This is a genomic window from Actinomadura sp. NPDC000600 (assembly GCF_040492135.1).
Taxonomy (GTDB): Bacteria; Actinomycetota; Actinomycetes; order Streptosporangiales; family Streptosporangiaceae; genus Spirillospora.
The window spans coordinates 1-54507 of record NZ_JBEUPD010000050.1 but is presented as its reverse complement, the minus strand read 5'-3'; the positions used below and the strand labels follow the sequence as shown (position 1 = coordinate 54507).

Annotated in this window: 56 protein-coding genes (1 of these 56 only partly in view); 20 read left to right on the top strand and 36 right to left on the bottom strand. The window is 76.3% G+C overall.

Annotation, left to right across the window (positions count from 1 at the left end; translation table 11 throughout):
* Positions 1-758 carry the 5' portion of an iron-containing redox enzyme family protein gene (locus ABWI07_RS40130; RefSeq protein WP_502912895.1) on the bottom strand. The gene continues 325 nt to the left of window position 1, outside the view, so the window shows 758 of its 1083 coding nt (coding positions 1-758); it begins with the start codon at positions 756-758; its stop codon lies beyond the left edge, outside the window.
* A 98-nt stretch (positions 759-856) separates the two neighbouring features.
* Positions 857-2131: a carboxylate-amine ligase gene (locus ABWI07_RS40125; protein ID WP_149258388.1), complete on the bottom strand. Its 1275-nt coding sequence runs from the start codon at positions 2129-2131 to the stop codon at positions 857-859.
* Between the two features lie 181 nt (positions 2132-2312).
* Between ABWI07_RS40125 and ABWI07_RS40120 the strand changes: the two genes are divergently transcribed.
* Entirely contained in the window at positions 2313-2906 is a 594-nt protein-coding gene (locus tag ABWI07_RS40120) for a cysteine hydrolase family protein (protein ID WP_353821726.1), read from the top strand.
* Positions 2907-2913: 7 nt separating this feature from the next.
* Entirely contained in the window at positions 2914-3867 is a 954-nt protein-coding gene (locus tag ABWI07_RS40115; RefSeq protein ID WP_149258386.1) for a GlxA family transcriptional regulator, read from the top strand.
* 99 nt (positions 3868-3966) lie between these two features.
* Here ABWI07_RS40115 and ABWI07_RS40110 read toward each other — a convergent pair whose 3' ends face one another.
* From ABWI07_RS40110 to ABWI07_RS40100, 3 genes are all read right to left on the bottom strand, one after another.
* Positions 3967-4731, bottom strand: a complete 765-nt coding sequence (locus tag ABWI07_RS40110; RefSeq protein ID WP_149258385.1) for a sulfite exporter TauE/SafE family protein — start codon at positions 4729-4731, stop codon at positions 3967-3969.
* 96 nt (positions 4732-4827) lie between these two features.
* On the bottom strand, positions 4828-5196 hold the full coding sequence (locus ABWI07_RS40105; protein ID WP_353821725.1) for a hypothetical protein: 369 nt from the start codon (positions 5194-5196) through the stop codon (positions 4828-4830).
* Between the two features lie 7 nt (positions 5197-5203).
* Positions 5204-6055, bottom strand: coding sequence for an NAD(P)H-binding protein (locus ABWI07_RS40100; protein WP_353821724.1), 852 nt, complete (start codon positions 6053-6055; stop codon positions 5204-5206).
* Between the two features lie 298 nt (positions 6056-6353).
* Here ABWI07_RS40100 and ABWI07_RS40095 point away from each other — a divergent pair, with 298 nt between their 5' ends.
* The 3 genes from ABWI07_RS40095 (at position 6354) to ABWI07_RS40085 (ending at position 8894) form a co-directional block, all read left to right on the top strand.
* Positions 6354-6704, top strand: coding sequence for a YciI family protein (locus tag ABWI07_RS40095; RefSeq protein WP_149258383.1), 351 nt, complete (start codon positions 6354-6356; stop codon positions 6702-6704).
* On the top strand, positions 6701-8005 hold the full coding sequence (locus ABWI07_RS40090; protein ID WP_353821723.1) for an RNA polymerase sigma factor: 1305 nt from the start codon (positions 6701-6703) through the stop codon (positions 8003-8005). The genes ABWI07_RS40095 and ABWI07_RS40090 overlap by 4 nt, the downstream gene beginning before the upstream one ends.
* Before the next feature lie 97 nt (positions 8006-8102).
* A complete protein-coding gene (locus tag ABWI07_RS40085) occupies positions 8103-8894 on the top strand; it encodes an alpha/beta fold hydrolase (protein ID WP_353821722.1) in 792 nt (263 codons plus the stop codon).
* An 88-nt stretch (positions 8895-8982) separates the two neighbouring features.
* On the opposite strand, the gene ABWI07_RS40080 is transcribed toward ABWI07_RS40085, so the two are convergent.
* A complete protein-coding gene (locus ABWI07_RS40080) occupies positions 8983-9606 on the bottom strand; it encodes an IMPACT family protein (protein WP_149258380.1) in 624 nt (207 codons plus the stop codon).
* 78 nt (positions 9607-9684) lie between these two features.
* Positions 9685-10464 carry an HAD-IIA family hydrolase gene (locus tag ABWI07_RS40075; protein WP_149258379.1) on the bottom strand — a complete coding sequence of 260 codons (780 nt, stop codon included), beginning with the start codon at positions 10462-10464 and terminating at the stop codon, positions 9685-9687.
* A 189-nt stretch (positions 10465-10653) separates the two neighbouring features.
* On the opposite strand from ABWI07_RS40075, the gene ABWI07_RS40070 reads away from it, so the two are divergent.
* Together ABWI07_RS40070 and ABWI07_RS40065 are read left to right on the top strand one after the other, a co-directional pair.
* Positions 10654-12408, top strand: a complete 1755-nt coding sequence (locus tag ABWI07_RS40070; protein ID WP_353821721.1) for a class I adenylate-forming enzyme family protein — start codon at positions 10654-10656, stop codon at positions 12406-12408.
* A gap of 7 nt (positions 12409-12415) precedes the next feature.
* Positions 12416-12835, top strand: coding sequence for a RidA family protein (locus tag ABWI07_RS40065; RefSeq protein WP_149258378.1), 420 nt, complete (start codon positions 12416-12418; stop codon positions 12833-12835).
* A 76-nt stretch (positions 12836-12911) separates the two neighbouring features.
* On the opposite strand, the gene ABWI07_RS40060 is transcribed toward ABWI07_RS40065, so the two are convergent.
* From ABWI07_RS40060 to ABWI07_RS40050, 3 genes are all read right to left on the bottom strand, one after another.
* Positions 12912-13487 (bottom strand): TerD family protein, encoded by a 576-nt coding sequence (locus ABWI07_RS40060; RefSeq protein WP_149258377.1) that lies wholly within the window; start codon positions 13485-13487, stop codon positions 12912-12914.
* A 143-nt stretch (positions 13488-13630) separates the two neighbouring features.
* Positions 13631-15436 (bottom strand): acyl-CoA dehydrogenase family protein, encoded by a 1806-nt coding sequence (locus ABWI07_RS40055; RefSeq protein ID WP_353821720.1) that lies wholly within the window; start codon positions 15434-15436, stop codon positions 13631-13633.
* Positions 15433-16464: an ACP S-malonyltransferase gene (locus tag ABWI07_RS40050; RefSeq protein WP_353821719.1), complete on the bottom strand. Its 1032-nt coding sequence runs from the start codon at positions 16462-16464 to the stop codon at positions 15433-15435. Before ABWI07_RS40050 ends, ABWI07_RS40055 begins: the two co-directional genes overlap by 4 nt.
* 147 nt (positions 16465-16611) lie before the next feature.
* Between ABWI07_RS40050 and ABWI07_RS40045 the strand changes: the two genes are divergently transcribed.
* A complete protein-coding gene (locus tag ABWI07_RS40045; protein WP_353821718.1) occupies positions 16612-17670 on the top strand; it encodes a 3-oxoacyl-ACP synthase III family protein in 1059 nt (352 codons plus the stop codon).
* A 113-nt stretch (positions 17671-17783) separates the two neighbouring features.
* Positions 17784-18746 carry an SgcJ/EcaC family oxidoreductase gene (locus ABWI07_RS40040; RefSeq protein ID WP_353821717.1) on the top strand — a complete coding sequence of 321 codons (963 nt, stop codon included), beginning with the start codon at positions 17784-17786 and terminating at the stop codon, positions 18744-18746.
* 88 nt (positions 18747-18834) lie between these two features.
* Here ABWI07_RS40040 and ABWI07_RS40035 read toward each other — a convergent pair whose 3' ends face one another.
* Positions 18835-19275 carry a DoxX family protein gene (locus ABWI07_RS40035; protein WP_149258373.1) on the bottom strand — a complete coding sequence of 147 codons (441 nt, stop codon included), beginning with the start codon at positions 19273-19275 and terminating at the stop codon, positions 18835-18837.
* Positions 19276-19388: 113 nt separating this feature from the next.
* A complete protein-coding gene (locus ABWI07_RS40030; protein ID WP_353821716.1) occupies positions 19389-20258 on the bottom strand; it encodes a LysR family transcriptional regulator in 870 nt (289 codons plus the stop codon).
* Between the two features lie 71 nt (positions 20259-20329).
* Between ABWI07_RS40030 and ABWI07_RS40025 the strand changes: the two genes are divergently transcribed.
* A complete protein-coding gene (locus ABWI07_RS40025) occupies positions 20330-21097 on the top strand; it encodes an SDR family oxidoreductase (RefSeq protein ID WP_353821715.1) in 768 nt (255 codons plus the stop codon).
* Between the two features lie 24 nt (positions 21098-21121).
* On the opposite strand, the gene ABWI07_RS40020 is transcribed toward ABWI07_RS40025, so the two are convergent.
* From ABWI07_RS40020 to ABWI07_RS39980, 9 genes are all read right to left on the bottom strand, one after another.
* Complete coding sequence (locus ABWI07_RS40020; RefSeq protein ID WP_353821714.1) at positions 21122-21757, bottom strand: DUF6058 family natural product biosynthesis protein; 636 nt, start codon at positions 21755-21757, stop codon at positions 21122-21124.
* Positions 21758-21815: 58 nt separating this feature from the next.
* Positions 21816-23225, bottom strand: coding sequence for a hypothetical protein (locus ABWI07_RS40015; RefSeq protein ID WP_353821713.1), 1410 nt, complete (start codon positions 23223-23225; stop codon positions 21816-21818).
* Positions 23222-23698 carry a hypothetical protein gene (locus ABWI07_RS40010; RefSeq protein WP_353821712.1) on the bottom strand — a complete coding sequence of 159 codons (477 nt, stop codon included), beginning with the start codon at positions 23696-23698 and terminating at the stop codon, positions 23222-23224. The genes ABWI07_RS40015 and ABWI07_RS40010 overlap by 4 nt, the downstream gene beginning before the upstream one ends.
* Positions 23695-24840, bottom strand: coding sequence for a molybdopterin-dependent oxidoreductase (locus tag ABWI07_RS40005; protein ID WP_353821711.1), 1146 nt, complete (start codon positions 24838-24840; stop codon positions 23695-23697). Before ABWI07_RS40005 ends, ABWI07_RS40010 begins: the two co-directional genes overlap by 4 nt.
* A complete protein-coding gene (locus tag ABWI07_RS40000; protein ID WP_149258367.1) occupies positions 24837-25469 on the bottom strand; it encodes a class I SAM-dependent methyltransferase in 633 nt (210 codons plus the stop codon). The genes ABWI07_RS40005 and ABWI07_RS40000 overlap by 4 nt, the downstream gene beginning before the upstream one ends.
* Complete coding sequence (locus ABWI07_RS39995) at positions 25466-26140, bottom strand: TIGR04282 family arsenosugar biosynthesis glycosyltransferase (protein ID WP_353821710.1); 675 nt, start codon at positions 26138-26140, stop codon at positions 25466-25468. The genes ABWI07_RS40000 and ABWI07_RS39995 overlap by 4 nt, the downstream gene beginning before the upstream one ends.
* Positions 26137-26805 (bottom strand): glycosyltransferase family 2 protein, encoded by a 669-nt coding sequence (locus ABWI07_RS39990; RefSeq protein ID WP_353821709.1) that lies wholly within the window; start codon positions 26803-26805, stop codon positions 26137-26139. Before ABWI07_RS39990 ends, ABWI07_RS39995 begins: the two co-directional genes overlap by 4 nt.
* A 37-nt stretch (positions 26806-26842) precedes the next feature.
* Positions 26843-27868, bottom strand: a complete 1026-nt coding sequence (locus tag ABWI07_RS39985; protein WP_353821708.1) for an NAD-dependent epimerase/dehydratase family protein — start codon at positions 27866-27868, stop codon at positions 26843-26845.
* A gap of 83 nt (positions 27869-27951) precedes the next feature.
* The gene (locus ABWI07_RS39980; protein ID WP_353821707.1) at positions 27952-29010 is read right to left on the bottom strand and encodes an aminotransferase class V-fold PLP-dependent enzyme; all 1059 of its coding nucleotides are present in this window, start codon (positions 29008-29010) and stop codon (positions 27952-27954) included.
* Positions 29011-29094: 84 nt separating this feature from the next.
* On the opposite strand from ABWI07_RS39980, the gene ABWI07_RS39975 reads away from it, so the two are divergent.
* Positions 29095-30003: a LysR family transcriptional regulator gene (locus ABWI07_RS39975; RefSeq protein WP_149258363.1), complete on the top strand. Its 909-nt coding sequence runs from the start codon at positions 29095-29097 to the stop codon at positions 30001-30003.
* A 45-nt stretch (positions 30004-30048) separates the two neighbouring features.
* Here the strand turns inward: ABWI07_RS39975 and ABWI07_RS39970 are convergent, their stop codons facing one another.
* Positions 30049-30825 (bottom strand): IclR family transcriptional regulator, encoded by a 777-nt coding sequence (locus ABWI07_RS39970; RefSeq protein WP_160160870.1) that lies wholly within the window; start codon positions 30823-30825, stop codon positions 30049-30051.
* 60 nt (positions 30826-30885) lie between these two features.
* Between ABWI07_RS39970 and ABWI07_RS39965 the strand changes: the two genes are divergently transcribed.
* Positions 30886-32262 (top strand): cytochrome P450, encoded by a 1377-nt coding sequence (locus ABWI07_RS39965; RefSeq protein WP_235036665.1) that lies wholly within the window; start codon positions 30886-30888, stop codon positions 32260-32262.
* On the opposite strand, the gene ABWI07_RS39960 is transcribed toward ABWI07_RS39965, so the two are convergent.
* Together ABWI07_RS39960 and ABWI07_RS39955 are read right to left on the bottom strand one after the other, a co-directional pair.
* Positions 32259-32630, bottom strand: a complete 372-nt coding sequence (locus ABWI07_RS39960) for a VOC family protein (RefSeq protein ID WP_353821706.1) — start codon at positions 32628-32630, stop codon at positions 32259-32261. The two genes, ABWI07_RS39965 and ABWI07_RS39960, sit on opposite strands and share 4 nt — an antisense overlap.
* 90 nt (positions 32631-32720) lie before the next feature.
* Positions 32721-33674 (bottom strand): helix-turn-helix transcriptional regulator, encoded by a 954-nt coding sequence (locus tag ABWI07_RS39955; protein WP_353821705.1) that lies wholly within the window; start codon positions 33672-33674, stop codon positions 32721-32723.
* Between the two features lie 61 nt (positions 33675-33735).
* Here ABWI07_RS39955 and ABWI07_RS39950 point away from each other — a divergent pair, with 61 nt between their 5' ends.
* Entirely contained in the window at positions 33736-36066 is a 2331-nt protein-coding gene (locus ABWI07_RS39950; protein WP_353821704.1) for an ATP-binding cassette domain-containing protein, read from the top strand.
* Here ABWI07_RS39950 and ABWI07_RS39945 read toward each other — a convergent pair.
* Positions 36063-36533, bottom strand: a complete 471-nt coding sequence (locus tag ABWI07_RS39945) for a PPOX class F420-dependent oxidoreductase (protein ID WP_149258358.1) — start codon at positions 36531-36533, stop codon at positions 36063-36065. The genes ABWI07_RS39950 and ABWI07_RS39945 overlap by 4 nt on opposite strands.
* Before the next feature lie 88 nt (positions 36534-36621).
* On the opposite strand from ABWI07_RS39945, the gene ABWI07_RS39940 reads away from it, so the two are divergent.
* Entirely contained in the window at positions 36622-37146 is a 525-nt protein-coding gene (locus ABWI07_RS39940) for a pyridoxamine 5'-phosphate oxidase family protein (protein ID WP_149258357.1), read from the top strand.
* A gap of 60 nt (positions 37147-37206) precedes the next feature.
* On the opposite strand, the gene ABWI07_RS39935 is transcribed toward ABWI07_RS39940, so the two are convergent.
* Together ABWI07_RS39935 and ABWI07_RS39930 are read right to left on the bottom strand one after the other, a co-directional pair.
* Positions 37207-38514, bottom strand: coding sequence for a hypothetical protein (locus ABWI07_RS39935; protein WP_353821703.1), 1308 nt, complete (start codon positions 38512-38514; stop codon positions 37207-37209).
* Entirely contained in the window at positions 38511-38756 is a 246-nt protein-coding gene (locus ABWI07_RS39930) for a cupredoxin domain-containing protein (RefSeq protein WP_200841756.1), read from the bottom strand. Before ABWI07_RS39930 ends, ABWI07_RS39935 begins: the two co-directional genes overlap by 4 nt.
* A gap of 321 nt (positions 38757-39077) precedes the next feature.
* Between ABWI07_RS39930 and ABWI07_RS39925 the strand changes: the two genes are divergently transcribed.
* The 5 genes from ABWI07_RS39925 to ABWI07_RS39905 all read left to right on the top strand — a co-directional run bounded on the left by ABWI07_RS39925 (position 39078) and on the right by ABWI07_RS39905 (position 42964).
* Positions 39078-40982, top strand: coding sequence for a hypothetical protein (locus ABWI07_RS39925; RefSeq protein WP_353821702.1), 1905 nt, complete (start codon positions 39078-39080; stop codon positions 40980-40982).
* On the top strand, positions 40979-41185 hold the full coding sequence (locus ABWI07_RS39920; RefSeq protein WP_353821701.1) for a hypothetical protein: 207 nt from the start codon (positions 40979-40981) through the stop codon (positions 41183-41185). The genes ABWI07_RS39925 and ABWI07_RS39920 overlap by 4 nt, the downstream gene beginning before the upstream one ends.
* Positions 41186-41196: 11 nt before the next feature.
* A complete protein-coding gene (locus tag ABWI07_RS39915; RefSeq protein ID WP_149258355.1) occupies positions 41197-41988 on the top strand; it encodes an SDR family NAD(P)-dependent oxidoreductase in 792 nt (263 codons plus the stop codon).
* 130 nt (positions 41989-42118) lie between these two features.
* A complete protein-coding gene (locus ABWI07_RS39910) occupies positions 42119-42379 on the top strand; it encodes an IPT/TIG domain-containing protein (RefSeq protein WP_353821700.1) in 261 nt (86 codons plus the stop codon).
* A 33-nt stretch (positions 42380-42412) separates the two neighbouring features.
* Positions 42413-42964, top strand: coding sequence for a hypothetical protein (locus tag ABWI07_RS39905; protein WP_353821699.1), 552 nt, complete (start codon positions 42413-42415; stop codon positions 42962-42964).
* On the opposite strand, the gene ABWI07_RS39900 is transcribed toward ABWI07_RS39905, so the two are convergent.
* Positions 42965-44557, bottom strand: a complete 1593-nt coding sequence (locus ABWI07_RS39900; RefSeq protein WP_353821698.1) for an ABC-F family ATP-binding cassette domain-containing protein — start codon at positions 44555-44557, stop codon at positions 42965-42967. It lies immediately after the preceding gene.
* Positions 44558-44632: 75 nt separating this feature from the next.
* Here ABWI07_RS39900 and ABWI07_RS39895 point away from each other — a divergent pair, with 75 nt between their 5' ends.
* Positions 44633-45328, top strand: a complete 696-nt coding sequence (locus ABWI07_RS39895; RefSeq protein ID WP_353821697.1) for a TetR/AcrR family transcriptional regulator — start codon at positions 44633-44635, stop codon at positions 45326-45328.
* A 4-nt stretch (positions 45329-45332) separates the two neighbouring features.
* Here the strand turns inward: ABWI07_RS39895 and ABWI07_RS39890 are convergent, their stop codons facing one another.
* The 8 genes from ABWI07_RS39890 to ABWI07_RS39855 all read right to left on the bottom strand — a co-directional run.
* Positions 45333-45833 carry a TIGR00725 family protein gene (locus ABWI07_RS39890; RefSeq protein WP_353821696.1) on the bottom strand — a complete coding sequence of 167 codons (501 nt, stop codon included), beginning with the start codon at positions 45831-45833 and terminating at the stop codon, positions 45333-45335.
* A 9-nt stretch (positions 45834-45842) separates the two neighbouring features.
* On the bottom strand, positions 45843-46142 hold the full coding sequence (locus ABWI07_RS39885) for a 4a-hydroxytetrahydrobiopterin dehydratase (RefSeq protein ID WP_149258351.1): 300 nt from the start codon (positions 46140-46142) through the stop codon (positions 45843-45845).
* 61 nt (positions 46143-46203) lie between these two features.
* The gene (locus ABWI07_RS39880) at positions 46204-48270 is read right to left on the bottom strand and encodes an ArnT family glycosyltransferase (protein ID WP_353821695.1); all 2067 of its coding nucleotides are present in this window, start codon (positions 48268-48270) and stop codon (positions 46204-46206) included.
* 15 nt (positions 48271-48285) lie between these two features.
* Complete coding sequence (locus tag ABWI07_RS39875) at positions 48286-50427, bottom strand: glycosyltransferase family 39 protein (RefSeq protein ID WP_353821694.1); 2142 nt, start codon at positions 50425-50427, stop codon at positions 48286-48288.
* A complete protein-coding gene (locus ABWI07_RS39870) occupies positions 50424-51722 on the bottom strand; it encodes a bifunctional glycosyltransferase family 2/GtrA family protein (protein WP_353821693.1) in 1299 nt (432 codons plus the stop codon). The genes ABWI07_RS39875 and ABWI07_RS39870 overlap by 4 nt, the downstream gene beginning before the upstream one ends.
* Positions 51723-51824: 102 nt before the next feature.
* Entirely contained in the window at positions 51825-53321 is a 1497-nt protein-coding gene (locus ABWI07_RS39865) for a sensor histidine kinase (RefSeq protein WP_353821692.1), read from the bottom strand.
* Positions 53318-54046 (bottom strand): response regulator transcription factor, encoded by a 729-nt coding sequence (locus tag ABWI07_RS39860; protein ID WP_353821691.1) that lies wholly within the window; start codon positions 54044-54046, stop codon positions 53318-53320. The genes ABWI07_RS39865 and ABWI07_RS39860 overlap by 4 nt, the downstream gene beginning before the upstream one ends.
* Positions 54047-54131: 85 nt before the next feature.
* A partial coding sequence (locus ABWI07_RS39855; RefSeq protein ID WP_353821690.1) for a hypothetical protein occupies positions 54132-54507 on the bottom strand: 376 nt, incomplete at its 5' end.

The following is a 54507-nucleotide window of genomic DNA, read 5'->3' as shown; positions in this document are numbered from 1 at the left end:
GCGAAGTGCCCCACCAGCGCGGCCCGCAGCGACCGCCGCAGCCCGAACAGCGACATCATGTTCACCGTCGCCAGCATCACCGCCGGCGCCGCGTCCACGTACGCGCCGTAGGAGGGGGCCAGCCCCAGGTCGTCCAGCAGGTCGGCGTACAGGCTCTGGTGCGTCATCTCCGGGCGCCCGCCGCCGAACTCGTCGTTCTCCACCGCCACCAGCGCCGCCTTGGCCCGCCCCCGCAGCCGCGGGATGACCCAGGCGTGCGGGTCGGCCTCCTTCAGGTGGTACACCGACCGCAGCGCCGCGTGCTCGCGCACCTGCCACCACGCGCCCTCGTCGCGCAGGAGGTGGGACACGCCGCGCGCGTCCACCGGCTCGACCAGCAGCTCCTCCAGCGCGCCCTGCACGTCCCGGGCCGCCTCCGACCCGGCCGTCCGCCACACGTCGCGGCGCAGCGCCGCCAGGAACACCGCCTCCATCGCCCCGCGCAGCCGCAGCAGCCCCGGATCCCACTCCCAGTCGGGGTCCACACCGGCGAAGCCCTGGTAGTGCAGCTCGTAGCAGGTGTGCAGGGCCAGCTGCAGGTCCTCGCCGTAGGGGTCGCAGGCCTGCGCCTCGGCGACCAGCCCGGCGGTCTCCGGCGTGTCAGCGGGGTCGTGGACGGGGCCCGGGGGCGGGCCGGAGGCCAGGATGGCCGCCACGGCCCGCGACAGCGGCCCGCGCGGCGCCGGCAGCACCGGGGCGCGGTCGGCGCGCGCCCGCACCGGGCCGAGCGCGGAGCCGAAGCCCGCCGCCGGGGCGGCCGCGCCGGGACCGCGGGAGGGCGGTCGTTCCTGCTGAACGGTCATTTTCTCCTCCGTCGTCAAGGGGCGTCCGGCTCCGGTACCCGCTCACTCGCGTCCCATACGCCCGGTTTCTCCCCTGGGGCCGCGCCGGGAGGCTCCCCCGGCCCCTCCGCCGCCCCGCCGAGCGGCCCGCCCTCCGTGCCCGGCCCCGCGCCCGCGGCCAGGCCGCCCGACTCGGTCTGGCGCGCCAGCATGTCCACCACCGCGCGCGGACCGCCCCGCCGCGCCGCGCGGCGCTGCCGGTCCGTGCCCGTCCCCGCCCGGCGCACGCCCTCCACCAGCGTGAACACGGTGTCCAGGTCACCGGCGTCCTCCAGGGCCGAGGCCGCGTGGGCGACCATGGCGTCCACCAGCCGCCACGCCGGGACGGCCCGGCCCGCCACCGGGTCCACCATCGCGCCGTCCAGGCCGTGCCGGGCCGCGTTCCACAGCGCGGCCGCGCACACCTGCGCGTCCGCCCGCGGCGCCTCCCGGCCCGCCGAAAGCTCCGCCAGCGCCGCGCCGACCAGGCCCCGCACCAGCGCGGCCTGCAGCACCGCCTCGTCCGCGGTCGCCGCCGCGTCCCCCGCCCGCACCTCCACCGTCGGCCACCGCGGCGACGGCCGCGCCAGCCAGAACGTCATCGCCCGGTCCACCAGCGCGCCCGACTCCACCAGCGCCGCGACCCGCGCGTCGTAGTCGGCGGCCGACGCCGACCACGGCGGCACGCCCGCCCCCGGGAACCGCGCCATCTCCATCATCCGGCGCGCGGCGTAGCGGGTGGGGCGCCCGCGGTCGAACGGCGAGTTCGCCGCCAGCGCCACCAGCACCGGCAGCCACGGCCGCAGGTGGTTCACCACCGCCACCGCGGCCTCCCGGTCCGGGACGCCGACGTGCACGTGGCAGCCGCACGCCTGGTAGTCCTCGACCACGTCGCCGTAGGCGGCCACGATCGCCGCGAACCGCTCGCCCCGCGCGGCGGCCGGCGGATCGCCGCCCAGCACCGGCGTCCCCGACGACACCAGCAGCGCGCCCGCCCCGCGCGCCGCCTCGGCCAGCCGCGCCCGCCCGTACCGCAGCTGCGCGCGCAGGCCCGCCAGGTCGTGGCACACCCCGGTCACCGCCTCGACCTGCGACCCCAGCAGCTCGGTGTGGAACGAGCCGCCCGACGCGCGCCAGCGGTGCGGCCCGGCCCGCTCCAGGACGTCCTCGGCGTCCGCGACGCACTGCCCCGACGCCGCGTCCACCAGCAGGAACTCCTCCTCCACCCCCATGCTGACGCCCGGCGCGTGCCCCCTGCCGCCTCCGCCCATGCCGAGTCCCCCTCACTCGCGCAGACCCCCTCACCTCGGGGGATTCCCGCCCAGAACGTCCCCTCCCTCCCCCGCCCGAGATCCTTTACCCCGGCCCCGCCCCGGCCGGTGACCGGATCGTTCCGCATCCCGCCGCGATGATGCCTGCCGGACGCCGCCGCGCCCGGCCAGGATCGACACCATGAACCGCGCACTCCTCGTCATCGACGTCCAAGATTCCTTCCGCCGCCGCCCCAACTGGGTCGCGGTCTCGGCGCCCGACATCGCCGCCCGCGCCGCGCGCCTGGCCGCCGCCGCCCGCGCCGCCGGCGACCTGGTCGTGTGGGTCCTGCACGCCGAACCCGGCACCGGCAACGCCTTCGACCCCGCACTCGGCCACGTCCGCCTCATGGACGGCCTGGCCCCCGCCGCCGGCGAACCCGTCATGACCAAGACCTCCCGCAACGCCTTCACCACCACCGGCCTGCAGCAGCTGCTCACCGAGCGCGGCGTCGGCGAGGTCGTGATCTGCGGCATCCAGACCGAGCAGTGCTGCGAGACCACCGCACGCCTGGCCGCCGACCTCGGCTACCGCGTCACCTTCGTCACCGACGCCACCGCCACCTTCCCCATCGAGCACCGCGACGCCCCGCCCGGCCGCCCCCTCGCCGAGATCCTCGCCGACCCCGCCACCCTGCCCACCGACCAGATCATCGCCCGCACCGAGTACGCCCTGGCGCGGCGGTTCGCCGAGATCGCCTCCCTCGACGACCTCGCCCCCGCCCCGGTAGGCTGACCGGATCGTGACCCGCGTCGTCTTCCTGCTCGTGCCCGGCCTGCACCTGCTCGACCTGGCCGGGCCCGCCCAGGTGTTCGGCACCGCCGCCGACGCCGGCCTGCCCTACCGGCTCGCCTACGTCGCCGACCTGCCCGCACCCGGCGGCGGGCAGGAGACCCGCCCCGCCGGCGCGCCCGTCACCGTGCCCACCGCGCAGGGCGTCCCCCTCCAGGCGCCCACCGCCTGGCCCGCCCTCACCGCGGACGACATCGTCCTGGTCCCCGGATGGCGCTGGGGCACCGGCGAACCCCACGCCCCGCCCGTCTCCGCCCACGCCGCCCGCCGCCTGGCGGGCCACCACGCCGCCGGCGGCACCGTCGCCTCCGTCTGCGCCGGAGCGTTCGCCCTCGCCCACGCCGGGCTGCTCGACGGGCGCCGCTGCACCACCCACCACGAACTCCAGGACGCCCTGGCCCGCCGCCACCCCCGCGCCACCGTCGTCCGCGACGTCCTGTACGTCACCGACGGCCGCGTCATCACCTCCGCCGGCATCGCCTCCGGCATCGACCTCGCCCTGCACCTGGTCGCCTCCCGGCACGGCCCCGGCGCCGCCGCCCGCACCGCCCGCGCCATGGTCGTGTACGCGCGCCGCAACGGCGACGAGCCCCAGGCCAGCGCGCTGCTCCGGCACCGCGCGCACGTCAGCGACGCCGTCCACCGCGCCCAGGACCTCATCGACGCCCGCTACACCCGCACCCTGCCCCTGCACGTCCTGGCCGCCGAGGCCGGCGTCAGCGAACGCACCCTCACCCGCCGCTTCACCGCCGCCACCGGCCTCACCCCGCTGCGCTACCAGCAGGAACTGCGCCTCGAACGCGCCGAGCACCTCATCGGGCAGGGCGCCACCACCGACGCCGCCGCCCGCGCCGTCGGCTTCACCGACGCCCGCATGCTCCGCCGCCTGCGCTCCCGCACCTGACCCACCCCACCCACGCCGCCCTGCCGCGGCGCGCGCCACCCGCCGCCTGCTCGCCCCGCGGCCCCGGCGGGCCGCCGCGTCCGCCGCCCACCGGACGACTCAGCCGCGCAGCGCCACATACGGTGCCAGCACCAGCAGGCTCACCACCAGCGCCGCCTTCAGCGCCCCCGCCGGCACCGCCCGGGCGATGACCCACCCCGCCAGCACCCCCGCCAGCTCCGGGACGCCCACCAGCGCCGCCAGCGGCCAGTCGACCGCGCCCGCCGCGACGTACCCGACCGTCCCGGCGCCGGCGATCACCACCGACTGGGCCTGCGCCGCCGCCAGCGCCGACAGCACCGGCACCCCCAGGCCCACCAGCAGCGGCACGCACAGCATCGGCCCCCCGACCCCGAACATCGCGCCCGCCGCCGCCACCCCCGCACCCGCCGCCGCGGTCACCGGCCACCCCGGCCCGCCCGCCGCGGACCCCCTCCCGCCCGGTCGCCGGACCAGCACCAGCACCGCCGTCACCGCGACCAGCGCCCCCAGCAGCACGCCGAACACCCGGCCCGTCACCAGCCCGTTCAGCACCACCCCCACCGGCGTCCCGGCGGCCGCGCCCGCGCACAGCAGCACCGCGGTCCGCCGCGTCCGCGGCTCGCGCAACTGCCCCGACCGCGTGTACACCGCCGTGCCCAGGACCCCCGTCGCGACGTTGGTGACCAGCGCCGTGCCCGCCACCTGCGCCGGAGACAGCGGCGTCAGCGCCACCAGCCCCGCGGTGACCAGCACCCCGCCCGGCCCCACCGCCGTGATCCCGACGCCCGCGGCCACCGCCAGCAGCACCAGCCCCGCCACCACCCCCGGATCCAGCCCCGTCACCGGCCCGCCCTCCGCAGCGCCGCCGACGCGCCCCGGCGCGCCCCGAACCCGTATGGAGTGCCCATCCTCGACATTCTGCGAGTTCCCGACCCCCGGTCAACGAACGGCGAACGCGGGCTTCGGCAGTTCACCGCCGGGGACGCTCAGTACGGCACCGGCGTCGCGGAGGGCCGCGGCCAGCCGGGCGTCGGCGTCTCCTCCGGGGTCGGGGACGCGGCCTCGTTCCCATTCCTGGACGGAGTACGGCACGGGACCGAGGTCACGGCCTACGCGGAGGTCGTACGGCGTGCTCGTCAGCAGGTCGATCGAGCGCAGCTCCGGATCGTTCGCGTGTGCCCGCCGGAGTGCCGCCGGCCGTTCGGCCGCCCGGGGGTCTCCTCCGGCGGCGCGGACGCGGAGGAGGGCGAGCGGAGGAGGAGGGCCGGTGCCGCGGGTCGAGGGCCCGCGGCACCGGCCGCGCCTCATGCACGCGTCAGCCGGCGGGGGCCAGTTCAGCGGCGTGGTCGGCCGCCCACTGCGCGAGCGTGCGCCCCTTCCTTCCCGTGACCTGCTCGAACACGGGCGAGACCGCCGGGGGCTCCTCGGCGTACTCGGCCTGGTAGCCCAGGATGAACTCGGCGACCTCCATCGGCATCCCGGCCGCGATGTAGGCCTGGCGGGCCTGCCCGTACGTCAGGGCCTCGAACGCGAGCGGACGGCCGAGGCCGGCGCCGATCGCCTCCGCCTGCTGCCGGTGGGTGAGCGGCTCCGGGCCGGTCAGCGAGTACGCCCGGCCCGCGTGGCCGTCCTCCAGCAGGGAGATCACGGCGACCTCGGCGATGTCGGCCTCGTGGACGGGCACGCCGACGCAGTCGGGGTAGGCGTTGCGGACCACGTTCTCCGTCCGGATGGACTCGCCCCAGACGTCGAGCTTGTTGACGGCGAACTCACCGGGCCGCACGTGGGTCCAGGCCGCCCCGGACTCCTCGACGACCTGTTCCACCGCGCGCAGCCTCTCGTAGCCTCGCCGGATCGTGACGGCGGCGCTGGTCATGGTCACGATCCGCGCGGCCCCGGCCGCCACGGCGCGACCGACGAAGTCCTCCGCGAGGACGGTCGTGCGCTCCGGGTCGAAGAGGCCGGCGATGAGGAACACGCTCCGCACCCCGTCGAACGCCAGGTCGCCCGGTCGGTTCAGGTCGCCCTTGACGACGTCGACGCCCTCGGGCAGCCCGGCGGCCTCCGGGGCGCGGGTGACCGCCCGGACGGAGCACCCGGCCGTGACGAGGCGATCGACCACGTGCCTGCCCACGGTGCCGGTCGCTCCGGTAACGAGGATGGTCATGGAGAACCTCTCTCTGTGAACGAAACGATCGATGCGGGCCCGCTGCCGAAGACGCTAGACAGGTCCGGTGGAGCTCGCACATGGAACGTTCCTACCTGGGCCTTTGCCTCCGTTCGCGCGGAGGCTCGGCCGATGGGCGGCACGGCGTCGCCGGCCTTCGCCGGTCCGGCGCCGGCGGGACGGCCGCCGGTTCCGCGGGATCGCCTTCACCCGCGCATCGGCAGGGCCGGGGCGGGTCTGGGATGCTGCTGTGCGGACGGGCACCCGTCCGAGGACGACCCCGGTCAGCGGAGGAACCGTGCGCTACGTGCTGATGATCTGCAGCGACGAGACCGCCGGCACCGATCCCGAGCAGGCCGCCGCCACCGGCTGCGGCGGCTGGTCGCAGGAGATGGCGCGGCGCGGCGTCATCCGCGGCGGCGCCGGGCTCGCGCCCAGCGACCAGGCCACCACCGTCAAGGTCCGCGGGGACGAGGTCCTGCTGACCGACGGCCCGTTCGCCGAGACCAAGGACCAGATCGGCGGGTTCTCCCTGATCGAGTGCGGCGGTCTGGAGGAAGCCGTCGAGATCGCCGCCCGCCACCCGTGGGCCGCGCTCGGCCAGATCGAGATCCGGCCCGTCGAGGAACCCGGCCCCGAGACGACGTGACCGGCACGGCCCCCACACCTCCCGAGCCCCCGGCGTCCCCGGCGAGCGGCGCGGCCGGTGCGGCGGACGCCGCCGCGCGGGCCTTCCGCGCCGAATGGGGCCAGGTCGTGGCGACGCTGATCCGGGTGACCGGCGACTGGGACCTGGCCGAGGAGTGCGCGCAGGACGCCTTCACCGCGGCGCTGGAGCGCTGGCCGCGCGACGGCGTCCCGTCCCGGCCGGGGGCCTGGCTGACCACCACCGCCCGCAACCGCGCCGTGGACCGGCTGCGCCGCGACGCCGCCGGCGCCCGCAAGCTCGCCCAGGCCGCCCGCACCGCCGCACCGCCCCCGCCGCCCGAGCCGGACGCCTTCGGCGACGACAGGCTGCGGCTGATGTTCACCTGCTGCCACCCCGCGCTGCGGCTGGACGCCCGCGTCGCCCTCACCCTGCGGACGCTCGCCGGGCTCACCACCGGCGAGATCGCCCGCGCGTTCCTGGTCGAGGAGGCCGCGATGTCCAAGCGGATCACCCGCGCCAAGCGCAAGATCCGCGACGCGCGCATCCCCTACCGCGTCCCCCCGCCCGACCTGCTGCCCGAACGCACCACCGCCGTCCTCGGCGTGCTGTACCTGATGTTCAACGAGGGGTACGGCGCCGCCGGCGGCGAGCCGCAGCGCCGCGCGCTGTGCGGGGAGGCGATCCGGCTCGCCCGGCTGCTGGTGTCGCTGCTGCCCGGCGAGCCCGAGGCGCGCGGGCTGCTGGCCCTGATGCTGCTGCACGACGCCCGCGCCGGCACCCGCGTCGACGGCACCGGCGCGCTGGTCACCCTGGAGCACCAGGACCGCTCCCGCTGGGACGCCGCCGAGATCGCCGAGGGCGTCGCCGTGCTGGAGGACGCCCTGCGGCCCGCGCCCGGCAGGCCCCCGCCCGGCCCGTACCAGGTGCAGGCCGCCATCGCCGCCTGCCACGCCACCGCTCCCGACGCCGCCGCCACCGACTGGCCGCAGATCGCCGTGCTGTACGGGCGGCTCGCGGCGCTCGTCCCGTCCCCGGTGGTGCGGTTGAACCGGGCCGTGGCGGTCGGCATGGCCGACGGGCCCGCCGCCGGCCTGGAACTGGTCGAGGACCTGGAGCGCTCCGGCGGCCTGGACGGCTACCACCTGCTGCCCGCGACCCGCGCCGACCTGCTGCGCCGCCTGGGCCGCGACGCCGAGGCCGCCGCCGCCTACCGCCGCGCCCTGGACCTGGCCGCCAACGACGCCGAGCGCCGCTACCTGGCCCGGCGCCTCAGCGAGACCGCCCCGGACGGGCAAGCCTGAAAAGTCGTCCCCCGGGAGGTGTCCGTTCCGGCGCGGCGCGTTCGTCGGTTTGGGGAGAACGGCCGCACAAGGCCGGTCACCTGGGAAGGAACCCTTCATGGAAACCACGCACTCCAAGGACGGCACGAGCATCGCGGTCGAACGGACCGGCGAGGGGCCCGCCCTGGTCCATGTCGGCGGCGCCCTCAACGACCGCGGTTCCGGGGCCGCGCTCGCCGGGCTGCTGGCCCCGCACCACACCGTGTTCACCTACGACCGGCGGGGACGCGGCGACAGCGGCGACACCCCGCCCTACGCCGTCGAACGGGAGATCGAGGACCTGGCCGCCGTCATCGAGGCCGCCGGCGGGTCCGCCGCGGTGTACGGGATGTCGTCGGGCGCCGTCCTGGCGCTGCGCGCCGCCGCGCACGGGCTGCCCATCACCCGCCTCGCGCTGTTCGAACCGCCCTTCAACCCCGCCCACGACGAGCGGATCACCCACGCCCGCGCCTACAACACCGAGCTGACCGGCCTGCTGGCCGACGGGCGCCGCGGGGACGCCCTCGCCCTGTTCATGACCGTCGTCGGGATGCCGGAGGAGATGATCGGGCATATGCGGGGCGCGCCGATGTGGCCCGCGCTGGAGGCGCTGGCGCCCAGCCTCGCCTATGACTCGGCGGTCATGGACGACGCCGCGACGGGCGCCGTGCTGCCGGAGGACCTGCTCGGCCGCGTCACCGTCCCGGCCCTGGTGCTGGACGGCGGCGACAGCCCCTCCTGGATGCGCGACATCGCCCGCCGCACCGCCGCGCACCTGCCCGCCGGGACGCACCGCACCCTGGAGGGCCAGAACCACGACGTCGACCCGGCCGTGCTCGCTCCCGCCCTGGCCGAGTTCCTCAGCGGCTGAGCCGACGCTCCCGGCCGGCCGGTGCCGGGGCTCGGCCTGCCCCCGCCCCGCGGGCAGGGGTCCGCCGGGCATCGCGCCGGCGGGCCGGTCACGGGACGGGCACCTCGATGTGGCCGGGCGCGCCTCGCCGCACCGACGCGCGCCCGGCGGTGACCTCCGCGGCCCACGCCTCGAACGCCTCCAGCTCGGTGACGGGCACCGCCACGTCGGCCTCCACGCCCGTCCCGTAGCGGACGTCGCCGGGCTGGTGCCCGCGGGCGTGCAGGTCGCCCAGGAACCGCCCCGCCAACGCGTGGTCCACGGCGACGGTGAGCGTCACCACCGGGCGAAGCTCCACCACCCCGACGGCGTCGACGGCGTCGGCGACCGCCTGCCCGTAGGCGCGCACCAGCCCGCCCGCGCCGAGCTTGACCCCGCCGAAGTAGCGGGTGACGACCGCGGCCGTGCCGGTCAGCCCGCGCCGCAGCAGCACCTCCAGCATCGGGATCCCCGCCGTCCCGGCCGGCTCGCCGTCGTCGCTGCTCTTGGTGATCTCGCCGTGCTCGCCGACGACGTAGGCGGTGCAGTTGTGGGTGGCGTCGCGGTGCGCCCGCCGGTGCGCGGCGATGAACGCGGCCGCCTCGGCCTCGTCGGCTGCGCGGGCGAGCGTGCAGACGAACCGGGACCTGCGGATCTCCAGCTCAACCGAGCCGCCCTGTCTGATCGTGCGCATGGCGTCTGCGAGTCTACGGCCGCCCCGGGCCCGCCGCGCGGGACGCGGGGGCGCGGGGTGCCGGGGCGACCGGCGCGGTCAGACCAGGTCGATGAGGTCGGCGATGGACGGCACGACGCGGTGCGGGCGGAACGGGAACCGTGCGATCTCCTCCTTGCGGGTGACGCCGGTCAGCACCAGGACCGTCTCCAGCCCCGCCTCGACCCCGGCGACGATGTCGGTGTCCATGCGGTCGCCGATCATCGCGGTGCTCTCGCTGTGCCCGCCGACCACGTTCAGCGCCGTGCGCATCATCAGCGGGTTCGGCTTGCCGACGAAGTAGGGCTCCACCCCGGTCGCGCGGGTGATCATCGCGGCGACGGCGCCGCAGGCCGGCAGCGAGCCCTCCGGGGACGGGCCGATCGGGTCGGGGTTGGTCGCCACGAACCGGGCGCCGCCCTCGATCAGCCGGATCGCGCGGGTGATCTGGGAGAAGCTGTAGGTGCGGGTCTCGCCGAGCACCACGTAGTCGGGGTCGATGTCGGTGAGGACGAAGTCCGCCTCGTGCAGCGCCGTCGTCAGGCCTGCCTCCCCGATCACGTAGGCCGAGCCCTCGGGCCGCTGGTCGGCCAGGAACCGGGCGGTGGCCAGCGCCGAGGTCCAGATCGCCTCCGCCGGCACGGCCAGCCCGGCCGCCGCCAGGCGGGCCGACAGGTCCCGCCGGGTGTAGATCGAGTTGTTGGTCAGGACGAGGAACGGTTTCCCCGACGCCGCCAGGCGGCGGATGAACTCCTCGGCCCCCGGGACGGGGCGGCCCTCGTGGACCAGGACGCCGTCCATGTCCGACAGCCAGTACTCGATCGGCTTGCGCTCGCTCATGTCCCCATTGTCGCAGGCAGGGATCTTCCCCATGACCGTTCGGCCGGACCCGTTCCCCGAGGTCCGCGCGGCGCCGGGGCGTTGACCCGCGTGTGACGCGGGCCATACATTTTCCGGCACGGCGCACCGAATCGTGTTCGGCGGGCGGGCCGCCCCGACGGTGCGCCGCCACCCCGCGGGAGGCGCGACGTGCAGGACCGGGATGTGCAGGACCGGGACGTGCAGGAGGCCGGGCGGCCGCTGCCGGGCATCGCCGAGGTCCGGGCGGCGATGACGGCGCCGGGGCAGCTGTTCGAGATGGAGGAGGTGCGGATCCGCGGCGTGCGGACCCGCGTCTGGAAGAACGCCCCGACCACCCTGCGCGACATCCTGGAGATCTCCCGCGCGCACGGCGGCAAGGACTTCCTGGTCTACGAGGACGACCGGCTCACCTTCGCCGGGCACTACGCGCGGGCGGCCGCGTTCGCGCGGCTGCTGGCCGACCGGTACGGGATCGCCAAGGGCGACCGGGTCGCGATCGCGATGCGCAACTACCCCGAGTGGTCGGTGGCGTTCTTCGGCGCCGCCGTCGCCGGCGCCGTCGTGGTCCCGCTGAACGCCTGGTGGAGCGCCGCGGAGCTGGAGTACGGGCTGGCCGACAGCGGCGCCAAGGTCCTGGTCGCCGACGCCGAGCGCGCCGAGCGGCTCGCCGGCGTGCTGCCGGAGCTGGGCGTGGCGTGCCTGGTCGCGCGGCCGGACGGCGCCGTTCCCGCGGGCATGGAGGCGTTCGAGGACGTCGTCGGCGACGGCGGCGACCCTGACGCCGCCTCCCTGCCCGGGGTGCCGCTCGACCCCGAGGACGAGGCGACGATCTTCTACACCTCCGGCACCACCGGCCGCCCCAAGGGCGCCCTCGGCACGCACCGCAACATCGCCGGCAACCCCGTCGGGCTCGCCTACGGGATCATGTCGGCGGGCGTGCGCGCCGGCCGCACGGTCGAGGAGCTCGCCGCGCCGCAGCCGCGCGTGACGCTGCTGAGCGTCCCGTTCTTCCACGCCACCGGCTGCCACTCGGTGCTGGTGACCAGCGCCCTGCAGGGCGGCACCGTCGTGCTGATGTACCGGTGGGACGTCCGCACGGCGCTGGAGCTGATCGAGCGGGAGCGCGTCACCGGGTTCGGCGGCGTGCCGACGATGGCCTGGCAGGTGCTGACCTCCCCCGACTTCGGCGACTACGACACCTCCAGCCTGACCGGCGTCAGCTACGGCGGCGCGCCGGCCGCGCCCGCCCTCGTCGACAAGATCAAGGAGCGGCTGCCCGACCGGGTGCCCGGCAACGGGTACGGCCTGACCGAGACCTCCTCGGTCACCACCTACAACGGCGGCGTGAACTACCTGGAGCGGCCCGAGAGCGTCGGCCCGCCCGTCGCGGTCTGCGACGTGCGGGTCGTCGGGCCCGCCGGGGAGGACCTGCCGACCGGCGAGGTCGGCGAGCTGCTCATCAAGGGTCCCAACGTGATCAAGGGCTACTGGAACAGGCCCGAGGCGACCGCCGAGGCGTTCGTGGACGGCTGGTTCCACAGCGGCGACCTGGCCCGCCTGGACGCCGACGGGTTCGTCTACATCGTCGACCGCGCCAAGGACATGCTGATCCGCGGCGGCGAGAACATCTACTGCGCCGAGGTCGAGGCCGCCCTCTACGAGCACCCGGCCGTCGCCGACTGCGCCGTGATCGGCGTCCCGCACGAGGTCCTCGGCGAGGAGGTGGGCGCGGTGGTCGTGCCGCGGCCCGGCGCCGCGCTGACCGGCCGGGAGCTCCAGGAGTTCCTGGACGGGCGGATCGCCGCGTTCAAGGTCCCCGCGCACTTCTGGTTCCGCGCGGACGGGCTGCCCCGCAACCCCGGCGGCAAGATCCTCAAGACCCGGCTGCGCGAGGAGCTGCTCGCCCGCCCGCCGGTATCGTGATCTTGTGATGAGCGACGAACCGCGCCCCGCCAACCGCCAGATCGACGCGCCGGGCCTCGCGCCGGGCCCCGGATACAGCCACGCCGTCTCCGTCGACGTGCCCGGCCGGCTGGTGGTGGTGAGCGGCCAGATCGCGCTGGACTCGGCCGGGAACCTGGTCGGCCCCGGCGACCTGGAGGCCCAGACCCGGCAGGTGTTCGCCAACCTGGAGACCGCGCTCACCGCCGCCGGCGCCCGCTGGGAGCACGTCGTGCGGCTCGGGTACTTCCTGCGGGACGTGAGCGGCGTCGGGGTCGTGCGGGCCGTGCGCGCCGAGTTCGTCCCCGAGCACGTCGCGCCCGCCGCGTCGCTGGTCGAGGTGTCGCGCCTGGTCCGCGACGACCTGCTCGTGGAGATCGAGGCCCTCGCCGTCGTCCCCGCCCGCTGACCCGCTCTGCCCCTCCGGCAGGACGTGAAAAGGGGCGCCCCCGCGATGGGGGCGCCCCTTTTCACGTGCGGGCAGATCAGACGTTGACCCCGAAGTCGGAGGCGATGCCCGACAGGCCCGAGGCGTAGCCCTGGCCCACCGCGCGGAACTTCCACTCGGCGCCGTTGCGGTACAGCTCGCCGAACACCATCGCGGTCTCGGTCGAGGCGTCCTCCGAGAGGTCGTAGCGCGCGATCTCGCTGTTGTCGGACTGGTTCACCACGCGGATGAAGGCGTTGCGGACCTGCCCGAAGCTCTGCTGGCGGCTGTCGGCGTCGTAGATCGACACCGGGAAGACGATCTTGGCGACCTCGGCCGGCACGGCCGTCAGGTTCACCTTGATCGCCTCGTCGTCGCCCTCGCCCTCGCCGGTGAGGTTGTCGCCGGTGTGCTCGACCGACCCGTCGGGGCTCTTGAGGTTGTTGAAGAACACGAAGTGCTGGTCCGACAGGACCTTGTTCTCCGCCGAGCACAGCAGGGCGCTGGCGTCGAGGTCGAAGTCGGTACCGGTCGTGGTCCGCACGTCCCACCCGAGTCCGACCACGACGGCGGTCAGTCCGGGGGCCTCCTTGGTCAGCGAGACGTTGCCGCCCTTGCTCAGACTGACTCCCACTGTGTCTACCTCCGTATCGGCTGCGGGCGCCATCACCCGCGTTCGGTCTGTCTAACGAGAACGGTAGCCACCTTGCGCTGGTTCCCCCGCCTCCTTCGCGAATTAGGGGCGTGGCGTGCCGTTTCTTCCCGCGCCGGGGGCTTTCAGACCAGGAACGCGGCGGGCGCGGTGACGGGGGCGGGCAGCTCGAACGCGGCGGCCAGCTCCGCCGCGCGCGGCGCCAGCTCGTCGCAGGTGCGGCGCCGCGCGGCCCACACCTCGTCCAGGAACCCGGGCGGGACGACCCCCTCGTTGAGCAGGCCGGCCGCGCGGCGCTCCAGCCGGTCCAGGGCGTGCAGGCGCAGGACGGGCCCGAGCGCGCGCGGCCCGGCGCCGTCGGCCGCGGCGAGGATCTCCAGGATGACCCGGTCGGCGCAGGCGGTGGCGGTCCGCGCGGCCAGCGCCAGGTTGCCGTTCCAGGCGGTGAAGGCGTCCTCGCCGCCGCGCAGGGCCGCCTCGACCCGGCCCGCGAGCCGGTCGCGCATCCGGCGCTCGGCGTCGCGGGCCAGGAACAGCCACACGCGCGGGGAGTCCAGGTCGCCGTCGTCGGGCGGCCCGAGCCCGGGTTCGGGCGGGACGTAGCGGTCGAGGTCGGCCATCGCGCGGGCGGTGTCGTAGAGGATGAGCTCGTTGTCGCCGCCGGCGTTCTGGTAGGCGTGCGTGAGGCCCCGGTAGGCGTTGAGGCGCTCCACGGCGGCGAAGCCGGGGGCGCCGCTGTGCACCCGGCATGCCGACACCGTCTCCTGCGCCTGGACGGTCGCGGCCGCCTTCAGCAGCGCCAGGTCCCGGTCGACCGCCGACCACGGCGCCCAGGCGGTGGACGGGCCGCCCTCGGCGGCAGCGGCGCCTTCCGCGGCCCCGCCCGCCGCCGGGCCCGGGGTGGTGACGTGGGCGGCGACGGCGGTGAGGGCGTAGGCGGACGCGATCGCCCCGAGCACCGCCTCCTGCTGGTTGCGGTAGTCGGTCAGCGGGCGGCGCGGCGCGAGCCGGCCGAGGGTGGCGCGGCCCGCCGAGTGGGCCAGCAGCATCCCGGCCGACGCCCGGGTGATCGCGGCGGAGGCGGAGATCACCGCCCGCCACACCGGCGGGGCGATGCCCATCGAGCGGGTCAGCCGCGCCGCCGCGGACCCCGCCGGGTCGTGGAAGGCCCCGTCGGCGCCGATGCTCGCGCCGTCGCGCAGCCACGCCTCGTAGGGGACGCGGACGTCCTCCAGGAGCACGGCGGCGTAGTCGACCTGCAGGCCGGTGGTCTCCGGCGCCGGGACGATCCGCACGCCGGGCGGGACGGCGCCGCCGGGCCCGCGCAGCGGGACCGCGAACACGAACACCCCGCGCTCCTCGCCTCCGTGGACGAGGGTGGCGTAGACGGCGGCGGTCTTGGGCAGGTCCGGGTGGGCGGTGTTGGTGGGGAACTTGGCGGCCCGGGAGTCCGGCGTGCTGAGCACGAACCCGCCCGTGGCGGGGTCGTGGCGGGCCACGGTGCGGGGCGACAGGTGGCTGTTGCTGCGTCCGACCTCGGTCATCAGCAGTGTCCCGAACGAGGCCATCGACTCCAGGGACTCGCGCGCCCGCCGCGCCCCGTCCTGCCCGGCGCCGAACCGCAGGATCGGGCCGAGCGCGAGGGTGTAGTGCAGCAGCATGAGGTGGAACAGCGGCGGGTCGGCGACCGCGGCGCGCTCCAGCAGCGCGCACAGCGCCGGAGGGTCGGCCAGCAGGTCGCCGGCGGGCGGGGCGGCCAGCCCGGCGCGGCGCAGCCGCTCGTAGGTGAGCGCGTGCCGGTCGGGCGCGGTGAGCCCGCCCGGGACGGTGAAGAACTCCTCGGGGACGGCCTCCTCCAGGCGGGCGCGCGCCTTGGCGTCCAGGGAAGCGCCGTGCACGAACTGGCGCAGGTCCTCGGCGTCGGTGTTCACGCGGGGTCCTTTCGCTCGCCGGACGGGCTGGCGGCGGGGGCGGCCTTGCCGGTCAGGCCGTGGCGGGGGCGGTCGCGCAGCGGCGCCAGCGTCCGCACGTCCGGGATGGTCAGCCGCGCGCACTGGCACAGCGCGTTGCCGGCGCCGGCCTCGGCGAACACCGTCGCGCCCGCCGCGTGGACGGCGCTCAGGGCCTCGGGCAGCCGGACGGGTTTGACGATGCAGTCGGCCATGGCGCGGTGCAGGTCGTCGTCGTCGCGGTAGGCGCGGCCGCGCACCGGGGAGTGGACCGTGAGCTCCAGGGGCCGCTGCGGGAAGCCGCGGATCATGGCGTACCACTCGTCGTCGGCGCCGGCCATCGCCGGGTGGTGGGACAGGTAGGGCACGGCGAGCCGCACGGCGTTCACGCCCTGGCCGCGCGCGGCCTCCAGGACGGCGTCCAGCGGCCCGTCGGGCCCGGACACGACCGTGGCATGCGGGGCGTTCAGGCAGGCGACGACCACCTCCGGGGCGCCCGCGGCGTCGATGCAGGCGAGGGTGCGGTCCTCGCCGGCCTCCAGCAGGCCCATGCCGCCGCCTCCGCCGTGCCGGGCCAGGACGCCGACCGCCGCGACGGCCATGCGGGCGCCGTCGATGATCGCGAACGCGCCCCCGCAGACCAGCGCGGCGATCTCCCCGAAGCTCTGCCCGACCGCGAACGCGGGGTGCACGCCGTGCGCCCGCAGGGCGCGGTCCACGGCGACGGACGCGGCGTAGCCGGCGAGCTGGGCGACGCCCGGGGTGCGGGCCGCCTCCCGGTAGCCGCCGGGATCGTCCATGAGGATCGAGCGCAGGCTCGGCCATCCGTGGCGCGGCAGGCCCTCCTGCACGGCGTCCAGGACGTCGGCGACGGCGCGGGCGGCGCCGGGGCCGGTGCGGGCCAGGGCGGGCAGGTCGGGTACGCCCGCCGCGCCGGTGCCGGGGAACAGGAATGCGCAGGTGTCGCCGGGTTCGAGCTCGTCGGCCGGACGGAACGGGGGTGCGGGCACGCGGGGTCTCCTTACCTTGAAGGAAGGCTGCCTTTTCTATTAAGCCAACGGCCGCTTATTACTCGGTTATGGACCAAAACCCTGAAATGGGATTATTCACTTATGGGATGGGGCTGACAACCATCAATGGGGCGATAGGGAGGACACATGACCGTGCCCGACGCGCACCGGACGTCCCCGGCGGACGGCGGCCGAGCAGCGCGCGACGGCGGGCGGGGGTGGACGATCCTCGGAACCGGCGCCCACCTGCCCCGCGAGGTCGCGCACAGCGCCGACCTGTCCCGCTCCCTGGGCCTGGAGCCGGACTGGATCGAGCGGCGCACCGGGATCCGGCGGCGGCACGTCGTCGCGCCCGGCGAGGCCGCCTCCGATCTGGCCGCGGCCGCCGCCGACGCGGCGCTGCGCGCGGCCGGGCTGCGGGCCGCCGACATCGGCCTGATCGTGCTCGGCACCTCCACGCCCGACGTGATCGCCCCGTCCACCGCCTGCCGCGTGCAGGCGATGCTGGGCGCCGGCCGCGCCGCCGCGTTCGACATCTCCGCCGCCTGCACCGGGTTCGTGTTCGGGTTGCAGACCGCGATCGGCTGGCTCGCCACCCAGCGCGGCTCTTCCCCCTACGTGCTGGTCATCGGCGTGGAGGTGTACTCGCGGTTCCTCAACCGCGCCGACCGCGCCACCGCCGCGCTGTTCGGGGACGGCGCCGCCGCCGCGGTCGTCGGCCCCGCCCCGGCCGGGCACGGCATCGGCCCGATCACCCTCGGATCGGACGGCTCGGGCGTGGACGACGTGCTCATCCCCGCCGGCGGCAGCCGGCTGCCCGCCAGCGCCGAGACCCTCGCCGGGCTCGGCCACACGATCCACATGGACGGCCGCGCGGTCCGCGACTTCATCACCGCGGTCTTCCCTCGGCTGGTGGCCGAGGCGACCGAGAACGCCGGGGTCAAGCCCGCCGACCTGGCCCTGGTCATCCCGCACCAGCCGAACCCGCGGCTGGTCGCCTCGCTGGCTGGGGAGGCCGGGCTGGAGCCGGGCCAACTGGCGATCGTCGGGGACCAGGTCGGCAACATCGGCGCCGCCAGCATCCCCTACGCCCTCGACCGGGCCATGCGGACGCACCGGATCGGCCCCGGCGACCTGGTGCTGCTCGCCGGCTTCGGCGCGGGCCTGACCTGGGGGCACACCCTGCTCACCCTGCCGCCGCCCTGACCCTCTCATGCCTTGCCAGTTATATGCTGTTCCGGCTATGTTCGGTGGGGCGCGGGGCCCGGGCGCGGCGTCCGCGCGTCCGGGCCCGAACCACCGAGGAGAGGCGAGGCGAGATGAGCACCGGCGACCCGCACGCACCCGACGGCACCGCCACCCAGCGCGACGGGCGCGCCCTGCTGCGCTTCGAGCGCCGCCTGCGCCACCCGCCCGAGCGCGTCTGGAAGGCCCTCACCGACCCCGCCGAGCTGTCGGCCTGGCTCGCCGAGGCCGTCCTGGAACCCGCCGTCGGCGGCAAGTTCGAGCTGCGCTGGCTCAACGCCGGCGAAGCCGCCGAGGAGGCCACCGCGCGCGGCACCGTCACCGCGTTCGACCCGCCGCGGCTGCTGGAACTGGACTCCGACCTGCACGGCAGGCTGCGCTGGGAGCTGGCGCCCGCCGCCGAAGGGACGCACCTGGTGTTCACCAGCGACGTCCAGCTGCCCGGCGAGTTCCTCATCCGCACCCTCGCCGGATGGCACCTGCACCTGGACTACCTCGCCGAGGCCCTCGACGGCGCCCGCGTCGACTGGCCGAACTGGACCACCGCCCGCTGGCAGGTCCACCACGACCGCTACGCCGAGCGGCTCGGCGCGCTGGAGGCCGTCCGCGACCTGTACCGGCGCGTCCTGGACGGCTGGAACGCCCGCGACGGCGCCGCGTTCGCCGCCCCGTTCCGCGACGACGGCGAGGCGGTCGGGTTCGACGGCACCCTGCACTCGGGCCGCGCGCGGATCGCCGCGCAGCTGGACCGGATCTTCGCCGACCACCCCACCGCCCACTACGTCGGCCTGGTGCGCGACGTCCGGCTGATCGCCCCCGGCGCCGCCGTGCTGCGCGCCGTCGCCGGGATGGTCCCGCCCGGCTCGGCCGACCTGAACCCCGCCGCGAACGCGGTGCAGACCCTCACCGCGTCCCAGCTCATGGGCGAATGGCGAGTCGAGCTGTTCCAGAACACCCCGGCCGCCTACCACGGCCGCCCCGAGGAGGCCGAGGCCCTCACCGCCGAACTGCGCGCCCTGCTGCCCGGAAACGGCTGACGGCCGCCCCGCCGAGGGCACGCCGGACGGCGGACGGCCCGGAGCCCCTCGGGCTTCCGGGCCGTCCGCCGAACGGAGGTGTGCCGCGTCAGCGCTTCAGCGAGCGCAGCACCTCGCGGGACTCGGCGCGGCGGTCCCAGGCGACGGCGGCGAACACGACCGCGAACCCGACGGGCAGCAGCGCCCACGCCGGCTCCAGCACCAGCAGCTGGGTGAGGGCGGCGCCGGCCATCAGGCCGATCAGCCCGGTCGCGGCGAGCCCGGCCAGCCGCGGGACCACCAGCCCGATCGCGCCGGCCGCCTCGACGGCCCCGGTCACGTACCGGAACCACTGGCCCCAGCCGATCTCGTCGAAGGTGGCGACGGCGTCGGCCTGCCCGGCGAACTTCGGCAGCGCCGAGGCGAAGAACAGGAACGCGGCGAGCAGGATCTGCGCGCCCCACAGCACCTTGCGCAGCGTGCGGCGCTCCCCGGCGGAGGCGGCGGTGACGCGGGCGGCGGGGGCGGCGGTGTGGGTCTGGGCGCTCATGGCGGTGGTCCTTCCGTGCGGGTGTCTCATCGGCCTTTCACTGACGCGTCGCACGGGCGGCCGCCGGATCGACATTCCGCCGAAGATTTCCTCAGATATTTTTCGCGGCGGCATCAGCGCAGGTGAGAGGCGGTGAACGCGGCCGCGGCGGCGGTCGTGGCGCGCACGAACGCGGCCAGTGCCCGGGACCGGGACGCCTCGGACCAGGCGAGCACGAGCGTGGTCGGCGCGGCGTCGCGGACCGGCACCGCCGCCAGGTCGTCGCGCAGCAGCCCGCGCATCGACTCCGGCAGCACCGCGACCATCCGGCCGAGCGCGATGAGCTGCATCAGCTGGCCGCCGTCCCCGATCACGGGCCCGTCACCGGGACCCGCACCTGGACCCGCGCCGGGCGGGCGCCGCGGCAGCACCTCGCCGTCCAGGTCGGCCATCGACACCTCGGCGCGGCCCGCCAGGCGGTGCCCCTTGGGCACGACCACCACCTGCCGCTCCTGCATCAGCTCCTCGGTGGCCAGGCCCGTGACGTCCTGGCGCGGCGCGTACAGCAGGGCGGCGTCGGCGCGGCCGTCGCGCAGCGCGTCCGCCGCCCCGTACCCGAACAGCATCTCCACCGGCAGCGCCTCCGGTTCGCGCTCGTAGGCGGCCAGGATCCGTGGCAGCAGGCCGCCGCCGTCCCCGCCGGGCTTCATCGCCAGGACGAGCCGGGGCTCGTCGGCGCCGGCGCGCCGCGTCCGCCGGACCGCCGCCGCGACGGCCTCCAGCGCGGCGCCGCCCTCGGCCAGCAGGGTCTCCCCCGCCGGGGTGAGCGCCACCCGGCGGCTCGTGCGCTCCAGCAGCGGCACGCCCAGGCGCCGCTCCAGCCGGCCGATCGCCCGCGACAGCGGCGGCTGCGCGATGCCGAGCTTCTCGGCCGCCCGGCCGAAGTGCAGCTCCCGCGCCACCGCCAGGAAGTAGGTCAGCTCCCGCGTCTCCACCACATCCATTCCCTCAGGGTATTGATCGCGGCGGGATCGGTGTTGGCCCCGGTGCCGCCGCCGGTGGTGGGCTTCAGGGCATGAGCGCCACACCTGAGCACACCACCGAGACCGCCCTGGTGACCGGAGCCAACAAGGGCATCGGGTACGCCGTCGCCGAAGGGCTCGCCGCACGCGGCATGACCGTCCTGATCGGGTCCCGCGATCCGGGGCGGGGCGAGATGGCGGCCGCGTCGCTGCGCGAGGCGGGGCACGACGCCCGCGCCGTCGTCCTCGACGTCACCGACCAGGCCGCGGTCGAGAAGGCGGCCCGGGCGATCGCGGCGTCCCCCGGGCGCCTGGACGTGCTGGTCAACAACGCCGGCATCTCCGGCGGGGCGCTGCACTTCCCGGACGAGGCCGACCTGGACGTCGTGCGCCGTGTGTTCGACACCAACCTGTTCGGCGTGATCAGGGTGACCAACGCGATGCTGCCGCTGCTGCGCCGGGCCCCCGCGGCGCGGATCGTGAACATCTCCAGCGGCACGTCCTCGATGGCCGCCATGACCGACCCGGGCCACTACTTCTGGGACGTGCCGGGCTCGGCCGCCTACCCGGCCTCCAAGGCGGCGCTGAACATGCTGACGATCCAGTACGCCAAGCGGCTGCGGGGGTCGGGGATCCTGGTCAACGCCGCCGCGCCCGGCGCGTGCGCGACCGACTTCACCGTCGAGTTCACCCGCGCGACCGGCCGGACGACCACGCGCACCGCCGCGCAGGGCGCCGCCGTCGCGATCAAGCTCGCGACACTGGACGGCGACGGCCCCACCGGCGGGTTCTTCGACGACGACGGTCCCGTCGCCTGGTGACGACCGCGGCGGGCGCGCGGTCCATCAGGCCCTGACGGGTCGGGCGCCGGCGGGGTCGGGCGCCGGGCGCGGGTAGCGGGCCCGCATGGCGTCGATGCACAGGTCCCGCGACACCGGGCCCCCGAACCGCAGCCGGTCGTAGGCGGTGAACGGCGGCTCCAGCGCGTCGAGCTCGTCGACCAGCGCGTGCAGGCGGCGCGTCCAGGCCGGCGTCCCGGCGTCCGGCTCTCCCGGCGCCGCCTCGATCGCGGCGACCAGGGCGTCCTTGTACTGGATCGTGCTGGGTGTCACTGAGCGCAGGCACACGTACTGGCCCGACAGGTAGGCGGACCACTCCTGCCCGGCGGTGGTCTCGTCGTCCCAGTGCGCGCGGAACCACCCCTCCAGCGCGTCGACGCCGCCCGCCTGGTCGGCCAGGCCGAACAGGTCCGCCGGCACCATCTCGGCCCCGTCGGAGCGCAGATAGCCGGGCAGCGGCAGCCGGCCCTCCAGCATCAGCCGCCGCACCTCGTCGGCGTCGCGGCCGGCGGCGCGGCACAGGCCCTCCAGGTCGGTGTACCACGCGGTGGCGTAGGCGTCGTCGGCGGCGGTCATCGGGTGGTCGCCGTTGACCTCCCGGAACCGGTCGGCCAGCCGCTCCTTCAAATCTGTGTCGCTCATGCGCGGACGCTAACGCGCCATCGCTTCGGCGCCCGCCGAACCATGACCGCGCGGGGGCTCACCAGGGGGACAGCACGAGCGCCTGGAGGGCCAGCGCGGTCGCTGCCTGCGCGGCCAGCCAGCCCCTCGCCCCCGCGGAGGGGCGGTCCACGGCGGCGGCGACCGCGAGCCAGGCGGCGAACGGCACCCAGATCCGCTCGACCTCGCCCCGGGTCACGCCCGACAGGTCCAGGACCAGCACGCCGAGCAGCGCCGCGCCCGCCAGCGCCGCCACCGCCGCCGCGGGCGGGACCGTCCGGGCCGGCGCGTCCCGCCTCAGCACCTGCCGCCACGGCACGCCCCGCCGCAGGACGGCCAGGGTGCGCGGCAGCGCGTGCGCCACCGCCGGACCGGTCAGCAGACCCAGCACCGCCAGGTTGGCCGGCAGGAAGTAGGCGTAGGAGCGCTGCGCCGACCCGCGGCTGACCAGGTAGGTGTCCAGGGTGGCGCGGACGCCGTCGGGCCACCAGAACCCCAGCAGCGTGAAGGCGGCCGGGGCCACCGCCAGCCCCGCGCCGGCGGCCGTGAGCACCCGCGCCCGGGGACGGAGCAGCAGCACGACCGCGAGCGGCACCGCGTACAGCGGCAGCAGCCCGTAGCTCAGATACGGCAGGCACCCGAGCAGCAGTCCGCCCCCCACGGCCGCGGCGAGCGCCCGCGCCCCCGACCCCCGCGCGGCCAGCGCGAGCAGGGCCGTCCCCCAGGCCGCGACCGCGAGGAAGAACGCGTCCATCGCGGTGGCGACCCACACCGCCAGCGGCGCCAGCACCAGGAAGGGCACCGCGGCCCGCGCCGCCCGCTCCCCCGCCACGCACCGCACCGTGACCGCGATCGCCGCGACCGACGACGTCCCCGCCGCGATGACGAGCGCCGCCGCCCACCCGGTGCCGCCGAGGCCGGCCTTCTCCAGCGCCCACAGGACGAGCATCGGCAGCGGCGGATGCCCCCGCACGTGCGTGGTGTAGCCGCCGAGCCGCTCGGTGAAGGTCCGCAGCCACTCCAGCGGGTCGGGGCGCAGCTGCGCCAGGCCCGCCGGGTACTCGGTCGGCGCCTCCAGCGGCCCGGCGAGCGCGCCCCACCCGTCGGAGGCGGCCAGCGCCACCGTCCACGCGGCGGCCGACGCCCACGCGACCGGCGGCAGCGCCCGCCACGGCAGCCGGGCCGCCAGCGCGGGCAGCGCCGCCACGGCCAGGGCCGCCAGCGCCGCCGCCGGCAGCAGCCGCCAAGGCGGCGGCCAGCCCCGCGCCCGCGCGTGCAGCGGCGGCAGCGCGTCCTCGGTGGACAGGCCCGCGCGGCGCAGGTACCAGCCCACGGCGAAGGCCGCCGCGATCCCGGCCGCCCACACCGCGACGGCGACCCGTCCGGACCGGCCGCGCCCCTTCGGCGGCCCGGCCGCCTCCACCCGGCCGTGCGCGTCGGTGAGCGTCATCGCCCAGGCTCCTTCCGCGAGGGCTTCGGAGCGCGCGTCGCCCCGCCGTGTCTCCCGTCTCCGGCCGTGCGGTGCGCGGTGACCGCGCGGACCACGAGGGCGCAGGCCGCCGCGGCGGCGATGGCGCCCAGCACGATCGCCAGGTTGCGGCCGTAGGGCAGCGGCAGCCGGGACGGCTCGTCGGCGCGGCGCCCGTAGGCCAGCACGACGGGGATCGCGACGGCGGTCACGCAGGCGCCGACGACGAGCGCGGCGCGCACGATGCGCCGGTGCCCGGCCGGCACCAGGCCGGTGAGCGCGCCCGCGGCCAGCACCGCCGGGACCAGGACGGCGTCGTGCAGGACCGCCGCCCCCGCGAACCACTTCGCCCACCGGGTCACGGGGACATCGGTCACGATGCCGCGCAGCCCGTAGGCGATGAGCGCCAGCCCCACCGCGTACGCGGCCGCCTTCGACGCGGTCCGCGCGTTCACGAGACCACCAGCCGGTGGATCCATTTGGTCTGCATGACCCCGGGCCGGTTCGGGGCGATGAGGCGGCAGGGGTGGCCGTGGTCGAGGGCGAGGGGCGCGCCGTTCATGCCGAGGGCCAGCAGCGTCAGCGGGTCGTGCCAGTGCGGCGGAGCGACCAGGGAGGTGCGGTAGAGGCCCTGCCGCTGCAGCGACTCGACCAGCACCTGCGCGTCGTCGGCGACGCCGGCCAGGCGCAGCACGTCCCGCAGCCGCACGCCGTGCCAGGACGCCTCCACGCTCCAGCCCTCCACGCACGAGATCGGCAGCCGCACGGTGTGCTGCGGCAGCGCACGCAGGTCGGCCAGGGACAGGGTGACCTCCCGCGCGACGCGGCCGGTGACGGTGAGCCGCCAGCGGGGGTCGCGGGCCCGGGCGGTGACGCCGGTCGCGGCGGCCGACTTGTTGACCGGGACGTCCTGCGGCCCGGTGCCGGGGCGGCGGGGCGCCAGCACCGCCAGCGGCGCCAGCGGCGTGACGGCCTCCCCCACCGTGGTGAGCGCGACGACGCCGCTCGCGCCGGCGACGGTGAGCAGGAAGCCGCGCCGCCCGACGCCGTCCTGCGGGCGGGTCATCACGGTGCGGCGCGCTTTGGACCACTGGTCGGCGATGTGGACGACCAGCGCGCCGACCAGGATGTAGGCCGTCCAGTAGTGCGCGGTGGTGAAGTAGAACCGGAACGCGTACCAGTAGGCGACGTTCATCACCCCGGTGACGAACTGGAACAGCGCCGCGCCGACCAGGACGAACACCAGCAGCCGCTGCGCGCCGTGCACGACCGAGCGCACCGGTGGCCACTGCCACAGCCGCGGGTAGACCGTCCACAGCTTGGCCAGCAGGAGCGGGACGGTCGCCATCCCCCCGATGACGTGCACGCCCTGGGTGACCCGGTACAGGTTCACCGGCCGCGACGGCCACCGCATCCACCCTGCGGGCTGCTGCATGAAGTGGCTGACCAGCCCGGTCCCGAAGCAGACCAGCACGGCGGCGCCCAGGGCGATGCCGAGCCAGGAGGCGACCCGCTCGTCGTGCAGGCGGCTGGTGAACCGCCCCGGGACCGCGCGCAGCGCGGCGGCCGGGCCGCTCCTGCCGAGCGCGGTCCTCATGAGCGCGCGTCCCCGGAGCGCAGCGCGACGAACCATCGGTCGGCCTCCTCCCAGAACTCCGTCACGGTCGCGGCGCACGCGGCGGCCAGCCCGGTGACGGCGTCGGCGGACACGTGCGCCCAGGTGAACCACTCGCCGACCGACCGGTCCGAGCGCAGCCGCAGCGGCTCGGTGCGGGAGGCCGAGCCGGGCGGCCCGACCTCCGCCAGCACCTGCCCGCCGGGCGCCAGCAGCGCCAGGACGCGGCGCAGCAGCGCGGCGGGGTCGCCGCCGATGCCGATGTTGCCGTCGGCGAGCAGCACGGTGCGCCAGCGTCCGGTGCCCGGGACGCGGCCGAACACGTCCCGGCACAGGGCCGGGCCGCCCGCCGCGACCGTGAGCGCGACCGCGTAGGGGGCCAGGTCGATGCCCAGGACCGGCAGGCCGCGGCGGGCGAGCGCCACCGTCAGCCGGCCCGGCCCCGAGCCGACGTCCAGGGTGGCGCCGTCGCAGCGGTCCAGGAGGCCGCCGTCGCCGGGCCGCACGGCCAGCCAGTCGTGCACGGGCAGCGGGCGGCGGCGCCCGTCGGCGTGCTCGATCTCCACGGGGGCACGCCCCTGCAGCGCCTCCTCGTACAGTTCGCCGATCATGCCGGGACGGTCCGGTGGCCGAGGGCCCGCACGGCGGCGGCGAACCGGCTCCCCGGCGCGGCCGCGGCGACGGCCTCGGCGTCGGCGGGGGTGTCGACGTCGGTCAGCTCAGGCAGCGCCGCGATACGCAGCCCGGCGGCGCGCAGCCGCGCGAGCTGGACCGCCCCGGTGTCGGGGCGCGACATCGGGACGCCGCGCAGCAGCGCCGCGCTGGGGCGCCGCAGCCCGAGCAGCCAGAACCCGCCGTCTCGGGCGGGCCCGAACACCGCGTCGCGGCGGCCGAGCCCGCGGCGGGCGCGGTCGAGCAGCGCGGGGGTGACCTGCGGGGTGTCCATGCCGATCAGCACCACCGGGCGGCCGGCGTAGGCGTCGTCGAAGGCGTGGGCGAGGCGCTCGTCCAGGCCGCCGCCGCGCTGGGCGATGACGATGAAGCCGTCCGGCAGCCACGGCCCGGGGTCGCCGGCGAGCGCGAGGATCCGGCGGGCGGCCGGTGCGGCGGCGACGGCGGCGAGGGTGTCGCGCAGGGACGCCTCGGCGAGCGCGGCGGCCTCGGCGGGCGTGTAGGCGGGGGTCAGGCGGGTCTTGACCCGGCCGGGGACCGGCTCCTTGGCGATGACGACGACATCGGCGGAGCCGGGCTCGGGGCCGTCGGCCGCCTGCGTGCCGGTCATCGGGCGACCTCCGCCAGGACGCGCCGCATGTCGCGGACGGCGCGGGCCGTCCCGCCGAGCGTCCCGGTCACCTTCGAGGAGCCGGTGCGGGGGCGGTAGGCGACGTCGGTCTCCTCGATCCGCCACCCGGCGCCGGCGGCGCGCAGCACCATCTCCAGGGGGTAGCCGAACCGGCGGTCCCGCAGGCCGAGGTCGAGCAGGCCGTCGCGGCGGGCGGCGCGCATCGGCCCGAGGTCGCGCAGCCGGGTCCCGGCGCGCCGGTTCAGCGAGCGGGCCAGCACGGCGTTGCCGAGGCGGGCGTGCGGCGGCCACGCGCCCGGCCCGGTCGGGCGCCGCCGCCCCAGCACCAGCGCGCGGTGCCCGGCGGCCTCCAGGGCGTGGAGCCGCGCGACCAGGCGGGGCAGTTCGGCGGGGTCGAGCGAGGCGTCGGCGTCCATCACGCAGACGATCTCGGTCTCGGCGGCGCGCAGCCCGGCGTGGCAGGCGGCGCCGAAGCCGCGCTGCGGCGCAGGGACGACGCGGGCGCCGTGGGCGGCGGCCACGCTCGCGGAGTCGTCGGTGGAGGCGTTGTCGACCACCAGGGCCCGGAAGCCCTCGGGCATCCGGTTCAGCACCCAGGGCAACGCCTCGGCCTCGTCGAGGCACGGGAGAACCACATCGATCACAGCTCAGACGCTACTTTCGGTGACGGGGGAACGACCCTTACGAACTGGTGACGGGCGGCCGGGCGAACTCGGCCATGCCCTCGGCGAACGTCACCGCCGGGGAGAACCCCAGCTCGCGGCGGGCGCGGTCGGGCCGGGCGACGATGTGGCGGACGTCCCCGAGCCGGTAGCCGCCGGTGACGCGGGGCTCGGGGCCGCCGAACGCGCCGGACAGCGCGGCGGCCATGTCGCCGATGGTGCGGGGCTCGCCGCTGGCGATGTTGTAGGCGCGCAGCCCGCCGGGTTCGGGCGGCGCGGTGGCGACCCGCTCCAGCGCCAGCACGTTGGCGCGGGCGACGTCGCGGACGTGGACGAAGTCGCGGCGCTGCGCGCCGTCCTCGAACACCAGCGGCTCGTGCCCCTCCATCAGCCGCGACCGGAAGATCGCGGCGACGCCGGCGTAGGGGGTGTCGCGCGGCATCCGCGGCCCGTACACGTTGTGGTACCGCAGCGCGGCGACGGACCCGCCGGTGGAGCGCGCCCACGACGCGGCGAGGTGCTCCTGGGCGAGCTTGGTGTCGGCGTAGACGTTGCGGGGGCCGGGCGGGGTCTCCTCGCCGACGGCGCCGGGGGCGAGCGGATGCCCGCACGCCGGGCACGGGGGCTCGAACCGCCCGGCGCGCAGCGCGTCCTCGGGACGGGGGCGCGGGCGGACGATGCCGTGGGCGGCGCAGGTGTAGGCGCCCTCCCCGTAGACGACCATCGAGGAGGCCAGCACCAGGACGCCGACGCCGGCGCGGGCCATCTCGGCCAGCAGCACGGCGGTGCCCTGCACGTTGACGGAGGTGTAGTCGGGCAGGTCGGACACGTCCACGCCGAGGCCGACCTTGGCGGCCTGGTGGCAGACGGCGTCGACGCCCTCCAGCCGCCGCGCGACGGCCGCGGCGTCGCGGACGTCGGCGGCGGGGCCGCCGAGCCCGTCGGGGCGCAGGTCGAGGCCGCGGACCCGGTGGCCCGCGGCGGTCAGGGCCTCGGCGATGTGCGAGCCGATGAATCCGGCCGACCCGGTGAGCAGTACGTTCATGCGCACGAACGTAGGGCGCGCGGCCCGGCCGGGACCGCGTGGAAGGGCCGGTCAAGGCACCTTGTTCGAACCTTGTAAGAACTTCACCCGGCGGCGCGGAGGAGCGGGGCGAGCAGCCCGACGGCCTTGTCGACGTCGGCCTCGGTGGTGCTGAGGTGGAAGGCGCAGCGCAGCCGCCCGGCGCGGACGGCGGCGGCCACCCCGCCCCGGTGCAGCAGGTCGGCGGTGCCGTCCGGGACGGGCACCGACACGATCGCCGAGTCGCCCGGCGGGAGGCCGAGCCCGGCGGCGAACCGGCGCGCCAGCGCGACGTCGTGGTCGTGGATCGCGGGGACGCCGACCCGCTCCAGCAGTTCCAGGGCGGGGGCGTGCCCCGCCCAGCACTGCCACGCCGGGGACAGGTCCAGGCGGCGGGCGCCGCCTGCCAGGCGCAGCGGCAGCCCGTAGATGGAGTCCCAGATGTCGGCGCCGGCGTACCAGCCGGCGCCGATGGCGGGCAGGGCGTCCAGGGCCTCGCGGGTGCCGGTGAGGAAGCAGGTCCCGCGCGGGCCGAGCAGCCACTTGTAGCCGCCGGCGACCAGCCAGTCGACGCGGCCGGCGGGCAGCGGCAGCCATCCGGCGGCCTGGGTGGCGTCCAGCAGGACGCGGGCGCCGTGCGCGCGGGCGGCGTCGACGATGGCGTCCATGGGGGCGATGCGGCCGTCGGCGGACTGCACCGCAGACACCGCGACCAGGCCGGTGCCCGCGCCGACCTCCTCGGCGAGGCGCTCCAGCGGGACGGACCGGACGCGCAGGTCCGCGCGGGCGGCGAAGGGGAACAGCAGCGAGGTGAAGTCGCCGTCGGCGACCAGCACCTCGGCGCCGGCGGGCAGCGACGCCGCGACCAGCCCGGTGAAGTAGGACACCTGCGGGCCGCACGCGACCCGCTCGGCGGGGACGCCGATCAGCCGCGCGAACGCCTCCCGGGACCTGGTGACCGCCTCGTCCAGCGCGTCGGGGGACAGCAGCCCGGCGGCCCGGTCCCGTTCGGCCGCGAGCATCGCCTCGTGCGCGGCGCGCGGCGGCAGCCCGTAGGTGGCGGTGTTGAGGAAGGCGATGCCGGCGACGAACTCGCGCTGCGCGTCCCGCAGGGAAAGGCTCATGCCCCGATCGTGGCGCACCGCCCGCCCATAGCACAAAGTACGGTTTTCTTGGCGACCCATTAGTTCCGTTGATACCTTGCGGCGATGCTCGACCTGCACCGGGGCCGGATCCTGCGCGAGGTGGCCCGGCTCGGCTCGATGACCGCCGCCGCCCGGTCCCTGTCCTACACCCAGCCCGCGGTGTCGCACCACATCGCCCGGCTGGAGGCCGAGGTCGGCACCCCGCTGGTGGTCCGGCACGGCCGCGGCGTGCGGCTGACCGAGGCGGGCCGGATCCTGGTGGAGCACGTCGAGGACGTCCTGGCCCGCATGGACGACGCCGAGGAGCAGATCGCCGCGATCGCGGGGCTGCGCGCCGGGCGGGTGCGGGTGGCGGTGTTCCCGACCGCGGCGGGCGGGCTGCTGCCCGACGCCCTGGCGCGGCTGCGCGCCCGCGCGCCGGGGGTGTCGGTCACGCTGGTGGACGCCGAGCCGCCCGAGGCGATGGCGCTGCTGCGCGCCGGGGACACCGACATCGCGGTGGTGTTCCGGCACGCGTCCGCGCCGCCCGACACCGACTCCCGGTTCCGGGAGGTCGTGTTGTGCGACGACCCGCTGCGGCTGCTGGTCCCAGCCGCGCATCCGCTGGCGTCGGCGGAGCGGCCGCGGCTGGAGGACCTGGCCGGGGAGACGTGGGCGTCGGGCTGCGCGCGGTGCCGCGACCACCTGCGGTGGGCGTGCCGCAAGGCCGGGTTCACCCCCGACATCGCGTTCTCCACCGAGGACCATGTCGCGATCCAGCGACTGGTAGCGCGGGGCCTGGCCGTGACGACGCTGCCGGCGCTGGCGCTCGGCCTGCACACCGAGCCGGGCGTCGCGGTCCCCGGCGTGCGCGGCGTCGGCGGCCGCCGCATCAGCGCGGTCGTCCCGGCGGGCCCGCGGCCGCCGGCGGTCGCGGCGCTGCTGGACGAGCTCGCCGCCACCTCCCCCGGCGCGGACGGCCCGGGTGGCTGAGCGGCGGTCAAGGCGGCCGGGCGGCGGTCAGGGTCGGGCGGACGCCTAGGACAGGTGGCGGTGCAGGTCGGTGAGGCGGCCCGCGGCGGCGAGCACGGCCTCGGCCAGCACGGGCAGCCGGTCGTCGCCGAACCGCACCGACGGGCCCTGCAGCGCGACGGCCGCGAACACGCGCCCGCCGCCGTCGCGGACCGGCGCGGCCACGGCGCGGACGCCGGCGAGGCGCTCCTCGTCGTTGACGGAGTAGCCGCGCTCGCGGACGCCCTCCAGGTCGGCCTCCAGATCGGCGCGGGTGGTGAGGGTCGCCGGGGTGTGGCGGGCGAACGGCTCGTCCATCGCGACCGGGTCGTCGTCGAAGGCCAGCAGCGCCTTGCCCATCGCGCACGCGTGGACGGGGTTGCGGTCGCCGGGCGGCTGGTCGTAGCGCAGGGGATGCACCGACGGCAGGTGCAGCAGCACCGCGACCTCGTCGCCGGCCCGCACGCCGAGGCTGACCGCCTCGCCCGTCCCGTCGCGCAGCGCGGTCAGCTCGGGCTGCAGCAGCGTCGCGCCCATCCGCTCCAGCGCCAGGCGGCCGAGGATGGCGGTGGTGGGGCCGAGGAAGTACCGCTCGGTCGCGGGGTCCTGCGCGAGCATCCCGGTGTCGTGCAGGGCCCGCACGATGCGGTGCGCGGTGCTGACCGACAGGCCGAGGTGGTGCGCGACCTCGGTGGGGGTCTGCCGTTCGGCGTCCTCGAAGGAGCGGAGCACCGCCACGCAGCGGTCCACCGTCTGGGTGCCCGGCTTCGGTCGGCGGGGCCCTTCCGCGCGGTCGTCCGTCACGCGTCCCATCCTCCCACCGGGCCCGGCCCGCGCCTCGCCGGGGCGTGCCATAGTGGGCGCGTGGCACCCGAGATCCCGGTACGCGCGCCCCGTCCCTCCAAGGCCCGCACGGCGGGCGGAAGGGCCCGGGGGCCCTCGCCGTCGCTGACGGTCCGGCACGGGATCGGGTTCACGCTGAACCCGTGCGCGAGCCTGCTGCGCCTGCACGCCGCGGCGGGCCCGGTCGCGGTCGTCGGGACGCGCCGGATGCCGTTCGTGCACCTGTTCGGCCCCGACGCCAACACGTTCGTGTTCGCCAACTCGGGCCTGTTCCGCTGGCGGGAGGCGTTCGACCTGCTGGTCCCGGTGAACGGGGAGACCGCGCTGATCGTCAGCGACGGCGCCGACCACCGGCGGCGGCGCCGGCTCGTCCAGCCGGCGTTCCACCACCGGCGCGTCGCCGGGTACGTGGCGCGGATGGCGGCCAACACCGACGCGGCGCTGGAGTCGTGGCGCCCCGGCCGGACCCTGGACGCCTACGCCGAGCTGCGCGCGGTGATCCGCCGCAGCACCGTCGAGGTGCTGTTCGGCGACCGGCTCGCCGCCGACAGCGAGGTGATCGGGCGGCGCCTGCAGGTCGCGCTCGCGGCCGTGGACCGCAACTTCGTGCTGCAGATGGTGCTGCGTTCGGTCCCCAACCCCTACATGCGGCGCGTCGCGGCCTCCCGGGCGCTGGTGGCCCGGCGGGTGGACGAGGAGATCGAGCGGCGGCTGCGGGAGGGCGGCGAGCACGACGACGTGCTGGGCATGCTGCTGGCCTCGCGCGACGAGGACGGCGCGGGCCTGACCCGCCAGGAGCTCCAGGACCAGGTCATCAGCCTGATCTCGGCCGGCTACGACACCACCAGCGCCGCGATGGCGTGGGCGGTGTACGCGCTGCTGGCCCATCCGGAGGCCGAGGAGCGGGCGCGGCGGGAGGTGGCCGAGGTGGTCGGCGACCGGCCGGTCGAGGCCGCCGATCTGCCCGCGCTCGAGTACCTGGACGGGGTGGTGAACGAGACGCTGCGGCTGTTCCCGCCCGCCGTGCTCAGCGCCCGCGTCCCGGTCGAGGACTTCACCTACGGCGGGCACCGGGTCCCGGCGGGCGCGATGGTGTTCTACTCCCCGTTCGTCACCCACCGGATGCCGGAGGTGTGGCCGCAGGCGGGGCGGTTCCGGCCCGAGCGGTGGGACCGGTCGTCGGCGCTGTACCGCCCCACCACGCCCGCGACGTACCTGCCGTTCGGCGGCGGTCCGCACCGCTGCATCGGCTCGACGCTGGCGACGGTGGAGATCAAGACGATGCTGGCGTGCCTGCTGCGCCGCACCCGGCTGTCCCTGGTCTCCACCGCCGCAACGCCGACGAGCGTGACCGCGATGCGGCCGCGCGGCGGCCTGCCGGTGCGGGTGCTCGGCTAGTTCTGGCGGAGGCAGACGCAGAACGGGTGCCCGGCGGGGTCGGTGAGGACGCGCCAGCGGTCCCCTCCGGGCTGGAAGTCGGGCCTGCCGCCGCCGAGGCCGGTGACGGCCTCCTCGGCCTTGCCCAGGTCGTCGACGTAGAAGTCGAGGTGGAACTGCTGGGGCCGGTCCCCTTCGGGCCAGGTCGGCGCCTGGTGCCCGGCGACGCCCTGGAAGTAGACGTCCAGGCCGTTGGGCAGCTTGACGGCGGAGGCCTCGGGGGTGTCGTAGGTGACCTCGCCTCCGGTCACCGCCGCGTAGAACGCGGCGAGCGCCGGCGGCTCCGGGCAGTCGAGGGTGACGGCGGCGAATTCCGCGATACCGGGCATCTATCGGCTCCTTCGTGATCGGTATGCCCTCAGTCTTTCAGGGGAAGCTGACACCTTCTGTCAGGTACAGGGAACGCGTCGGCACCGGTGTCAGCGGGCGGCGCGGGCCAGGCGGTCGGCCATGGCCGCGACGCGGTCGCGCAGTTCGGCGGGCTCGCGGATCTCGAAGGCGATGTCGAGGTAGGCGATGCGCAGCGCCGTCCACTCCAGGGAGTCGGCGGAGGTCCGCAGCACGCAGGTCCGGTCGTCGACCGGTTCGACCTCGGTGCCGGTGACGCGGAACCGGTCGGCCAGTTCCTGCGCGGAAGCGTGCACGAGCAGCACCGCCCGCGTCGCCGGCTGCGACCCGGCCAGGAAGCGGGTGACGTACTCGGCGGTGTCGGCGGCGGGCAGTTCGCGCGGCGGGCGGCGGACGCCGGTCGGCAGCGGGGCGGACACGCGGTCGACGCGGAAGACCCGCCAGTCGTCGCGGCCGGCGTCGAACGCGACCAGGTACCAGCGCCGCCCCGCCGACACCAGGCCGTGCGGCTCGGCCAGGCGCCGGGTCTCCTCGCCGGCGTGGTCGCGGTAGGCGAAGCGGACGCGCTCGTGGTCGCGGCACGCCGCGGCCAGCACCGCCAGGGTCTCGGGGTCGGCGACCGGCCCGGCGGGCGGCGCGCCCAGCGTGGTGGTGGCGGCGTGCAGGGCCGTGACGCGGCGCCGCAGCCGCGCGGGCAGCACCTGTTCGAGCTTGGCCATGGCGCGCACGGACGCCTCGGCGATGCCCTCGACCGCTCCGCCGGTGGCGGCGCGCAGCCCGACCGCGATCGCGACGGCCTCCTCGTCGTCCAGCAGCAGCGGCGGCATCGCGGCGCCGGCCTCCAGCACGTACCCGCCGGCCGCGCCGAGCGTGGCGTGCACGGGGTAGCCGAGGCCGCGCAGCCGGTCGATGTCGCGGCGGACGGTCCGGGGGCTGACGCCCAGGCGCTCGCACAGCTCCGGCCCGCTCCATTCCCGGCGGGTTTGCAGCAGGGACAGCAGCCGCAGCAGACGTTCGGAGGACATGCCCCCAGTATGCGGAGAACGCGGCCAGGTTCTGACCTCTTTGGTGCCTAGCTTGGCGGCCATGAGAGGGGACCACATCGTCATCACCGGCGCCAGGAACAACAACCTCAAGGACGTCTCGCTGCGGATCCCGAAGGACCGGCTCGTGGTGTTCACGGGGGTGTCGGGGTCGGGCAAGTCGTCGGTGGTGTTCGGGACGGTCGCGGCGGAGTCGCAGCGGCAGCTGAACGAGACGCTCAGCTGGTTCGCCCGCGACCGGATGCCCCGCCACGAGCGGCCCGACGCCGACGTCATCGACCATCTCACGCCCGCGGTCGTGGTCGACCAGCGGCCGATCGGCGGCAACGCCCGCTCCACGGTCGGCACGATCACCGACATCTCCCCCGTCCTGCGGGTCCTGTTCTCCCGGCACGGGACGCCCGGCGCCGGGGAGGCCGCGGCCTACTCCTTCAACGACCCGCGCGGCATGTGCCCCGAATGCGACGGCCTCGGGCACGTCGCGCGGGTCGACCTGGACCGCTTCCTGGACACCGACCGGTCGCTCAACGAGGGCGCGGTCCACTTCCCGCCGTTCGGCGTCGGGACGTTCGTGTGGCAGCTGTACGCCGAGTCGGGGCTGTTCGACCCGGACAAGCCGCTGCGGGACTTCACCCCGCGGGAGTGGGACCTGCTCCTGCACGGCAAGGGGTTCCGGGTGCCGCGCCTGAACCGGACCGGGTCCATGGGGCACAACGCCTACGAGGGCATGCTCGAGCGCTTCCACCGCCTCTACATCAAGCGGGACCTCGGGTCGCTGCCGCCCAAGGTGCGGGACGCGGCCCGCCGCGTCGTGCGCGAGGACACCTGCCCGGCTTGCGGCGGGGCGCGGCTCAACGCGGCGGCGCTGGCCTCGCGCATCGGCGGCCGCACCATCGCCGACCTGTCCCGCATGGAGATCGGCGACCTGGTCGCCGCGCTCGGCGAGATCACCGACCCGGTCGCCGCGCGGGTCGCCGGGGAGGCGGTCACGCGGCTGCGGCGGCTGGAGGACATCGGCCTGTCCTACCTCACCCTGGACCGCCCGACGCGCACGCTGTCGGGCGGGGAGGCGCAGCGGCTCAAGGTCGTCCGGCACCTGGGGTCCAGCCTGACCGGGATGACCTACATCTTCGACGAGCCCAGCGCGGGCCTGCACCCCCGCGACGTCGACCGGCTGAACGCGCTGCTGCTGCGGCTGCGCGACAAGGGCAACACGGTGCTGGTGGTCGAGCACGACCCGGCGGTGATCGGCGTCGCCGACCACGTGGTCGACATGGGGCCCGGCGCGGGCGTGCGCGGCGGCGAGATCGTCTTCACCGGGACGGTCGAGGGGCTGCGCGCCGCCGCGACGCCGACCGGGCGGGCGCTGCGCCGCGCGGCGCCGGTCAAGACCCGGTTCCGGGAGCCGACCGGGTGGCTGGTGGTGGCCGGCGCCCGCGCCAACAACCTCAAGGACCTGACGGTGCGGTTCCCCACGGGGGTGCTCACGGCGGTGACCGGCGTGGCGGGGTCGGGCAAGAGCACCCTGGTCATGGACGAGTTCGCCGCCCGGCACCCCGACGCGGTGGTGGTGGACCAGTCGGCCATCGCGGCGTCCCGCCGCTCCAGCCCCGCGACCTTCGTCGGCGTGATGGACCCGCTGCGCCGGCTGTTCGCGCGGGTGAGCGGCGCGCCCGCGGCCCTGTTCAGCCACAACTCCGAGGGCGCGTGCCCGGAGTGCGACGGCAACGGCGTCATCGTCACCGACCTGGCGTTCATGGACCCGGTCACCACCACGTGCGAGGCGTGCGGGGGCGGCCGGTACCGCCCGGAGGTCCTCGCCCACACCGTGCGCGGCCGGACGATCGCGGACGTCCTGGCGATGACCGCCGAGGAGGCCCTGGCCTTCTTCACCGGGCCCGCCGCCCCGTCCCCCGGCGGAGGGGACCCGGCCGGGACGGCCGAACGGGCGATCGCCGAGCGGCTGCGGGCCCTCAACGACGTCGGGCTCGGCTACATGACGCTCGGGCGGCCGCTCGGCTCGCTGTCGGGCGGCGAGCGCCAGCGGATCAAGCTGGCGACCCGGCTGCACCGCGCCGGCACCGTCTACGTGCTGGACGAGCCGACGACGGGGCTGCACATGTCCGACGTCGGGGCGCTGCTGGCGCTGCTGGACCGGCTGGTGGACGGCGGCGGCACCGTCATCGTCGTCGAGCACGACCAGCAGGTGGTCGAGCACGCGGACTGGGTGGTCGACCTCGGGCCCGGCGGCGGCCGGCACGGCGGCGAGGTCGTGTTCGCCGGCACCCCCACCGAGCTGCTGGAGGCGCCGTCGTCGGTCACGGCCGAGTTCCTGCGCCGCGGCCTGCCCGAGCGGGCCGCCGCCGGCCGCTAGTCGCCGGCGGCGAGGCGGGCGGGGAACCCGCCGGTCGCGATCGGGCCCCACCGGTCGATGGTGACGCGGATGAGGGACTTGTCCTGGCGGCGCATCGCCTCCCGGTACTCGTCCCAGTCGGGATGCTCCCCGGCGATGCAGCGGTAGTAGTCGACGAGCGCGTCGGCGGCCTCGGGCATGTCGATGACCTCGGCGGTGCCGTCGACCTGCACGTAGGGGCCGTTGAAGTCGTCGGACAGCACGCACACCGACACGCGCGGGTCGCGGCGGGCGTTGCGGGCCTTGGCCCGCTCGGGGTAGGTGGAGACGACGATCCGGCCCTCGCCGTCGACCCCGCACGTCACGGGCGACATCTGGGGCCGCCCGTCGGCGCGGGCGGTGGACAGCAGCGCGTGGTGCCGGGGGCGCAGGAACTCCAGCAGTTCGGGACGGTCGACGCGGTTCGCGGTGGCGATCGAAGGAGCCATGCCCGCCACTCTAGGAACCGGGCGCCGATGAGTTCGCCGCCGCCGCGCCGTCTACCCCCGCGAAGGCTGTTTCGCGAAGGAGGCGGAGATGAGCGACCGCGAACCCGTCGAGGCACGCGACCTCGACATCTACGGCGCCGGTGAACTGGCGTGGGACGGCGTCCGCGACGCGCTGAAGGCGGCGCTGCCGAAGCCGGAGACGCCGGTGTTCCTCGGCACGGTCCGTCCGGACGGGCGCCCGCACTCGGCGGGCGTCGGCGCGCTGTGGCACGACGGGGACCTGTACGTCGTCAGCGGCCCGGGCACGCGCAAGTCCCGGAACCTGGCGGCGAACCCGGCGTGCACGGTCTCGGTCCGCACCCCGGTCGGGGACGTGGTGCTGGAGGGCGAGGCCGAGCGCGTCACCGACCCGCCGGTGCTGGAGGCCGTCGCGGCCGGGTACCGGGAGGGCGGATGGCCGGCGCAGGTGGACGGCGAGGCGTTCACCGCGCCGTACAGCGCGCAGAGCGCGGGCCGGCCGCCGTGGTACCTGTACCGGATCGTCTTCCACACGGTGTTCACGGTGGGCACGGTGGAGCCGTTCGGTGCGATGCGGTGGAGGTTCGCGCGCTGACCCCGCGGGCGCCCGGCGTCCCGCGCGTGCGTCGTCTCTGGTCTCCGGCGGCGCGGGGCGTCAGCCGCTGAGCAGGGCGAACAGGCCGGCGCAGGTGAGCGCGACCATGACGGCCGCGATGGGCAGCTGCCCGCGCGCGGCCCGGCCGGGGCCGCGCAGGGCGAGGTCGTGCGCGGCGATGGTGCCGGCGATGTGGCCGAGGACGATGGCGTTGACCTGGACCTGCGCGATGAGGGTGGGCCCGGCGAGGTCGTAGTCGACGCGGTTGCCGGTGGAGCCGAGCAGGTCCAGCCCCGTCCCGAACGGGTCGCTGGCGAGGATGGCGGTGGTCTGGCCCTCCAGGACGAAGAACGAGAAGTAGTGGGCGACGGTGTAGCCGAGGGCGATCGGCAGGAGCGTCGCGGCGAACCGCGCGGGCATGGTGCGGGCGTCCTGGCCGGTGAGCCGTGCGCTGAGCCACAGCGCCGCGGCGTACAGGAGCGCGACGGCGCCGACGGCGGCGGCGAGGCCGAGGGTTCCGGCGGGGACGCTGGAGGGGTCGACGTTGCCGCGCCAGTAGGTGGTGCGGGTGACGCCGTCGAACCCCGTCGAGCCGATCAGCACGCAGGCGGTCGCGGTGAGGCCGGGTTCGGGGCCGCCCCTCATGAGGCCGGTCAGGGGGGTGCGCAGGACGAGGGCGCCGTCGCCGCGCCGCCCGATCGGGCACATGCGGGCCAGGAGGCTGGAGTAGGCCTCGAACCCGTCCCCGCGGGTGAACCAGTCGCGGCCGAACCACCAGGCCAGGGCCAGGTTGCAGGCGGCGTAGGCGAGGATCAGTGCGCCGACGAGGCGCGGGTCGGAGCGGTGCGGGGCGACCAGTTCCAGCCAGACGAACCCGGTGAGCCATGCGGCGGCGGGCCGGTAGCCGACCCGCTCGGGCAGGGCGCGGCGTCCGGACGGCGGGGTGCGGGTGGCGCGGCAGAGGGCGGCGTGCAGGGTCCGCAGCGGGTTCACGCGCCGCCACACGGGACCGAGCAGGACGCTGGCGGGGACGAGGCCCACCCAGAACGTCACGAACAGCGCCCACGGGGCCAGGTTGCGGGTGTCGGACGCGGGTCCGGCGAACGCGACGGCGACGACCAGGGCGGTCGCGGCCAGCGCGAGGGCGCGTCCGGCCGCGGTGAGGGCAGGCGCGTCCAGCAGGCGGGCGAGCGCGGGCGGCAGGGGGCGTCCGGCGTCCGGATGGAGCCGGGGCCGCTTCCACGCGACGGTGAGGGCGAGGAAGGAGGCCGCGACGGCCAGGCCGCCGCCGGCGATGGCGGCGACGGCGTCCAGGGGCAGGTCGGTGCGACCGCCGAGACCGTGGGCGAGCACGTGCACGGGGGTCACCCGACCTGCAGTTCGAGGACGCGGGCGCCGGAGTGGTGCAGTTCGGCCTCGAACACGCCCGGGGTGTCGGCGGTGAACCGCAGGACGGCGGGCCGTCCGGGGGCGATCTCCACCTCGCGGTCGTAGCCGTGCAGGTGGAAGGCGTCGGCGGTGTCGCCGGTGACGGTGATCTCGACGGCGGCGCCGCGCGGGACCTTCACGCGGCGCTGCGCGGTGTGCGCCTTCCCGCCGGTCACGGTCACGGCGATCCGAACGGCGGACGGCCCCGACGCGGCCGGAGCGGGCGTACCTGAAGGCGCGGAGGACCGGGCACTGGGCGGGGCCTCGGGCGCGGGCTCGCCGCACCCTGCCGCCACCGTCAGAACCGCCGTCAGAGCCGCCGTGACCGCCGCGATCGCTCCCGTTCGTGCCCGCCGCCGCATGGCTCCCCTTCCGTCCCGGTGTTGCACACCACAGATTGTGACACTAGACAATGACACATTATGAAGTGACATACTCCGGGCGAGGGGGCGTCCCGGTCGGTAGCGGGTCGTCCCGGTTCCTGCGTCGAGGGAGCAGTGGTGGTGGAGCACGTGACGGGCATGGGTGCGCGGTTCTGCGGCGCGGGCGGTGCCGCGGCGCGGCTGGCCGCCGAGGCGCCGGCGAAGCCGGCGGGCGGGGCGGCGCTGGACCAGATCCTCATCGCCTCCGGCGCCGCGGCCGCCCTGACGGCGGCGCTGCTGGTGCTCGGATGGGGGCACCGCAGCGGCCGCATCACGGTCCTGGCGCGCGCGGCGGACCTGGCGGCGCGCGGCCCGGGACGCGGCACGCCCGGCTGGGCGGCGCTGCCGATCCCGGTCGCGATGGTGTCGCTGATGGTCGCGCTCGTCGGAATGTACTGGGACATCTCCCTGCACATCTCGCACGGCCGGGACGAGGGGCCGCTGGCCAACATCGCCCACTACCCCATCCTGATCGGGCTGTTCGGCATCTTCACCGCCGGCGTGCTGGCCGTCGTGCTGCCCAGGGGCGAGCGCCCGGGCGCGGCGTCGGTGCGGATCACCCGCGACTGGTACGCCCCGGCGGGCGGGGTGCTGCTGGCCGGCGCCGGCTTCTACGCGCTGCTCGGGTTCCCCCTCGACGACGTGTGGCACCGCATCTTCGGGCAGGACGTGACGCTGTGGGGGCCGACGCACCTGATGCTGATCGGCGGTGCGGGGCTGTCGCTGGTGGCGATGATGGTGCTGGAGCGGGAGGGCCGCCGGGCCTGCGGGGACGCCGGGCAGCCGCCGGGGTGGCTGCGGTACGTGCGGCGCTGCATGCACGCGGGCGGGCTGCTGATCGGGCTGTCGGTGTTCCAGGCCGAGTACGACTTCGGGGTGCCGCAGTTCCGGCTCGTCCACCAGCCGCTGCTGATCGCGCTGGCGGCGGGCTGCGCGCTGGTGGCGGCGCGGCTGTGGGCGGGCCGCGGCGGCGCGGTGTTCGCCGTGGTGTTCTACATGCTGGTGCGCGGCGGGGTGTCGGTCCTGGTCGGCGGGGTGATCGGGGAGCTGTGGGCGGCGGTGCCGCTGTACTTCGCCGAGGCGGTGTGCGTGGAGGTCGCGGCGCTGGTGCTGGCGCGGCGGCCGCCGGCGCTGGGCGCGGTGTCGGGCGTGCTGATCGGCACGGCCGGGTTCGGCGCCGAGTACGCCTACGGGCAGGTCGCGTTCCGGCTGCCGTGGACGCCCGACATTGTCGCCGAGGGCATGGCGATGGCCGTGGCCGGCGGCGTCGCGGGCGGGGTGTGCGGGGCGCTGCTGGCCGAGGGGCTGCAAGGGCGGATGCCGCGCCCGGCGGTGGCGCGGGGCGTGTTCGCGGCGGCGATCCTGGCGGTGGCGGCGGCGGTCGCCAACGGCCTGGTGTTCACGGTCCCGCAGGGCCGCACCGCCACGGTCACCCTCACCGGCGTCCGCGGCGACGCCGCGCACCGCACCGCCGAGGCGCGGGTGGAGTTCTCCCCCGCCGACGCTGTCGACGGCCCGGCGTGGGTGACGGTGACGGGCTGGCAGGGGCAGGGCCTGCACGTCGACCGCCTGGTGAAGGTGCGCGAGGGCGTCTACCGGACGAGCGGGCCGATGCCGTTGCACGGCGAGTGGAAGACGCTGATCCGCGTGCACGACGGGCGGACGCTGGCGGGCGTCCCGGTCTACCTGCCCGACGACCCGGCGATCGGGGCGAAGGAGCTGGCGGCCCCGCCGCGCTTCACCCGGGACCTGCAGGGCGAGCGGTCGATCCTGCAGCGGGAGCTGAAGACCGACGCGCCGGCCTGGCTGTGGGCGGTGTGCTCGGCGGTGGTGCTGGCGTGCACGCTGGCGCTGGTGCTGTCGCTGGGCTGGGGCGTGGCGCGGATCGCGCGGCGGCTGCCGGACCGTCCGGAGCCCTCCGCGCCCGGCCGGGACGAGGCCCGCGCAGCGGCCCGCACGGAGGCGGGGCCGGAGGCGGGCGCGTGACGGTCGCGGCGGGGGTGCTGGCGTCCCATCCGATCATCACGGCGGTGCCGTTCTTCGTGCCGACGTTCGTGGTGGTCGCGGTGATCGTGTTCGTGGTGTGGCGGGACCGCCGCCGCGGCGACGACCCGCCGGGCGAGGCGCCCGGCCCGCCCGCCGACCGGACGGACGGACCGCCGCGGGACGGCGGGGCCGGCGCCCCGTAGACTCTGCGGTCATGAGCGACCGCCCGTCCCCCGCCCCGTACCTGTCGCAGCTGTTCTCGCTGGAGGGCAGGGTCGCGGTGGTGACGGGCGGCAGTTCGGGGATCGGCCGGGCGATCGCCGAGGCGCTCGCGCGGGCCGGTGCGTCGGTGGTGGTCGTGGCGCGGCGGGAGGCGGAGCTGGCGGCGACCGTCCGGGACCTGGAGGGGCACGGCTGCCGGGCCGCGCCGGTGAGCGCCGACCTGGGGTCGCGGGACGCGGTCGCCGCGGCGGCCGAGGCGGCGGTGGAGCCGTTCGGCGAGCCGGACATCCTGGTCAACGCGGCGGGGGTGAACCTGCGGCCGCCGATGGACGAGCTCGGCGCCGACGTGTGGGACACCACGATGGCGGTGAACCTGGACGCGCCGTTCCTGCTCGGGCAGCGGTTCGGGCCGGGGATGGCCGAGCGCGGCTTCGGGCGGCTGATCCACATCGCCTCGCAGCAGGCGTTCCGGGCGTCGGTGACCAGCGGCGCCTACGGGGTGTCCAAGGCGGGGCTGGTGGCGCTGGCCCGGTCGCAGGCCGAGGCGTGGTCCAGCCGCGGCGTCACCGCCAACACCCTGGTGCCGGGGTTCGTGATGACGCCGCTCAACGCGCGCCTGTCGTCGGACCCGGTGAAGGTGAGGGCGCTCGCCGAGCGGACGATGGTGGGCCGCAACGGCCTGGCGGAGGACTTCGCGGGCGCGGCGGTGTTCCTGGCCTCGCCGTCGGCCGCCTACGTGACGGGGCAGTCGGTCTTCGTGGACGGCGGCTTCTCCGCCCACTAGGGGGCACGGGGCCACGGCAACTTAGCGGATCAGTTCGATTACTCCTTGTGGTCAGGTTGGTATATCTCAGCCAGCAAGTCCATCCCCGACCCCCCGGCGCCCTTCGGGACGCCTTGGCGAAGGAGCGCGCATGGCGAAGAACCGCCCCGTCATCACCGAACTGGCCGCAGGAGAGAACGGCAACAACCAGGGGCACTTCGGTCAGACACTCGTCATATCCGGCACGAATCTCGAAGGGGCCGACCGCGTCAACTTCGGTGCCAGGACGGTGGCCGGCACCCCCGATACGGCCGGGACGACCGTCACCTGCACGGTGCCGTCGGGCTTCGGTCTCGTGAACGTCACCGTCACCGGTCCCGGCGGCACCAGCAACGCGCTGCCGTTCTACTAGATCCTCGCGCCGATCGTGCTCACCGTGGCGCCGGTGGCGGGATCGGCCGCGGACCCGCCCGTGCTCACGGTGCTCGGCCAGAACCTGCTGACGACGCGCCGCGTGCGCATCGGCCCCACGCCGGAGGAGGCCGTGGAGGTCCCGTTCACCTCCGTGTCCGACGGCGAGGTCACCGCCGCGGCCAATCCCGTCACTCCGCTGGGCGGGCCTCCATGGACGCAGCTGGAGAACGTGTACGTCACCACCGCGGGCGGCACCGTCGTCCACCCGACGGTCCCCACGCTGCCGGCGGGCTTCACCTACTACGACATCCCCGTCATCACCTCGGTCGTTCCCAACAGCGGCATCCCGGGCGCCCAGGTCCTCGTCAACGGGACCGCCTTCGTGAGCCCGATGATCGTCGCCCACTTCGAGAACTCCGGAGCGCCGGTCCCCGGGGAGGTCTTGATCAACTCCAGTGCGCAGTTGCTCGTCACCGTGCCGTTCGGGCTGACCACGGACCCCACTTTCATCCGCATCATCACCCTCGGCGGGGAGAGCAACCGCGTCCCCTTCACCTACATCCCTCCACCGCCGCCGATCTGATCAGGGGCCGCTCTCTTCGTGCCAGACCGGTTCGGCGCTCTCCTGGACGCGGCCGTCGGCGCGGAAGAGCAGGTAGCGGTCGAAGTCGGCGGCGAACCAGCGGTCGTGGGTGACGGCCAGCACGGTGCCGGCGTAGTCGTCCAGGGCGTCCTGGAGGGCCTGGGCGCTGGCCAGGTCGAGGTTGTCGGTGGGTTCGTCCAGGAGCAGCAGCGTGCAGCCCGACAGCTCCAGCAGCAGGATCTGCAGGCGGGCCTGCTGCCCGCCGGACAGGGTGTGGAACGGCCGGCGCCCGGCGGGGGCGAGTTCGTAGCGGGCCAGGGCGCGCATCGCGTCGTTCAGGGTGCACGCGTGCCCGGTCGTGATGATCTCGGCGGGGGTGCGGCCGTGCAGGTCGGGGCGGGCATGGGTCTGGACGAAGTGGCCGGGCACGACGCGGGCGCCGAGCCGGGCCAGGCCGCGGTGCGGCACCTCGGGGGCGGGCAGGCCGGCGAGCAGGCGCAGGAACCGGGACTTGCCCGAGCCGTTGGAGCCGAGCACCGCGACGCGCTCGCCGTAGCGGACCTCCAGGTCGAAGGGCCTCATCAGGCCGGTCAGTTCGAGGCCCTCGCAGACGACGGCGCGTTTGCCGGTGCGGCCGCCGCGCAGCCGCATGCGCACGCGCTGCTCGGGCGGGGCGCTCTGCGGCGGCCCGGCCTGCTCGAACCGGGCGAGGCGGGTGCGCGCCGCCTGGTAGGAGGATGCCACGGCGTCGTTGTTCGCCGACCGCTGCCGGAGGGTGTGCACGAGGCCCCGCAGGCGGGCGTGCTCCTCGTCCCAGCGGCGGCGGCGCTCGTCGAGGCGGGCGGCCCGATCGCGGCGCGCGGCGGCGTAGGTGGCGAACCCGCCGCCGTGGACCCAGGCGGTGCGGGCCTCCACGGTGATGACGCGGTCGGCCGCGCGGGCGAGCAGCCAGCGGTCGTGCGAGACCAGCAGCACCGTCTTGGCGGCGGCCCGCAGCCGCTCCTCCAGCCACTGCTTGGCGGGGACGTCCAGGTAGTTGTCGGGCTCGTCCAGGAGCAGGACCTCGTCGGGGCCGCGCAGCAGCGCCTCCAGCATCAGCCGTTTCTGCTCCCCGCCCGACAGGGTGGCGGCCTTGCGGTCGCGGACCCGGTCGTAGGGCAGGCCGAGCGCGGCAGTGGTGCAGGCGTCCCAGACGACCTCGATGTCGTATCCGCCCGCGTCGGTGTAGTCGTTGAGCGCCTCGGCGTAGGCGAGCTGGCCTGCCTCGTCGCCGCCCAGTGCCCTCTCGGCCGCCGCCAGCGCCGCGGCGGCCGCGCGGACCCGGCCGGGGGCCACCGACAGCAGCAGTTCGGTGACGGTGCGGTCGCCGGGGATGAACTGCCGCATCACGCCGAGGCCGCCGGAGTGGGCGACGGTGCCCGCGGAGGGCCGCGTCTCGCCCGCGATGAGGCGCAGGAGTGTGGTCTTGCCCGCTCCGTTCGGCCCGACGAGCGCCGCCTTGGCGCCCTCGCCGACGCGGAAGGACACCGCGTCGAGCAGGGGCCGCCCGTCCGGCAGGACGTAGGTCAGGTCGCTCACCTCGATGTGGCCCACGGCCGCCCCTCTCGATCGTTGTACCGGTACCGGACCATTGGTCTAGTCGTAGCACAACGTACTAGGGTGGCGGGCATGGGATCGAGTGAGGCGGAGCGCATCTGGTTCCGGGACGCCAAACCCCGCCGCGAGGGGCCGCCGTTGAGCCGGGAGCGCATCGTGGCCGAGGCGGTGGCCCTGCTGGACGAGGAGGGCATCGGCCGGTTGACGATGCGGCGACTGGCCGAGCGGCTGGGCACCGGTTCCACGACGCTGTACTGGCATGTCCAGACCAAGGACGACGTGCTCGACCTGGCGCTGGACACCGTGTTCGGGCAGGCGCGGCTGCCCGAGGCCCCCTCGGGCGACTGGCGCGCGGACGTCACCGCCCTCGCCGGGGAGTGGCGGGCGGCGATGCTGCGCCACCCGTGGGCGGCCGGGCTCCTGGGGCGTCCGCTGATGGGCCCGAACGTGCTGGAGCGCACCGAGTTCCTGCACGCGGCGCTGGTGCGGGCCGGGCTGGGCGGCGCGGAGCTGACCGCGGCGGCCTACGGCCTGGCCAACTACGTCATCGGGTCGTCGATGATGCAGGCGGCGTGGCAGGGGCGCGACGAGGCGGCCGTGCGGCGCGCCGCCGACGAGCACCTGCGGGAGCGGCGCGACCGGTACCCGGTGCTGGCCGAGCACGGCCACGTCAGCGGCAACGACTGGGACGCGACCTTCGCGCACGGTCTGGCCTACCTGCTCGACGGCATCGCCGCCCGGCTCCCGGGCGCCGCGCCGTCCCGGTGAACGCTCAGCTCTCCCCCGGGGGGCCGGGGCCGCGGGGCCACAGGCCGGTGGCGTCGACGGCCGCGGCGGGGTCGGCGGCGTGCACGATGCCGCCGACGGGCCGCCCGTCCTCGTCGTGGACGCGCCAGCCGCCGAGCTGGACGACGGGGACGCGCCCGGCGCGCATGGCCAGGGCGATCTCCGAGAGCGTCCCCCAGGATCCGCCGACGGCGATGACGGCGTCGGCGGCGTTGACGACGACGTTGTTGCGGGCCTGCCCGAGGCCGGTGGGGACGGCGACGGTGAGGTCGCGGGACGCGGCGGCGCGGTCGGCGGCGGGCAGGATCCCGACCACGACGCCGCCGGCGGCGCGGGCGCCCGCGGCCGCGGCGGCCATCACACCGCCGTGCCCTCCGCACACGACCACGGCGCCGCGTCCGGCGAGGATCCGGCCGGTCTCGTAGGCGTGGTCCCACTCGCGCTCGGTGCACTCCCCCGGCCCGCACACCGCGACCTGGACGGCCATGGCGCGCCCCTACCCGGCGCCGTGCCGGGCGGCGATCCGGTCGATCGCCGCGGCGAGGTCGAAGTCCTTGCCGGTGAGGCCGCCGGCGCTGTGGGTGGTCAGGGCGAAGGTCAGGGTGCGCCAGCGGATGTCGATGTCGGGGTGGTGGTCGGCGTCCTCGGCGGCGCGGGCGACGTCGTCGACGATCTCGATCCCGGCCATGAAGGAGGGCGCCTGGACCCGCCTGCGGATCAGGTCGCCGTCGCGGCTCCAGGCGGGCAGGCCGCGCAGGCGGTCGGCGACGTCGTCGGCGTCGAGCGTGTCGGCCATCGGGTCACTCCCTGGTCGCTGGTGCCGTTCCCCCTTCCTCTTCCCCCTGCGGGACGCCCGGTCACCCCGCGCCCGGGGTCAGGTCGTACAGGACGGTGCCGCCGACCGTGGCGGGGGTGTAGTGCGCGGCGACCCATGCGCTGATCCGCTGGGCGGCGTCGCTGCCTCCGGTGCTCGCCGCACGGCCTCCTCCGCGTCCCTGAACTCCTCGGCCGTCGTCGCCGCCGATGAAGTAGTGGATCCTGCCCTGACCGGCGAGGCGCTGGAACTCGGCGAGGGTGGGGGCGGGGTCGGTGCCGTTGAACCCGCCGACCGCCATCACGGGCCTGCCGGCGGCGAGCTGGTAGCCGGCGGCGGTGTTGGATCCGACGGCCGCCGCGGCCCAGGTGTAGGAGGCGGCGCCGGCTCGGAGGGCGGCGGTGACGGCGGCGCCGGGGGTCCCGGCGTTCAGGAGGCCGCCCGGTCCCCCGCCCGGCCCTCCGGCCTGCGGGCCTCCGCCGCCTCGGAGGCCCGCGCGGCCGCCGGGCATGCGCGCCGCCGCCCCCGGGCCTTGGGGCGGGGGCCCGCCGGGGCCCCGGATCCGGCCGCCGGGCCCGGAGCGTCCGGGACGCCCGCCCGGGCCGCCGCGTCCAGGGCCGAACCCGGCGGAAGTCGCGGGGCCCGCGGTGACGATGGCGCCGGTGTGCGGGGTGCGGGCGGTCTCGGCGGCGTAGGCGGCGGGCCCGGCGAGGCAGGCCAGGACCGCCAGGGCGGCGGCGCCGGCCAGGACGGGGCCGCGCAGCAGCCGCACGGCCGCCAGCGCGGCGGCGGCGAGCAGCCCGCCGGCCGCGACCGCGGGCGCGAGCCAGGGGTGCCAGTCCGGGGAGCGGCCGAGCAGCACGTAGGCCCACATGGCGGTGGCGGCGACGGTCGCCGACAGGACCGCGGCGGCCTCGGGAGTGCGGCGGCGCTCCCACATCAGCGCGGCGCCCATGCCGGTGAGCGCGGCGATCGCGGGCGCGAGCGCGACGGTGTAGTACTCGTGGAAGATGCCCTGCATCCAGCTGAAGACCGCGGCGGTGAGCAGGAGCCATCCGCCCCACAGCGCCAGGGCGGCGCGGGCGGGGTCGGTGCGGGGCGCGCGGCGCGTCGCCCACAGCCCGGCGGCGAGCAGCGCGAGCGCGGCGGGCAGCAGCCAGGAGATCTGGCCGCCGACGACGGGCCCGAACATGCGGCCCCACCCGGCGTCCTGGTCGAGGTTGCCGAGGCCGCCGGTCTCCTCGCCGTTGAGACGTCCGAGCCCGTTGTAGCCGAGCGCCAGTTCCAGGACCGAGTCGTGCTGCGATCCGCCGATGTAGGGGCGGGCGGAGGCGGGCACCAGCGCCACGGCCGCGACCCACCACCCGGCCGAGGCCAGCAGCGCTCCCCCGGCGGCGGCCAGCTGCCACAGCCGCCGCCGCAGGGGTGCGGGCGCGGCGGCCAGGTACACCAGCGCGAACACCGGGACGACCAGGAACGCCTGGAGCATCTTGGCCAGGAACCCGGTCCCGGTGAAGGCCGCCGCGAGCAGCAGCCAGCGGGTGCTCGCGGTCTCCTGCGCGCGCAGCAGGGCGTAGGCGCCGAGGGTCAGCAGCAGCACCAGCAGGGCGTCGGGGTTGTTGAACCGGAACAGCAGCGCGGCCACCGGCGTCAGCGCGAGCGCGGCGCCGGACAGCAGCGCCGCCCACGCCGGGAAGCGGCGCCGGACGGCCGCGTGGAGGGTCGCGACGGTCGCCACGCCCATGAGCGCCTGCGGGACGAGGATGCTCCAGGTGTTGACGCCGAAGGCGCGGGCCGCCAGGGCCATCGGCCACAGCGCGGCGGGGGGCTTGTCGACGGTGATGGCGTTCGCGGCGTCGGAGGAGCCGAAGAAGAACGCCTTCCAACTGGCGGCGCCGGCCTGGACGGCGGCGGAGTAGTACGCGTTGGCCCATCCGGACGCGCCGAGCCCCCAGACGTACAGGACGCCGGTGGCGGCGAGCAGGGCCAGCAGCGCGGGCCGGGCCCAGGCGGGGTCGGCGTCGGGGCCGCGCAGCAGCCGCCGCGGGAGGCCGCCCCGCCCGCGCGGGGTGCGGGGCGCGGGCGGGGCGGCCGGGATCGTGGAGGTCATGTCGGTGCTCCCTGGTCAGCCGAGCTTGTAGAGGCGGGCGCCGGTGGAGCCGGACGCCGCGTCCGGCGAGGTGCCCGAGGAGGTGGCGGTGCCGGTGCCGCCGTAGGCGCTCGGGTCGACGGGGGTGGCGTTCTTCTGGGCCCAGGCGGTGACGGCGGTGTCGCCGCCGCCGGGGCCCATGCGGCCGCCGAGCAGGATGTAGCGGAGCTTGCCCTCCTTGACGTACTGCTGGAGTTTGGCGACGGTCATGGCGGGGTCGCTGCCGGTGAAGCCGCCCATGGCGATGACGGGGCGCCCGGTCCGCAGGATGATCGAGGAGGCCTCCTGGGCGCTGGAGACGGCGACGAGCCAGGCGGCGCCGCCCTGGTTCTTCTCCAGATAGGTGATCATCCGGGTGTCGACGCTTCCGCCGGGACCGCCGCCGGTTGCGCCGGATCCGCCGGGGCGCTGCCCGCGCCCGTCCGCCCGCCCCTCGGGCGCCTGCCCGTTCTGGGGCTGCCCGTTCTGGCCGCCGGCCGCCCACGGGGGCCGCTGCCCGCCGGGTGCCTGCCCGCCGGGCGGCTGCCCGCCGGGCGGCTGGCCGCCGGGCATGGCGGGGGGTGCGCCGCGTCCGCCGGGGAAGGCGCCGGGGCGGCCGAAGCCGTCGCCGGTCACCGGCCCGGCCAGCGGGTTGGTGCCGTTGGAGGCGGTGGCGGCGGCCGAGGCGGCGTAGGCGCCCGGGCCCGCCAGTGCCGCGACGGCGGCGAGGGCGAGCCCGGCGGCGGTGGCGCGCGTCCCGGCGCGGCGGACCACCCGTCCGGCGATCAGGGCGGCGACGGCGAGGACGGTGGCGGCGGCGACGGCCCACCGCAGCCACGGGTGCCAGGACGGTGTGCGGTCCAGCAGGACGGACGCCCACGCGCCGGTGGCGGCGACGCCCGCGGGCAGCGCCCACGCCCAGGCCCGCGAGTCGCGGTGGGCGCGGGTCAGCAGGACGGCTCCGGCGCCGGTGAGCGCGGCGATCGCGGGGGCCATGGCGGTGGAGTAGTAGGGGTGGAAGGTGCCCTGCGCGAAGCTGAACACGACGTAGTGGACGGTGAGCCATCCGCCCCACAGCAGCAGCGCGGCGCGTGCGGTGTCGGTGCGGGGGCGGCGCCGCAGCAGGACGAGCCCTGCGGCCAGGGCGAGGACGGCGAACGGGATGAGCCAGGAGATCTGCCCGCCGAGGATGTCGTTGAACAGCCGTCCGGCGCCGGCCTGGCCGCCGAATCCGCCGCCGCCTCCGGGGCCGCCGCGTCCGCCGGGGCCGCCCTGGCCGAGGATGCGGCCGAGGCCGTTGTAGCCGACGACGAGGTCCCAGGCGGTGCCGTCGGTGCTGCCGCCGATGTAGGGGCGGGAGCGGGCGGGGATGGCGTCGACCAGCAGCGTCCACCACAGGGAGGACGCGGCGAGGACGGCGCCGGCGGCGAGCAGGTGCCATACGCGGCGCGCGAGGCCGGGCCGCGCGGCGACCAGGTAGGCCAGGGCCAGGGCGGGGACGACGAGGAACGCCTGCAGCATCTTGGTGTTGAAGCCGCAGCCGACGAGGAGCGCGGCGAGCAGCAGGGGCCGCAGCCGGCCGGTGTCGACGGCGCGCTGGCAGGCCCAGGCGGCGGCGACCAGGAACAGCACCAGGAGGGTGTCGGGGTTGTTGTCGCGGTTGATCGCGACGGTGATCGGGGTGAGGGCGAGGACGGCGGCGGCGGTGAGCGCGGCGGCGTGCCCGAAGGCGCGGCGGACCGTCGCGTACAGCACGGCCACGGCGGCGACGCCCTCGGCGACCTGCGGGAGCAGCAGGCTCCAGGTCCCGAATCCGAGGACGCGGGCGGTCAGCCCCATGGCCCACAGGGCCATGGGCGGCTTGTCGACGGTGATGAAGGAGCCGGCGTCCAGGGCGCCGAAGAAGAACGCCTTCCAGCTCTGGGTGCCGCTCTTGACGGCGGCGGAGTAGTAGGCGTTGGCGTCTCCGGCGTCCGACAGCCCCCACGCGTACAGGGCGGCGGCGAGGAGGAGGACGGCCCACAGGGCGGGGCGCGCCCAGCGGGGGTCGCCGTCGGGGCCGAGGAGGAGGCGGCGGGCGCGGCCGCGGGGGGCGGCGGGGCGCCCGGTGGCGGGCGGCGGGGTGAGGGTGGAGGTCATGCCGGGGTCCCTCCGGTGTTGTCGGCGGCGGGCGCGGGCGCCGAGGCCGGCTGGGCGGGGCGGCCGCCGAGGCGGCGGGGGTGGAAGATCCAGGCGCGCATCAGCAGGAACCGCGCGAGGGTGGCGACGGCGTTGGCGGCGACGACCGCGGCGACCTCGACGGCGCGTCCGGCGCCGGGTGCGGCGGCGTGCAGCGCGGCCAGGCCGCCGGTGCTGAGGGCCAGGCCGAGCAGGAACGCGGCGCCGCCTTCGAACTGCTGGCGCATGGCGCGGCCGGGGCCGGTGACGCCGAAGGTGAAGCGGCGGTTGGCCGCGGTGTTGCCGACGGTGGTGACGACCAGGGACAGCGCGTTGGCCCACAGCGGCCCCATGACCAGGCGCAGCAGGACGAACAGGATGAGCTGGGCGATGGTGCTGACGGCGCCGATGACGGCGAACACCGGGAGCTGGCGGGCCATGCCGGCGGGGAGCGCGGCGGCGGGGCCGGGGCGTCCGCCGACGGGGGCTCGGAACGCGCCGGTGAGCATGCGGCGCGCGACGCGGGCCATGCCGCGCAGGTCGTCGCGGGCGGTGCGCAGGACGTCGACGCGGCTGTCGGGGTCGTCGACCCAGTCGACGGGGACCTCGTGGATGCGCAGCCCGTTGCGTTCGGCGAGCAGCAGCAGCTCGGTGTCGAAGAACCACTCCTCGTCCTCGACCGAGGGCAGCAGCGCCTGGACGATCTCGGTGCGGGCGGCCTTGAAGCCGCACTGGGCGTCGGTGAAGCGGGCGGCGAGCGCGGTGCGCAGCAGCAGGTTGTAGCAGCGGGAGATGATCTCGCGGCGGGGGCCGCGCACGACGGCGGAGCCGCGGGTCAGGCGCGAGCCGATGGCGAGGTCGCTGTGCCCGGAGATGAGCGGGGCGACCAGCGGCAGGAACGCGTCGAGGTCGGTGGACAGGTCGACGTCCATGTAGGCGACGACGTCGGCGTCGCTGGTGCCCCACACGTGGCGCAGCGCCCGGCCGCGTCCCTTGTCGCGCAGGTGGACGGCCCGCACGCGCGGGTGCCGGGCGGCCAGGTCGCGGGCGATGGGCCAGGTGGCGTCGGTGCTGGCGTTGTCGGCGACGGTGATGCGGAAGGGGTACGGGAGGCTTTCGGCGAGGTAGGCGTGCAGGCGCTCGACGCTGGCGGCCAGGACGCGCTCCTCGTTGTGGACGGGGACGACCACTTCGACGAGCCGTCCCCGGCCGCCGCGGTCGGGCGGGGCCGGGGGCGGCGCGGCGGGCGTGCCCGGTTCGGTGGTGAGGCGACTCATGGGACCGAGGTTCGGGGGCGGGTGTGGGAGGGCGGTGAGCCGTGTCTTAACGCCCCATGAGAAACGCGCCGCGCCCGCCCGGGCCGGGTCCGGGGGGCGTGTTCAGTCGCCGGGGGCGGGGGTGCCGGGCAGGTGGAGGCGGGCGAGGGTGCCGCCGCCGGGGGCGGGCTCGAGTGCGACGCGTCCGCCGCATTCGGCGACGACGCGGGCGACGATGGACAGTCCGAGGCCGGAGCCGGGCAGGCTGCGGGCGGACGGGGACCGCCAGAACCGCTCGAACACGTGCGGGAGGTCGGCGGCGGGGATGCCGGGCCCGTGGTCGCGGACGGTGAGCTCGCCGTCCTCGAGGCGGACGGTGACGGCGCCGCCGGGCGGGCTGAACTTCACGGCGTTGTCGAGGAGGTTGACGATGGCGCGTTCCAGGGAGGCGGGGTCGCCGTGGACGTGCCAGGGCCGGGTGTCGCTGGTGATGGTGAGGCCGGGTCCGCGCAGGCGGGCGCGTTCGACGGCGCGTTCGACGACCTCGTGCAGGGCGACGGTCTCGCGGACGGGTCCGGTCTCGGCGGGGCGGGCGAGCTCCAGCAGGTCGCCGACGAGGCTGGTCAGTTCGCGCAGCTGCGCCCGGACGGAGGCGAGGAGGTTGCGGCGGGTTTCGGGGGGCAGGTCGCGGCCGGTGGCCTGCGAGCGCAGCAGCAGGTCGATGTTGGTGCGCAGGCTGGTGAGGGGGGTGCGCAGCTCGTGGCCGGCGTCGGCGATGAGCTGCTGCTGGCGTTCGCGGGACGCGGCCAGGGCGGCGGTCATGGTGTTGAAGGAGCGCGACAGCCGGGCGATCTCGTCGGTGCCCTCCTCGGGGATGCGGGTGGCGAGGTCCTCGGTGCGGGCGATGTGCTCGACGGCGCCGGTGAGCTCGTCCACGGGCCGCAGCGACGCGCGGGCGATCATGAGGCCGGCGGCGGCCGACACCACGACGCCGAGGGCGGTGACGGCGGTGAGCAGCAGCGCGAGGTTGTCCAGGGGGCCCTGGACCTCGTCGAGGGAGATGGCGTAGGAGACGGCGGCGGGGGTGCCGTCGCGCAGCCGGAACGAGCGGGTCAGGACGCGGACGTCGTCCTCGGTGCCGGAGGCGGTCACGCCGGCGCCGTCGTGGTAGGCGTGGCCGCGTTCGCCGCGGGCGACCCGCGCGTCCTGTGCGGTGACCTCCAGCGCGCCGGCGCCGGGGACGGTGCAGCGCCGCCCGTCGGCGCGGACCAGCTGCATGATCTCGTAGGGGCCGGGCGGCGGGTTCTGCGCGCCGGTGCCGGTCGGCTCGGACGAGCAGGCGGCGAGGAGGGCCTCGGCCTGGCGGGGCAGGCGGGGCGTGCGGGGGCCCTGGCCGGGCGGGCCGGGGCGGTAGCCGTCCGGCGCGGCGGGCGGGCCGCCCGACACCGCGCCGAGGCGGCGGTCCAGCTCGCGGTACAGCTGGTTGCGGGTGAGGAGCCAGCCGGCGCTGGCGCAGGCGGCGACGGCGAGCGCGACGGCCGCGGCGGTGAGCAGCGCCATGCGGGCGCGCAGCGTGAGCCGCCGGGTGAGGCGCCGCGTGACCGGGGCGCGGGTGCTCATGGGGACGCCGCCGCGCGCAGCACGTACCCGACGCCGCGGACGGTGTGCACCAGCCGCGGCATTCCGCCCCGCTCGGTCTTGCGCCGCAGGTACATCACGTACACGTCCAGGGAGTTGGAGGCGGGTTCGAAGTCGAATCCCCAGACGGTCTCCAGGATCTGCTCGCGGGTGAGGACCTGGCGGGGGTGGGCGAGGAACATCTCCAGCAGCATGTACTCGGTGCGGGTCAGCTCCAGGGGCCGCCCGGCGCGGGTGACCTCGCGGGTGCGGGTGTCCATGCGCAGGTCGTCGAAGGCCAGGACGTCCGCGGGGGCGGCGGCGCCGGGGGCGTTCATGGCGGCGCGGCGCAGCAGGGCGCGGACGCGGGCGAGCAGCTCGTCGAGCTCGAAGGGCTTGGCGAGGTAGTCGTCGGCGCCGGCGTCAAGTCCGGTGACGCGGTCGCCGACCATGTCGCGGGCGGTGAGCATGAGCACCGGCATGGTGGCGCCGAGGGCGCGCAGCCGCCGGCAGGTGGTCAGGCCGTCCATGCGCGGCATGAGCACGTCCAGGACGACCAGGTCGGGGGCGTCGCGCTCGACCCGGTCGAGCGCGGCGACGCCGTCGGCGGCGCCGGTGACCCGGTAGCCCTCGAACTCCAGGCTGCTGGTCAGCGACTCGCGGACGGCGGGTTCGTCGTCGACCACGAGGATCCGCGGGGTCGGTGTCTCCAGCGCGCCGGGTTCCATGTACTCACGGTAGACAGCGCAGGTGGGAGGCCCGGCCGCCGGCGGCGGTTTCTCATGGTTCTTTCAGGATCTTCTGAGCGCCCGTTCAGCGGGGACCCTCGGCGCGGGGCTCGGTGGTGGCGTCGGCCCACGCGTCCCCGGACGGTCCGGCGGTCTCGACGGTGCTCGCTTCGACGATGACGACGGCGGTCGCGCGGCCCGCCGGGGCGGGGCGGGTGGCGGTGCTCCAGGTGGTCTTGGCGACGTCGACGACGACGTCGCGGGACACCTCGGCGATGATGCCGCGCAGGGAGTCGCGCAGGGCGAGTTTGAGGGCGTCGCGGAGCAGTTCGCGCAGGACGGCCTCGACGGCGGCGGTGGCGGCGCGGGCGGCCAGGTCGCGGGCGGTGCGGGCCAGGGCGCTGCCGGCGGCGGCGGTGAGCAGGCCGGTGGCGGTGCGGGCGGCGCCGCGCACGGCGGGG

What these genes read in the sequence shown, in the direction of transcription:
- ABWI07_RS40125 (WP_149258388.1), bottom strand. Translation starts at nt 2,131, where the DNA reads ATGGGCGGAGGCGGCAGGGGGCACGCGCCGGGCGTCAGCATGGGGGTG.
- ABWI07_RS40120 (WP_353821726.1), top strand. Translation starts at nt 2,313, where the DNA reads ATGAACCGCGCACTCCTCGTCATCGACGTCCAAGATTCCTTCCGCCGC.
- ABWI07_RS40105 (WP_353821725.1), bottom strand. Translation starts at nt 5,196, where the DNA reads ATGAGGCGCGGCCGGTGCCGCGGGCCCTCGACCCGCGGCACCGGCCCT.
- ABWI07_RS40100 (WP_353821724.1), bottom strand. Translation starts at nt 6,055, where the DNA reads ATGACCATCCTCGTTACCGGAGCGACCGGCACCGTGGGCAGGCACGTG.
- ABWI07_RS40085 (WP_353821722.1), top strand. Translation starts at nt 8,103, where the DNA reads ATGGAAACCACGCACTCCAAGGACGGCACGAGCATCGCGGTCGAACGG.
- ABWI07_RS40080 (WP_149258380.1), bottom strand. Translation starts at nt 9,606, where the DNA reads ATGCGCACGATCAGACAGGGCGGCTCGGTTGAGCTGGAGATCCGCAGG.
- ABWI07_RS40075 (WP_149258379.1), bottom strand. Translation starts at nt 10,464, where the DNA reads ATGAGCGAGCGCAAGCCGATCGAGTACTGGCTGTCGGACATGGACGGC.
- ABWI07_RS40065 (WP_149258378.1), top strand. Translation starts at nt 12,416, where the DNA reads ATGAGCGACGAACCGCGCCCCGCCAACCGCCAGATCGACGCGCCGGGC.
- ABWI07_RS40045 (WP_353821718.1), top strand. Translation starts at nt 16,612, where the DNA reads ATGACCGTGCCCGACGCGCACCGGACGTCCCCGGCGGACGGCGGCCGA.
- ABWI07_RS40040 (WP_353821717.1), top strand. Translation starts at nt 17,784, where the DNA reads ATGAGCACCGGCGACCCGCACGCACCCGACGGCACCGCCACCCAGCGC.
- ABWI07_RS40035 (WP_149258373.1), bottom strand. Translation starts at nt 19,275, where the DNA reads ATGAGCGCCCAGACCCACACCGCCGCCCCCGCCGCCCGCGTCACCGCC.
- ABWI07_RS40030 (WP_353821716.1), bottom strand. Translation starts at nt 20,258, where the DNA reads ATGGATGTGGTGGAGACGCGGGAGCTGACCTACTTCCTGGCGGTGGCG.
- ABWI07_RS40025 (WP_353821715.1), top strand. Translation starts at nt 20,330, where the DNA reads ATGAGCGCCACACCTGAGCACACCACCGAGACCGCCCTGGTGACCGGA.
- ABWI07_RS40020 (WP_353821714.1), bottom strand. Translation starts at nt 21,757, where the DNA reads ATGAGCGACACAGATTTGAAGGAGCGGCTGGCCGACCGGTTCCGGGAG.
- ABWI07_RS40015 (WP_353821713.1), bottom strand. Translation starts at nt 23,225, where the DNA reads ATGACGCTCACCGACGCGCACGGCCGGGTGGAGGCGGCCGGGCCGCCG.
- ABWI07_RS40005 (WP_353821711.1), bottom strand. Translation starts at nt 24,840, where the DNA reads ATGAGGACCGCGCTCGGCAGGAGCGGCCCGGCCGCCGCGCTGCGCGCG.
- ABWI07_RS40000 (WP_149258367.1), bottom strand. Translation starts at nt 25,469, where the DNA reads ATGATCGGCGAACTGTACGAGGAGGCGCTGCAGGGGCGTGCCCCCGTG.
- ABWI07_RS39995 (WP_353821710.1), bottom strand. Translation starts at nt 26,140, where the DNA reads ATGACCGGCACGCAGGCGGCCGACGGCCCCGAGCCCGGCTCCGCCGAT.
- ABWI07_RS39985 (WP_353821708.1), bottom strand. Translation starts at nt 27,868, where the DNA reads ATGAACGTACTGCTCACCGGGTCGGCCGGATTCATCGGCTCGCACATC.
- ABWI07_RS39980 (WP_353821707.1), bottom strand. Translation starts at nt 29,010, where the DNA reads ATGAGCCTTTCCCTGCGGGACGCGCAGCGCGAGTTCGTCGCCGGCATC.
- ABWI07_RS39975 (WP_149258363.1), top strand. Translation starts at nt 29,095, where the DNA reads ATGCTCGACCTGCACCGGGGCCGGATCCTGCGCGAGGTGGCCCGGCTC.
- ABWI07_RS39960 (WP_353821706.1), bottom strand. Translation starts at nt 32,630, where the DNA reads ATGCCCGGTATCGCGGAATTCGCCGCCGTCACCCTCGACTGCCCGGAG.
- ABWI07_RS39955 (WP_353821705.1), bottom strand. Translation starts at nt 33,674, where the DNA reads ATGTCCTCCGAACGTCTGCTGCGGCTGCTGTCCCTGCTGCAAACCCGC.
- ABWI07_RS39950 (WP_353821704.1), top strand. Translation starts at nt 33,736, where the DNA reads ATGAGAGGGGACCACATCGTCATCACCGGCGCCAGGAACAACAACCTC.
- ABWI07_RS39945 (WP_149258358.1), bottom strand. Translation starts at nt 36,533, where the DNA reads ATGGCTCCTTCGATCGCCACCGCGAACCGCGTCGACCGTCCCGAACTG.
- ABWI07_RS39940 (WP_149258357.1), top strand. Translation starts at nt 36,622, where the DNA reads ATGAGCGACCGCGAACCCGTCGAGGCACGCGACCTCGACATCTACGGC.
- ABWI07_RS39915 (WP_149258355.1), top strand. Translation starts at nt 41,197, where the DNA reads ATGAGCGACCGCCCGTCCCCCGCCCCGTACCTGTCGCAGCTGTTCTCG.
- ABWI07_RS39910 (WP_353821700.1), top strand. Translation starts at nt 42,119, where the DNA reads ATGGCGAAGAACCGCCCCGTCATCACCGAACTGGCCGCAGGAGAGAAC.
- ABWI07_RS39895 (WP_353821697.1), top strand. Translation starts at nt 44,633, where the DNA reads ATGGGATCGAGTGAGGCGGAGCGCATCTGGTTCCGGGACGCCAAACCC.
- ABWI07_RS39890 (WP_353821696.1), bottom strand. Translation starts at nt 45,833, where the DNA reads ATGGCCGTCCAGGTCGCGGTGTGCGGGCCGGGGGAGTGCACCGAGCGC.
- ABWI07_RS39885 (WP_149258351.1), bottom strand. Translation starts at nt 46,142, where the DNA reads ATGGCCGACACGCTCGACGCCGACGACGTCGCCGACCGCCTGCGCGGC.
- ABWI07_RS39880 (WP_353821695.1), bottom strand. Translation starts at nt 48,270, where the DNA reads ATGACCTCCACGATCCCGGCCGCCCCGCCCGCGCCCCGCACCCCGCGC.
- ABWI07_RS39875 (WP_353821694.1), bottom strand. Translation starts at nt 50,427, where the DNA reads ATGACCTCCACCCTCACCCCGCCGCCCGCCACCGGGCGCCCCGCCGCC.
- ABWI07_RS39870 (WP_353821693.1), bottom strand. Translation starts at nt 51,722, where the DNA reads ATGAGTCGCCTCACCACCGAACCGGGCACGCCCGCCGCGCCGCCCCCG.
- ABWI07_RS39865 (WP_353821692.1), bottom strand. Translation starts at nt 53,321, where the DNA reads ATGAGCACCCGCGCCCCGGTCACGCGGCGCCTCACCCGGCGGCTCACG.
- ABWI07_RS39860 (WP_353821691.1), bottom strand. Translation starts at nt 54,046, where the DNA reads ATGGAACCCGGCGCGCTGGAGACACCGACCCCGCGGATCCTCGTGGTC.